This is a genomic window from Pseudomonas xantholysinigenes (assembly GCF_014268885.2).
GTDB classification, from domain to species: domain Bacteria; phylum Pseudomonadota; class Gammaproteobacteria; order Pseudomonadales; family Pseudomonadaceae; genus Aquipseudomonas; species Aquipseudomonas xantholysinigenes.
In genome coordinates, this window is record NZ_CP077095.1 from 1935762 (window position 1) to 1992229 (window position 56468).

General features: G+C 64.1%; 51 protein-coding genes and 4 tRNA genes (2 of these 55 cut by a window edge). 32 read left to right on the plus strand and 23 right to left on the minus strand.

Annotated elements, in window-relative coordinates; all coding sequences use genetic code 11:
* From HU772_RS08720 to folD, 9 genes are all read right to left on the minus strand, one after another.
* Positions 1-1482, minus strand: the 5' portion of a protein-coding gene (locus HU772_RS08720; RefSeq protein ID WP_186659944.1) for a dermonecrotic toxin domain-containing protein. It extends 3297 nt beyond the left edge of the window; only the first 1482 of its 4779 coding nucleotides appear in the window; its start codon is at positions 1480-1482; its stop codon lies beyond the left edge, outside the window.
* 85 nt (positions 1483-1567) lie between these two features.
* Positions 1568-2059, minus strand: coding sequence for an Lrp/AsnC family transcriptional regulator (locus HU772_RS08725; RefSeq protein ID WP_186659946.1), 492 nt, complete (start codon positions 2057-2059; stop codon positions 1568-1570).
* 13 nt (positions 2060-2072) lie between these two features.
* Positions 2073-2891, minus strand: a complete 819-nt coding sequence (locus tag HU772_RS08730; RefSeq protein ID WP_225923116.1) for an ABC transporter ATP-binding protein — start codon at positions 2889-2891, stop codon at positions 2073-2075.
* 4 nt (positions 2892-2895) lie between these two features.
* The gene (locus tag HU772_RS08735) at positions 2896-3609 is read right to left on the minus strand and encodes an ABC transporter permease (protein WP_186659948.1); all 714 of its coding nucleotides are present in this window, start codon (positions 3607-3609) and stop codon (positions 2896-2898) included.
* Positions 3606-4313, minus strand: coding sequence for an ABC transporter permease (locus HU772_RS08740; RefSeq protein WP_186659951.1), 708 nt, complete (start codon positions 4311-4313; stop codon positions 3606-3608). Before HU772_RS08740 ends, HU772_RS08735 begins: the two co-directional genes overlap by 4 nt.
* A gap of 117 nt (positions 4314-4430) precedes the next feature.
* Positions 4431-5213 carry an ABC transporter substrate-binding protein gene (locus tag HU772_RS08745; protein ID WP_186659953.1) on the minus strand — a complete coding sequence of 261 codons (783 nt, stop codon included), beginning with the start codon at positions 5211-5213 and terminating at the stop codon, positions 4431-4433.
* 260 nt (positions 5214-5473) lie between these two features.
* Positions 5474-6520, minus strand: coding sequence for an ornithine cyclodeaminase (gene ocd / locus HU772_RS08750; protein WP_186659955.1), 1047 nt, complete (start codon positions 6518-6520; stop codon positions 5474-5476).
* A gap of 19 nt (positions 6521-6539) precedes the next feature.
* On the minus strand, positions 6540-7457 hold the full coding sequence (gene ctlX / locus HU772_RS08755; RefSeq protein ID WP_186659957.1) for a citrulline utilization hydrolase CtlX: 918 nt from the start codon (positions 7455-7457) through the stop codon (positions 6540-6542).
* 217 nt (positions 7458-7674) lie between these two features.
* Positions 7675-8529 (minus strand): bifunctional methylenetetrahydrofolate dehydrogenase/methenyltetrahydrofolate cyclohydrolase FolD, encoded by an 855-nt coding sequence (folD, locus tag HU772_RS08760; RefSeq protein WP_186659958.1) that lies wholly within the window; start codon positions 8527-8529, stop codon positions 7675-7677.
* A 253-nt stretch (positions 8530-8782) separates the two neighbouring features.
* Here folD and HU772_RS08765 point away from each other — a divergent pair.
* The 11 genes from HU772_RS08765 to HU772_RS08815 all read left to right on the plus strand — a co-directional run bounded on the left by HU772_RS08765 (position 8783) and on the right by HU772_RS08815 (position 18471).
* Positions 8783-8859: transfer RNA gene (locus HU772_RS08765), tRNA-Arg, on the plus strand.
* Positions 8860-8895: 36 nt separating this feature from the next.
* A tRNA-His gene (locus HU772_RS08770) sits at positions 8896-8971 on the plus strand.
* 54 nt (positions 8972-9025) lie between these two features.
* Positions 9026-9110, plus strand: a tRNA-Leu gene (locus HU772_RS08775).
* Between the two features lie 36 nt (positions 9111-9146).
* A tRNA-His gene (locus HU772_RS08780) sits at positions 9147-9222 on the plus strand.
* A 129-nt stretch (positions 9223-9351) separates the two neighbouring features.
* Positions 9352-9651 carry a DUF6388 family protein gene (locus HU772_RS08785; protein ID WP_186660292.1) on the plus strand — a complete coding sequence of 100 codons (300 nt, stop codon included), beginning with the start codon at positions 9352-9354 and terminating at the stop codon, positions 9649-9651.
* A gap of 364 nt (positions 9652-10015) precedes the next feature.
* Entirely contained in the window at positions 10016-11329 is a 1314-nt protein-coding gene (gene tig / locus HU772_RS08790) for a trigger factor (RefSeq protein ID WP_186660294.1), read from the plus strand.
* A gap of 91 nt (positions 11330-11420) precedes the next feature.
* Positions 11421-12062 carry an ATP-dependent Clp endopeptidase proteolytic subunit ClpP gene (clpP, locus tag HU772_RS08795; RefSeq protein WP_043213484.1) on the plus strand — a complete coding sequence of 214 codons (642 nt, stop codon included), beginning with the start codon at positions 11421-11423 and terminating at the stop codon, positions 12060-12062.
* 108 nt (positions 12063-12170) lie between these two features.
* Complete coding sequence (gene clpX / locus HU772_RS08800) at positions 12171-13454, plus strand: ATP-dependent Clp protease ATP-binding subunit ClpX (RefSeq protein WP_186660296.1); 1284 nt, start codon at positions 12171-12173, stop codon at positions 13452-13454.
* Between the two features lie 155 nt (positions 13455-13609).
* Entirely contained in the window at positions 13610-16006 is a 2397-nt protein-coding gene (lon, locus tag HU772_RS08805; protein WP_186660298.1) for an endopeptidase La, read from the plus strand.
* A gap of 153 nt (positions 16007-16159) precedes the next feature.
* On the plus strand, positions 16160-16432 hold the full coding sequence (locus HU772_RS08810) for an HU family DNA-binding protein (RefSeq protein WP_023629739.1): 273 nt from the start codon (positions 16160-16162) through the stop codon (positions 16430-16432).
* A gap of 179 nt (positions 16433-16611) precedes the next feature.
* A complete protein-coding gene (locus HU772_RS08815; RefSeq protein WP_186660300.1) occupies positions 16612-18471 on the plus strand; it encodes a SurA N-terminal domain-containing protein in 1860 nt (619 codons plus the stop codon).
* A 408-nt stretch (positions 18472-18879) separates the two neighbouring features.
* Here HU772_RS08815 and HU772_RS08820 read toward each other — a convergent pair whose 3' ends face one another.
* Positions 18880-19920, minus strand: a complete 1041-nt coding sequence (locus HU772_RS08820) for a patatin-like phospholipase family protein (protein ID WP_186660302.1) — start codon at positions 19918-19920, stop codon at positions 18880-18882.
* Between the two features lie 158 nt (positions 19921-20078).
* Between HU772_RS08820 and HU772_RS08825 the strand changes: the two genes are divergently transcribed.
* From HU772_RS08825 to HU772_RS08835, 3 genes are all read left to right on the plus strand, one after another.
* Positions 20079-20357 carry a hypothetical protein gene (locus HU772_RS08825; RefSeq protein WP_186660304.1) on the plus strand — a complete coding sequence of 93 codons (279 nt, stop codon included), beginning with the start codon at positions 20079-20081 and terminating at the stop codon, positions 20355-20357.
* A gap of 14 nt (positions 20358-20371) precedes the next feature.
* The gene (locus HU772_RS08830) at positions 20372-21139 is read left to right on the plus strand and encodes a CHAD domain-containing protein (protein WP_186660306.1); all 768 of its coding nucleotides are present in this window, start codon (positions 20372-20374) and stop codon (positions 21137-21139) included.
* Between the two features lie 82 nt (positions 21140-21221).
* Positions 21222-22019 (plus strand): acyl-CoA thioesterase, encoded by a 798-nt coding sequence (locus tag HU772_RS08835; protein WP_186660308.1) that lies wholly within the window; start codon positions 21222-21224, stop codon positions 22017-22019.
* 91 nt (positions 22020-22110) lie between these two features.
* Here HU772_RS08835 and HU772_RS08840 read toward each other — a convergent pair whose 3' ends face one another.
* The 3 genes from HU772_RS08840 to HU772_RS08850 all read right to left on the minus strand — a co-directional run bounded on the left by HU772_RS08840 (position 22111) and on the right by HU772_RS08850 (position 24943).
* Positions 22111-22479: an Mpo1-like protein gene (locus HU772_RS08840; protein WP_186660310.1), complete on the minus strand. Its 369-nt coding sequence runs from the start codon at positions 22477-22479 to the stop codon at positions 22111-22113.
* A gap of 92 nt (positions 22480-22571) precedes the next feature.
* Positions 22572-24050 carry a methyl-accepting chemotaxis protein gene (locus HU772_RS08845; RefSeq protein WP_186660312.1) on the minus strand — a complete coding sequence of 493 codons (1479 nt, stop codon included), beginning with the start codon at positions 24048-24050 and terminating at the stop codon, positions 22572-22574.
* Between the two features lie 86 nt (positions 24051-24136).
* Positions 24137-24943: a TatD family hydrolase gene (locus HU772_RS08850; protein WP_186660314.1), complete on the minus strand. Its 807-nt coding sequence runs from the start codon at positions 24941-24943 to the stop codon at positions 24137-24139.
* A 159-nt stretch (positions 24944-25102) separates the two neighbouring features.
* Between HU772_RS08850 and HU772_RS08855 the strand changes: the two genes are divergently transcribed.
* From HU772_RS08855 to greB, 4 genes are all read left to right on the plus strand, one after another.
* Positions 25103-26509: an MltF family protein gene (locus HU772_RS08855; protein WP_186660316.1), complete on the plus strand. Its 1407-nt coding sequence runs from the start codon at positions 25103-25105 to the stop codon at positions 26507-26509.
* Positions 26510-26626: 117 nt separating this feature from the next.
* The gene (locus HU772_RS08860; protein ID WP_186660318.1) at positions 26627-27061 is read left to right on the plus strand and encodes a DoxX family protein; all 435 of its coding nucleotides are present in this window, start codon (positions 26627-26629) and stop codon (positions 27059-27061) included.
* A 218-nt stretch (positions 27062-27279) separates the two neighbouring features.
* On the plus strand, positions 27280-27588 hold the full coding sequence (locus HU772_RS08865) for a hypothetical protein (protein WP_186660319.1): 309 nt from the start codon (positions 27280-27282) through the stop codon (positions 27586-27588).
* 89 nt (positions 27589-27677) lie between these two features.
* Positions 27678-28160: a transcription elongation factor GreB gene (gene greB, locus HU772_RS08870; protein WP_186660321.1), complete on the plus strand. Its 483-nt coding sequence runs from the start codon at positions 27678-27680 to the stop codon at positions 28158-28160.
* A gap of 40 nt (positions 28161-28200) precedes the next feature.
* Here the strand turns inward: greB and HU772_RS08875 are convergent, their stop codons facing one another.
* Together HU772_RS08875 and HU772_RS08880 are read right to left on the minus strand one after the other, a co-directional pair.
* Positions 28201-30708, minus strand: coding sequence for an ABC transporter permease (locus tag HU772_RS08875; RefSeq protein ID WP_186660323.1), 2508 nt, complete (start codon positions 30706-30708; stop codon positions 28201-28203).
* Positions 30708-31391 (minus strand): ABC transporter ATP-binding protein, encoded by a 684-nt coding sequence (locus HU772_RS08880; RefSeq protein ID WP_186660325.1) that lies wholly within the window; start codon positions 31389-31391, stop codon positions 30708-30710. The genes HU772_RS08875 and HU772_RS08880 overlap by 1 nt, the downstream gene beginning before the upstream one ends.
* Before the next feature lie 10 nt (positions 31392-31401).
* On the opposite strand from HU772_RS08880, the gene HU772_RS08885 reads away from it, so the two are divergent.
* The 3 genes from HU772_RS08885 to HU772_RS08895 all read left to right on the plus strand — a co-directional run bounded on the left by HU772_RS08885 (position 31402) and on the right by HU772_RS08895 (position 33428).
* Positions 31402-32007 (plus strand): arylesterase, encoded by a 606-nt coding sequence (locus HU772_RS08885; protein ID WP_186660328.1) that lies wholly within the window; start codon positions 31402-31404, stop codon positions 32005-32007.
* A 58-nt stretch (positions 32008-32065) separates the two neighbouring features.
* Positions 32066-32347: a hypothetical protein gene (locus HU772_RS08890; protein ID WP_028692618.1), complete on the plus strand. Its 282-nt coding sequence runs from the start codon at positions 32066-32068 to the stop codon at positions 32345-32347.
* Between the two features lie 106 nt (positions 32348-32453).
* Complete coding sequence (locus tag HU772_RS08895; RefSeq protein WP_186660329.1) at positions 32454-33428, plus strand: L,D-transpeptidase family protein; 975 nt, start codon at positions 32454-32456, stop codon at positions 33426-33428.
* A 127-nt stretch (positions 33429-33555) separates the two neighbouring features.
* Here HU772_RS08895 and oprI read toward each other — a convergent pair whose 3' ends face one another.
* A complete protein-coding gene (gene oprI / locus HU772_RS08900) occupies positions 33556-33807 on the minus strand; it encodes an outer membrane lipoprotei OprI (RefSeq protein ID WP_003259780.1) in 252 nt (83 codons plus the stop codon).
* Positions 33808-34305: 498 nt separating this feature from the next.
* On the opposite strand from oprI, the gene HU772_RS08905 reads away from it, so the two are divergent.
* On the plus strand, positions 34306-34587 hold the full coding sequence (locus HU772_RS08905; protein WP_186660331.1) for a GNAT family N-acetyltransferase: 282 nt from the start codon (positions 34306-34308) through the stop codon (positions 34585-34587).
* A gap of 57 nt (positions 34588-34644) precedes the next feature.
* On the opposite strand, the gene HU772_RS08910 is transcribed toward HU772_RS08905, so the two are convergent.
* Positions 34645-35721: a 3-deoxy-7-phosphoheptulonate synthase gene (locus HU772_RS08910; protein ID WP_186660332.1), complete on the minus strand. Its 1077-nt coding sequence runs from the start codon at positions 35719-35721 to the stop codon at positions 34645-34647.
* Positions 35722-35943: 222 nt separating this feature from the next.
* On the opposite strand from HU772_RS08910, the gene HU772_RS08915 reads away from it, so the two are divergent.
* From HU772_RS08915 to cysB, 3 genes are all read left to right on the plus strand, one after another.
* Entirely contained in the window at positions 35944-36891 is a 948-nt protein-coding gene (locus HU772_RS08915) for a putative 2-dehydropantoate 2-reductase (RefSeq protein ID WP_186660333.1), read from the plus strand.
* Positions 36892-36986: 95 nt separating this feature from the next.
* Positions 36987-37484, plus strand: a complete 498-nt coding sequence (locus HU772_RS08920; protein ID WP_186660335.1) for a universal stress protein — start codon at positions 36987-36989, stop codon at positions 37482-37484.
* 127 nt (positions 37485-37611) lie between these two features.
* The gene (gene cysB / locus HU772_RS08925; RefSeq protein ID WP_166888404.1) at positions 37612-38586 is read left to right on the plus strand and encodes an HTH-type transcriptional regulator CysB; all 975 of its coding nucleotides are present in this window, start codon (positions 37612-37614) and stop codon (positions 38584-38586) included.
* Between the two features lie 99 nt (positions 38587-38685).
* Here the strand turns inward: cysB and HU772_RS08930 are convergent, their stop codons facing one another.
* The 5 genes from HU772_RS08930 to rloA all read right to left on the minus strand — a co-directional run bounded on the left by HU772_RS08930 (position 38686) and on the right by rloA (position 44177).
* A complete protein-coding gene (locus HU772_RS08930) occupies positions 38686-39420 on the minus strand; it encodes a phosphoadenylyl-sulfate reductase (RefSeq protein ID WP_050705067.1) in 735 nt (244 codons plus the stop codon).
* Positions 39421-39599: 179 nt separating this feature from the next.
* Positions 39600-40943, minus strand: coding sequence for an aminodeoxychorismate synthase component I (gene pabB, locus HU772_RS08935; RefSeq protein WP_186660337.1), 1344 nt, complete (start codon positions 40941-40943; stop codon positions 39600-39602).
* 179 nt (positions 40944-41122) lie between these two features.
* The gene (locus tag HU772_RS08940; RefSeq protein ID WP_186660339.1) at positions 41123-42103 is read right to left on the minus strand and encodes an alpha-L-glutamate ligase-like protein; all 981 of its coding nucleotides are present in this window, start codon (positions 42101-42103) and stop codon (positions 41123-41125) included.
* Positions 42103-43635 (minus strand): osmotic stress tolerance membrane protein RloB, encoded by a 1533-nt coding sequence (gene rloB / locus HU772_RS08945; RefSeq protein WP_186660341.1) that lies wholly within the window; start codon positions 43633-43635, stop codon positions 42103-42105. Before rloB ends, HU772_RS08940 begins: the two co-directional genes overlap by 1 nt.
* A gap of 5 nt (positions 43636-43640) precedes the next feature.
* Entirely contained in the window at positions 43641-44177 is a 537-nt protein-coding gene (rloA, locus tag HU772_RS08950) for a retropepsin-like aspartic peptidase RloA (RefSeq protein WP_186660343.1), read from the minus strand.
* Between the two features lie 286 nt (positions 44178-44463).
* Here rloA and HU772_RS08955 point away from each other — a divergent pair, with 286 nt between their 5' ends.
* The 6 genes from HU772_RS08955 to prpD all read left to right on the plus strand — a co-directional run bounded on the left by HU772_RS08955 (position 44464) and on the right by prpD (position 53082).
* A complete protein-coding gene (locus tag HU772_RS08955) occupies positions 44464-45180 on the plus strand; it encodes a GntR family transcriptional regulator (RefSeq protein ID WP_186660345.1) in 717 nt (238 codons plus the stop codon).
* Positions 45177-46067, plus strand: coding sequence for a methylisocitrate lyase (gene prpB / locus HU772_RS08960; RefSeq protein WP_166888368.1), 891 nt, complete (start codon positions 45177-45179; stop codon positions 46065-46067). The genes HU772_RS08955 and prpB overlap by 4 nt, the downstream gene beginning before the upstream one ends.
* A 159-nt stretch (positions 46068-46226) precedes the next feature.
* Complete coding sequence (gene prpC / locus HU772_RS08965; RefSeq protein WP_186660347.1) at positions 46227-47354, plus strand: bifunctional 2-methylcitrate synthase/citrate synthase; 1128 nt, start codon at positions 46227-46229, stop codon at positions 47352-47354.
* Positions 47355-47499: 145 nt separating this feature from the next.
* The gene (gene acnD, locus HU772_RS08970; protein WP_186660349.1) at positions 47500-50088 is read left to right on the plus strand and encodes a Fe/S-dependent 2-methylisocitrate dehydratase AcnD; all 2589 of its coding nucleotides are present in this window, start codon (positions 47500-47502) and stop codon (positions 50086-50088) included.
* A 132-nt stretch (positions 50089-50220) separates the two neighbouring features.
* Entirely contained in the window at positions 50221-51411 is a 1191-nt protein-coding gene (gene prpF, locus HU772_RS08975) for a 2-methylaconitate cis-trans isomerase PrpF (RefSeq protein WP_186660351.1), read from the plus strand.
* 186 nt (positions 51412-51597) lie between these two features.
* Positions 51598-53082 carry a 2-methylcitrate dehydratase gene (prpD, locus tag HU772_RS08980; protein WP_186660353.1) on the plus strand — a complete coding sequence of 495 codons (1485 nt, stop codon included), beginning with the start codon at positions 51598-51600 and terminating at the stop codon, positions 53080-53082.
* Positions 53083-53228: 146 nt separating this feature from the next.
* Here prpD and acnB read toward each other — a convergent pair whose 3' ends face one another.
* The gene (gene acnB, locus HU772_RS08985; RefSeq protein WP_186660431.1) at positions 53229-55838 is read right to left on the minus strand and encodes a bifunctional aconitate hydratase 2/2-methylisocitrate dehydratase; all 2610 of its coding nucleotides are present in this window, start codon (positions 55836-55838) and stop codon (positions 53229-53231) included.
* Between the two features lie 407 nt (positions 55839-56245).
* Between acnB and HU772_RS08990 the strand changes: the two genes are divergently transcribed.
* A protein-coding gene (locus HU772_RS08990) for a DUF1289 domain-containing protein (protein WP_186660355.1) crosses the window boundary here: on the plus strand, positions 56246-56468 show its 5' portion. 245 nt of this gene lie beyond the right edge of the window; only the first 223 of its 468 coding nucleotides appear in the window; it begins with the start codon at positions 56246-56248; the stop codon falls past the right edge of the window.

Sequence of the window (56468 nt, forward strand, 5' to 3'; positions counted from 1 at the left end):
GGCCGGCCAGGGGCGCGGGCGGGCGAAAGGTGCGAGATCGCCTTGCCACAGACGCTGGCGACCGCCCTGTGGCACCAGCAGCCAGTCATGCAGCACCCCCTGGCGCTGGGCGATTACGCCAGTGGTGCCCAGCGCGGCAAGCTGGGCAAGGTCTTCGAGGACATCGAACAGGTGCTCGATGGCACCCTCGACATCACCTTCGTTGGCCGCGTGCACGCCATCGATGAATTCGCCGACCCACTGTGCGGCGCCGATCACCATCATCACTTCGCCGAGTGCAGGCACGAAGAATGCAGCGACATTCAGCACGCCCATGCCCAAGGCCAGCCAGTCTTGGATGCGCTTGCGCGCGGCGATGGCATCCCGCTTGGCCAGTGGCACGGCCAAGGTGCTGGCGTCGGCCAGCTTGCGCACAACCTGGGCGCGTGCCCGCGCCTCGAAGGCGTCGCCCGGCCAGGCTGTGAAGGTCATCGGCAAGCGTGCATTCTTATCTAGTGTCTCCTGCAGCAGATCGGTGGGGGCAGGAAACAGCTGCTTCAGCCAACTGAAACGCTGGCCTTTCTCCAGCACTGCTGGCGTGGTCTGCAAGCTGGCATAGGGGTAGCGCGGGTACAGGGTGGCGCGCAGCTGGGAGACGAACGACGCGTATTGCGCATGGTTGACGAAACGGCTGAAAAACACCCGCTCACGGTGTTGCCACAGGATTTCGGTTAGGGCTTTGCCCAGCGCTTGCAGGGACGCATAGCGGCGGATGGCCTGGGGGTGACCGGGCAAGTACAGCAAGCAGGGCTCGTTGGCTTCGAGTGGTTCGAGGCGCACCAGCAGCGGGCCGTCGAGGGGGATGCCGAACAGGCTGAGATAGCCGCATTGCAGACGCCGGACCTTACCCGCCACACTCACCTCGGTAGCGCCGGCCAAGGCGGCTTCGCCCAGGCATTCGCCCAGCGCGTCGAGTCGGCCACGCAGGCGTGCCAGGCTCAGCTCTGCGGCGAAGGCCGCCCGGTCTTGCTGGCGCAGCAAGGCGCGGAAAGCGTCGTTGTCCAGGTGATCGGCAAGGTGGTCGAGGTAGCGTTGGCCGAGATTGAGATTGCGTATGACCTTGACGAATCGCGTGCTGTCCATTTCGAGCAGTGGGTCGGGCGCATCCTGGCGATACAGCTTTACCTTGGCGCCGTCGTCGAAGTTTTGCAGGGCCGCCTCCAGCCATGGCATGCGGCGGCCCTCGTCGACATGCCAGAGCATGGCGTTGTCCAGTTCCGGCACGGTGTCGTCCGGGAACCAGTGCGCGAGCGCTGCCTCCAGCAGTGGGCGGCAGAATGTATCGATGGCTTGCACCGGCTTGAGTGCCTGGGCCACCTGGCGACTGGCGCGATAGCTGGCGAGGGTGCGTTGCTTGAGGCGTGCGCGTTGTTCGGCGCTGGCGTCACGGTGCCAGCCGGGATGGCGTTGCGGGATGAAGCTCAGGTGCGAGGAAAAGGGCATGGCTGCTCTCCAGTGGGAAAGCAGCGAGGCTAGCGAGGTCGATGGGGCGGGGCGGGGTATCCGGATACCGCCGCCCGGCGTAGGGTTACAGTTGCGCCGCGGTGCTCTTGACCGCTGCCAGTTCCGGGTGCGCCACCAGCTTGTCGATGTGCAGCTCGTCGTTGTTCATCCAGGTCTCGGTCAGCACCCGGTAGTGCTCCATGTCACGGCAGCGCATGCGCAGGCTGTAGTCGAAGTGCCCGCTGATCAGCTGGCACTCATAGACCTGCGGGCAGGCCCGCACGGTCGCCTCGAAGGCGCGTTGCGCCGAGCGTCCGCTCTGGTTGGACAAGGCCACCAGCACCAGCAGCGACAACCCCGGGGAGACTTGCTGCAGGTCGATGATTGCCCCGTAACCGCGGATCACCCCGCGCCGTTCCAGCTTGCGTACGCGCTCCAGGCAGGGCCTGGGGGTCAGGTGCACGAGGGTGGAGAGCTTTTCGTAGGTGATCCTTCCCTGGTGGCGCAGCACGTCGACGATGGCTTCATCGATGCGATCCAGCGGTGCTGCGACGGAGGTGGTGGCCTTGGTATCCATATACGGCGTGACTTCACTTCAGACGGTTGGAGAGGAACTGGCGCAGGCGCTCGCTCTGTGGCCGATCGAGGATCTCGGCGCTGCCGTGTTCCTCGACCAGGCCCTGGTGCAGGAACAGCACCTGGCTGGAGACCTGGCGGGCGAAACCCATTTCGTGGGTAACCATGAGCATGGTACGTCCTTCCTCGGCGAGCGTCTGTATCACCTTGAGCACCTCGCCGACCAGCTCGGGGTCCAGCGCCGAGGTGGGTTCGTCGAACAGGATGATCTCCGGCTCCATGGCCAAGGCCCGGGCAATGGCCACGCGCTGCTGCTGGCCGCCGGAGAGAAACGCCGGGTATTGCTCGGCGGCGCGCGTCGGCAGGCCGACCTTGTCCAGGTACTTGCGTGCCCGCGCCTCGGCTTCGCCGGCGCTGATGCCAAGGACCTTGCGTGGGGCCAGGCAGATGTTCTCCAGCACCGTCAGGTGGCTCCACAGGTTGAAATGCTGGAACACCATGGCCAGGCGCGTGCGCAGGTTGTGCAGCTGGGCCGCGGGCGGGGTGCGGGTGCCGGGGTGGATCTCCAGGGTCTGGCCGTCGAGGGTGATGCTGCCGGCATTGGGCTGCTCGAGGAAGTTGATGCAGCGCAGGAAGGTACTCTTGCCCGAGCCGCTGGCGCCGATCAGGCTGATTACATCGCCTTTGCGTGCCTGCAGCGAGACGCCTTTGAGCACTTCGTGCTCGCCATAGCGCTTGTGCAGGCCGTCGACGCTGAGCTTGAGCGTACCGGCATGGGCGTGCGCGCTCGGGGCCTGGACGAAGGTGGGGAGTGGCAGTGCGGTAGCGGTCATGGGGTCAGCCTCGGGCAGGGTCAAGGAAGCGCATCCAGCGTCGTTCGGCCACACGGAACAGGCCGACCAGGGCGAAAGACAGCAGCATGTACAGCAGGGCGGCCACGCCGAAGGCCTGGAAGGTGAGGAAGGTCGCGGCATTGGCGTCGCGGGCCACCTTGAGGATGTCAGCGACGGTGGCGGTGAAGGCCAGCGAGGTGGCGTGCAGCATCAGGATCAGTTCGTTGCTGTAGGCCGGCAGCGAGCGGCGCAGGGCCGCCGGCAACACCAGGAACAGGTTGAGTTTCCAGCCGCGCAGGCCATAGGCCTGGGCCGCCTCGAGCTCGCCGGCGGGCAAGTTGCGAATGGCCCCGGCGAAGATCTCCACGGTGTAGGCGCAGGTATTGAGGACGAAGGCCAGCAAGGTGCAGTTGATCGCATTGCGGAAAAACTGGTCGAGCAGGGCATGCTCGCGCACCACCTGCAGGCTGTAGAGCCCGGTGTAGCAAATCAGCAGCTGTATATAGAGTGGCGTGCCGCGGAACACGAAGGTGTACAGCTGCACCGGCAGGCGCAGCCAGGCATGGCGCGAGGTACGGGCCAGGGCCAGGGGTAGCGACAGGGCGAAGCCCAGGACCATGCTGGCGACGAACAGCCAGAGGGTCATGGCCAGCCCGGAAAGGCCGGTGCCATCGTGGTACAGGTAGGCCAGGCCGTATTCCTGAAGGAGTTCGATCATCGCACCAGCTCCTTGATTCCGGTGTTGTAGCGCCGTTCAAGGTGCTTGAGCAGGCGGTTGGACAGGGTGGTGATGACCAGGTACACCAGGCCCGCCAGGCACAGGAAGAACAATACGTCGTTGGTGGTCTTGCCGGCGTTCTGCGCGGCCTTGACCAGGTCGGCCAGGCCGATGATCGACACCAGCGCGGTGGACTTGAGCAGCACCAGCCAGTTGTTGCCCAGCCCCGGCAGGGCAAAGCGCATCAGTTGCGGGAACAGCACCAGGCGAAAGCGCTGGGCGCGGCTCAGGCCGTAGGCCGTGGCGGCTTCCAGTTGCCCGGCGGGCACGCTGAGGATGGCGCCGCGGAAGTTCTCGGTGAAGTAGGCGCCGTAGATGAAACCGAGGGTGAGCACCCCGGCGCTGAACGGGTCGATCTCGACGTAGTCCCAGCCCAGCGCCTCGGTGAGGTCGTTGAGCCAGATCTGCATGCTGTAGAAGATCAGCAGGATCAGCACCAGGTCGGGGACGCTGCGAATCAAGGTGGTGTAGAGGGTGGCCGGGATGCGCAGCAGCTTGTTGCGCGACAGCTTGGCGCTGGCGCCGATCAGGCCCAGCGCCAGGCTCAGTGCCAGCGACAGCAGGGCCAGCTTGACGGTCATCCAGGTGCCTTGGGCCAGCAATGGGCCGAAGCCTTGCAGGCCGCTGGTGAGGAAATCGTGCATGACGGGGTCTCGCGGTGGGTGCTTCGCGGGTGAACCCGCTCCCACAGGTTGTGTGCAGGCCTAAGGCTGGTTGTTACCTGTGGGAGCGGGCTGGCCCGCGAAGAGGCCGGTGGGAACTCACTCGTTGTAGATATCCACGTCGCCGACGTACTTCTTCTGGATTTCGGCGTAGGTGCCATCGGCGTGGATCATGGCAATGCCTTTGTCGAGCAGGGCCTTGAGCTCGGGGTCGGTCTTGCGCAGGCCCATGGCGATGTCCAGCGGCAGGGTCGGATCCTTGATGGCCGGGCCGCTCTTGAAGTCGGCGCCTTCGGGCTTGGAGAGGAAATTGAGCTGGGCTTCGAGCTTGTCGGTGACGGTGGCGTCGAGGCGGCCGTTCATCAGGTCGGCGTAGTTCTGGTCCTGGGCCTGGTAGGCCTTGACCTGGGCGCCCAGCGGCGCCAGCACGGCGCGGGCGTACGCTTCCTGCAGCGAGCCCTGGAGCACGCCGACCTGCTTGCCCTTGAGCGATTCGACGGTATCACCGAAGTCGGCCGACTTGCGCACGATCACCGAGGTCGGGCTGAGGAACAGGCGGTCGCTGAAGTCGATCTGCTTCTGGCGCGCCGGAGTGACCGCCATCGACGACATGATGGCGTCGAACTTGCGCGCGCGCAGGGCCGGGATCATGCCGTCGAATTCGTTATGCACCCAGGTGCACTTGACCTGCAATTTTTCGCAGATGGCATTGCCCAGTTCGATGTCGAAGCCTTGCAGGCTGCCATCGGCGGCAACCGACTCGAAGGGTGGGTATTCGGGGTAGACGCCGAAGCGGATCTCGGTCCACTCCTTGGCCTGGGCAACGGTGGTGGCGCACAGCGAGAACAGCAGCACGCCGAGGTGTTTGCGCATGGAGAGCATGGTCGTGGATCCCTGGGTGTTGTTATTGGTAGTAGGGCGGTTACCGCGTGTAGGTCCGTCGGTGACTCATGGGTCGGGCTCAGAATGCGCGAGATAGACAGGTTTTTTGTGTCGTTTGCTAGCGCGCGGGAGGCCGGATTCGGCTGTTAGGAATCTCCTGGCAGCCGAATCGGCTGTATCGACAAAGATTTATGGATGTGCGACAGCGGTTTCGGTCATTGGCGCGGCGCAAGGCCGCTCCAGCGGTTGTGTAAAGCCGGTCAGGCAGCGCTGGCCTTGCGCGCCGCCACTTTCGGCTGCAGCAGGGCAAACAGGTCCTTCGGATTCTCCAGTTCTGGCACCAGCGCAATGTCATGCCCGATGTCCAGTGCCTTGGCCACATCCAGCACATAGCGCAGCGCCGAGTAGTCCTCCAGGGCGAAGCCGACCGAATCGAACAGCGTGACTTGCGCGACGCTTTCGCGGCCTGCTGCGCTGCCTTCGACGACCTGCCAGAACTCGGTGGTCGGCGAATCCGCTGGCATCTGCTGGATCTCGCCCTCGATGCGGCTCTGCGGTTCATACTCGACGACCACCCGGGCACGCTCGACGATGTCGCGGTGCAGTTCGGTCTTGCCCGGGCAGTCGCCGCCGACGGCGTTCAGGTGCATGCCAGGCTCGATCATCTCCGGGGTGAGGATGGTGGCGTAGGCCTTGTCGGCGGTGACCGTGGTGACGATGTCGGCGTCACGTACCGCGGCGGCGACGGAGTCGGCGATGACCAGCTTCAGCTGCGGATAGCCGGCCAGGTTGGCGGCGAGCTTCTCGGATGCCCGGCGGTCGATGTCGAACAGGCGGATTTCCTCGATGCCCAGCAGGGCGTGGAAGGCGATGGCCTGGAACTCGCTTTGCGAGCCGTTGCCGATCAGCGCCATGCGCTTGCTGTCCGGGCGCGCCAGGTAGCGGGCGGCCAGGGCCGAGGTGGCGGCGGTGCGGATCGCGGTGGTCAGGGTCATCTCGCTGAGCAGCACCGGGGCGCCGGTGTCGACGTCGCCCAAGGCGCCGAAGGCCATCACCGTGAGCAGGCCGTTGTGGGTGTTCTTAGGGTGGCCGTTGACATACTTGAAGGCATAGAGATTGGCGTCGGAAACCGGCATCAGCTCGATCACCCCGTCTGGCGAGTGGTTGGCCAGGCGCGCGCACTTCTCGAAGTCGTGCCAGCGCAGGTAGTCCTGGCGAATGTAGTCGGCCATCTCGGCCAGGCAGGTGGGCAGGCCCTTGCGGTTGACCAGGTGGGCGAGGTCTTGCACGTCGATATAGCGGGTCATGGTGAGGCTCCTTTTCAAGTCAGTGGCGCGCGGGCAGGTGAACTTCGGCGAGCATGCAGCGGGCGCTGCCGCCGCCGATGCGTTCGATATGGTCGATGTTCACCACCAGCGGGTGGCTGTGGCGCTCTACTTGCCGGCGCTGGCCGGCATCGAGCGAGGTCCAGGCGCTGCGGGACATCACCAGCAGCGAGCGGCCGTCTCGGTCATGGACTTCGAGCATGTTGCCGGCGAAGTTCTCCAGCTGATCGAAGCCCAGGGCCAGCAGCTGCTTGCCGGTGTCGCGCAGGGAATGTTCCAGCGCCCGACGTTCTTCGGCGTGGGGCAGGGCGTCGAGGCAGGCCACGGCGAGCTGGCGGCCGACGTTCATCATCACGTTGCTGTGGTAGATCGGCGCCTGCTGGCGATCCAGCGCATGGAACAGGCACAGGCGGTAGTCGAGGCGTTCGGCGAACTGGCGCAGGGCGTATTCGTGGGTGCGCCCGGAATGGCAGGCGTAGCTGATCCGGTGTTCACGGTCCAGGACCATGCTGCCGGTGCCTTCGAGGAACAGATTCTGCTGTTCCAGCGGGCTCAGGTCGATGGTGCGCTGGATGGCGAAGCGCGCGTCCAGCACGCCCAGTACGCCCTTGCCGCGCTCCAGGCGGCGGTTCTCGCCTTCCATTGGGTAGAGCACCAGGCTGCCGTCGGCATGGCTGCTCCACCAGTTGTTGGGGAAGATCGAGTCGGGCGTGTGCGGTTCGGGGGTGTCCTGCACCACCAGCACCTCCACGCCGTGCTGGCGCAGGGTGTCGACGTAGCCGTCGAATTCTTCCAGGGCCTTTTCACTGGCGGCCTGAGGGTCCAGGGGCGCTTGCTGGAAGCGGTTGTTGGCGGCGGTGTCCGGGTTGAAGGCGAACCGCGCCGGGCGAATCATGAGGACGGTATTTGTTGTTTGCATTGGGCACGCATCCACGGGTGGGCTGTGTGACCATTTTCGGGGGGATCGTCGCGATATCCCGGCTGAAGCGCGAGGGGCGGGCAGCCGGAAGCAGCTGAAATGGATGGGTTGTCAGCCGAATCGGCTGATGTCGCAGGAAAGGCCTTCCCCACGAGGATGAAGTGCGCAAATGAAAACGGCGCCTCGAGAGGCGCCGTTGCATGATTGCTGGAACAATCTACTTGTGCAGCTCTTCAGCCGCGTACAAGGTGTTCTCCAGTAGGCAGGCACGGGTCATCGGGCCGACACCGCCCGGTACCGGGGTGATCCAGCCAGCGCGGGGCAGGGCGGTCTCGTAGACCACGTCGCCGACCAGCTTGCCGTCGTCCTGGCGGTTGATGCCGACGTCGATGACGATGGCGCCTTCCTTGATCCACTCACCCTTGACCAGGCCCGGTTTGCCGGCGGCGACCACCACCAGGTCGGCACGGCCGACGTGGCCGGGCAGGTCCTTGGTGAAACGGTGGCAGACGGTGACGGTGCAGCCGGCCAGCAGCAGCTCCATGGCCATTGGGCGGCCGACGATGTTGGACGCGCCGACGATCACCGCGTTCATGCCGTACAGGTCCTGGCCGGTGCTGTGCAGCAGGGTCATGATGCCCTTCGGCGTGCACGGGCGCAGCAGCGGGATGCGCTGGGCCAGGCGGCCGATGTTGTAGGGGTGGAAGCCATCGACGTCCTTGTCCGGACGGATGCGCTCGAGCAGCAGGGAGGCGTCCAGGTGCGCGGGCAGCGGCAGCTGCAGCAGGATGCCGTCGACGGCCGGGTCGTCGTTGAGGCGATCGATCAGGTCGGTCAGGGCTTGCTGCGTGGTATCGCTGGGCAGGTCGAACGCCTGGGAGATGAAGCCGACCTCTTCGCAGTCCTTGCGCTTGTGCGAGACATAGACTTGGGAGGCGGGGTCGGTGCCGACCAGGATTACCGCCAGGCCTGGCGTGCGCAGACCCTGCTGGCGGCGCTCGGCGACACGTTGGGCGATCTGCTGGCGCAGGTTGGCGGCGATCGCCTTGCCATCGATAAGGTGTGCAGTCATAGACGCGTGATTAACCATCGAGAAGGGAACATATAAGAAGCGCGTATTCTCGCACGACCTGGCGCGAGGGCAAAGGCGGGTGGTCGGGCAAATCCCCTAACCCCTTCAATAATTTAAATTTTTTTGCGAAAGGTGTTGACGCCCCCAAGGGCCGCCTATAAGATTCGCCGCACTTGTCGGGCACTGCCTGGCACGGGTTGGCAAGGTCAGGCAGAATAAGCAGTTGGTTTGTTCCGTCGGACTGGTAGCTTAAGCGCCCGTAGCTCAGCTGGATAGAGCATCCGCCTTCTAAGCGGATGGTCGCAGGTTCGAGTCCTGCCGGGTGCGCCATTAAGGCCTGGGCAAGTAAAGCAGTACCGCACTATGGTGGGCGTAGCTCAGTTGGTAGAGCGCTGGATTGTGATTCCAGTTGTCGTGGGTTCGATTCCCATCGTCCACCCCAGATTCTGCAGGGGCGCCTCGATTGAATGATCCGGCGCCTTTGTTTTTGAGTTATGCGGACGTGGTGAAATTGGTAGACACACTGGATTTAGGTTCCAGCGGCGCAAGCTGTAAGAGTTCGAGTCTCTTCGTCCGCACCATGTTTCTGTAAGGCTGTACCGTAACACCGCACTATGGTGGGCGTAGCTCAGTTGGTAGAGCGCTGGATTGTGATTCCAGTTGTCGTGGGTTCGATTCCCATCGTCCACCCCATATTTTCGAAGGCGCCCGCATCTTGTGATCGGGCGCCTTTGTCGTTTCTGGCGTATGGCGCTACTGGTGGCCTGACCATGAAGGCTGATAGATTGCAGCCCCTTGAATGCCCGCAGAGGAGTGGCGCAGATGATCGCAAAAGAAGCGCGCCAGGCCCTGGCGCTGCAACGGTTCGCCGAGTTGAATCCGCAGCTGCTCGAAGAGGTCCGCGAGTTGGATGAGCGCGAGCAGGCCCAGCAGATCGAGTGGGCGTTCGAGGATGCCGCCGATGAACTGGGCGTGCAGCCTTGGGAGTATGCGCTGCAACTGATTGCCGAATCACCGCAGGAGCTGCAGGCCATGCGCCTGGAGACGCACCGCGAGGTGGCCGAGGCGCTGGGGTTGGCGTGGGAAGAATATTGCCAGTTCAATGAGATCGAACCGGAATAAGGGTTGGTTCTTGCGCGGTTGCGCATGATGGCTGCCAGGTGGTCAGGGAGGATGGTGCGGCGCCTGTCGAATAGATGCAGGCTTTTGCTCGATACCCCTTGAAATTCCACGCAAAATTCCCATATTCCAGGCAGCTGATGTTTGTTTGACAAGGTTTTACGGCCGCGCGCCCGGCAAGGGCTTGCGCGGCCCTGAATGAAACAGGCTCGACGCCAAGGCGGGCGGGCCTTTCAAGGAAATCGACCGGCGTGGTCCGCCGACAATCCGGGTGGGGTGACTTCTGCTGCATGAGTCACTAGAATGTTTGCCCTTGATTCTGGAGTCGGGCTATCGCCGGCTAACGTCTGTGCAACGAGGAATATCCATGCAAGTTTCTGTTGAAAACACTTCCGCTCTCGAGCGCCGCATGACCATCGCCGTTCCGGCCGAGCGCGTCGAGAACGAAGTCAACAAGCGTCTGCAGCAGACTGCCAAGCGCGCCAAGGTTGCCGGCTTCCGTCCGGGCAAGGTGCCGATGAGCGTGATCCGCCAGCGTTTCGAAGCCGATGCCCGTCAAGAGGCCTTCGGTGACCTGGTTCAGGCTTCCTTCTACGAAGCCATCGTCGAGCAGAAGCTGAACCCAGCTGGCGCTCCGGCCGTCGAGCCAAAATCGTTCGAAAAAGGCAAGGACCTCGAGTTCGTCGCCATCTTCGAAGTCTTCCCGGAATTCACCGTTGCCGGTTTCGAGTCGATCGCCGTCGAGCGCCTGAGCGCCGAAGTGGCTGACGCCGACCTCGACAACATGCTGGAAGTGCTGCGCAAGCAGAACACCCGTTTCGAGGCCGTCGAGCGCGCTGCTGCGAACGACGACCAGGTCAACATCGACTTCGTCGGCAAGGTCGACGGTGAAGTCTTCGCCGGTGGTTCGGCCAAGGGCACCCAGCTGGTGCTGGGTTCCGGCCGCATGATCCCGGGCTTCGAAGACGGCCTGGTAGGCGCCAAGGCTGGCGAAGAGCGCGTTGTCAACGTGACCTTCCCCGAGGACTACCAGAACCTGGACCTGGCTGGCAAAGCCGCTGAGTTCACCATCACTGTCAACAGCGTGTCGGCCCCTGTGCTGCCAGAGCTGAACGAAGCCTTCTTCGCCCAGTTCGGCATCAAGGAATCGACCCTGGAAGGCTTCCGCGCCGAAGTTCGCAAGAACATGGAGCGTGAACTGCGCCAGGCCATCAAGACCAAGGTCAAGAACCAGGTCATGGACGGTCTGCTGGCCGCCAACCCGGTCGAAGTACCGAAAGCCCTGCTGGAAAACGAAGTCAACCGTCTGCGCGTGCAGGCTGTTCAGCAGTTCGGTGGCAACATCAAGCCTGAGCAGCTGCCGGCCGAGCTGTTCGAAGAGCAAGCCAAACGCCGCGTGGTGCTGGGCCTGATCGTCGCTGAAGTGGTCAAGCAGTTCGAACTGAAGCCCGATGAGGCCGAAGTGCGCAAGATGATCGAGGAAATGGCCTCGGCCTACCAAGAGCCTGAGCAGGTTGTGGCTTGGTACTACAAGAACGACCAGCAACTGAACGAAGTCCGTTCGGTTGTACTGGAAGAACAAGTTGTAGATACTGTCCTGCAGAAAGCGACTGTGACCGACAAATCGGTCTCGTACGAAGAAGCCGTCAAGCCAGCACAGGCAGCCGCCGACGCTGAGTAACAGGCTACTCTCGTAGGAAACCCCCACAAGCCAGCCTTCGCGCTGGCTTGTGTGTATTCAAGCCATGACTATTTGGGAGCGAGTGCAGGACATGTCCCGCAATTCTTATATTCAGCAAAGCTCTGACATCCAGGCCGCTGGCGGCCTGGTCCCGATGGTTATCGAGCAGTCCGCCCGTGGCGAACGTGCCTACGACATCTATTCGCGCCTCCTCAAGGAACGCGTGATCTTCCTGGTCGGCCCGGTAGAAGACTACATGGCCAACCTGGTGGTGGCGCAGCTATTGTTCCTTGAGGCGGAAAACCCGGACAAGGATATCCATCTCTATATCAACTCCCCGGGCGGCTCGGTAACTGCCGGCATGTCGATCTACGACACCATGCAGTTCATCAAGCCGGATGTCTCGACCATCTGCATCGGCCAGGCCTGCAGCATGGGCGCCTTCCTGCTCGCGGCCGGTGCCGCCGGCAAGCGCCACTGCCTGCCGAACTCGCGGGTCATGATCCACCAGCCGCTGGGCGGCTTCCAGGGTCAGGCCACCGATATCGAGATTCACGCCCAGGAAATCCTCAACATCAAGGCGCGCCTGAACGAGCTGCTGGCCCACCACACCGGCCAGGACCTCGAGACCATCAAGCGCGACACCGAGCGTGACAACTTCATGAGCGCTGCGCGCGCGGCCGAGTACGGCCTGATCGACTCGGTCTACGACAAGCGGCAACTGGCATCCTGAAGCAATGCGCCAGAGCGGGAGGGCATGGATTGTGCCCTTCCGCGGACTTGAAAAAGCCAGCGATTGCCTTCATCTTGTGTTTCAAGCCTACCGGATTGGATCGATCGAATGACTGACACCCGTAACGGCGAGGACAACGGCAAATTGCTCTATTGCTCCTTCTGCGGCAAAAGCCAGCACGAAGTGCGCAAGTTGATTGCCGGCCCCTCGGTATTTATCTGCGACGAGTGCGTCGACCTGTGCAACGACATCATCCGCGAGGAGGTGCAGGAAGCCCAGGCCGAGAGCAGCGCGCACAAATTACCCTCGCCGAAAGAAATCAGCGGAATCCTGGACCAGTACGTCATTGGTCAGGAACGCGCGAAAAAGGTCCTGGCGGTAGCGGTGTACAACCACTACAAGCGCCTGAACCAGCGTGACAAGAAAGGCGACGAAGTCGAACTGGGCAAGAGCAACATCCTGCTGATCGGGCCGACCGGCTCGGGCAAGACCCTGCTCGCCGAGACCCTCGCGCGCCTGTTGAACGTACCGTTCACCATCGCCGACGCCACCACCTTGACCGAAGCCGGTTATGTCGGTGAGGACGTCGAGAACATCATTCAGAAGCTGCTGCAGAAGTGCGACTACGATGTGGAGAAGGCCCAGATGGGCATCGTCTACATCGATGAGATCGACAAGATCTCGCGCAAGTCGGACAACCCGTCCATCACCCGCGATGTTTCGGGCGAAGGCGTGCAGCAGGCGTTGCTGAAGCTGATCGAGGGCACTGTGGCCTCGGTACCGCCGCAGGGCGGTCGCAAGCACCCGCAACAGGAATTTTTGCAGGTCGATACCCGCAATATCCTGTTCATCTGCGGTGGCGCGTTCTCGGGCCTGGAAAAGGTCATCCAGAACCGCTCCACCAAAGGCGGCATCGGCTTCAGTGCCGAAGTGCGCAGCAAGGAAGAGGGCAAGAAAGTCGGCGAGTCGCTGCGTGAGGTCGAGCCGGACGATCTGGTCAAGTTCGGCCTGATCCCTGAGTTCGTCGGCCGCCTGCCGGTGCTGGCGACCCTGGACGAGCTGGACGAGGCTGCGCTGATGCAGATCCTCACCGAGCCGAAGAACGCCCTGACCAAGCAGTACGCCAAGCTGTTCGAGATGGAAAGCGTCGACCTCGAGTTCCGCAGCGATGCGCTCAAGGCCGTTGCCCGCAAGGCTCTGGAGCGCAAGACCGGCGCCCGTGGCCTGCGTTCGATCCTCGAAGGCGTGTTGCTCGACACCATGTATGAAATTCCTTCGCAGAAGGAGGTCAGCAAGGTGGTCATCGACGAGAGCGTCATCGACGGCACGTCGCAGCCGCTGCTGATCTACGAGAACAGCGAGCCGCAAGCCAAGGCTGCCCCCGACGCCTGATCGGGCAAGGGGTAGCGTGGATGAAAAGGGGCCTTCGGGCCCCTTTTTGCATTTCATGGCCGCGGCGCTTGTAATTTCCCAGGGCTGCCCCCACATTAGCCCCAAGCACCATTTCCAAAGGTTTCCGGCCACAAGGCCGCTGTAGAGGCGAAATCATGAAGACCACCCTCGACTTGCCTCTTCTGCCATTGCGTGACGTCGTCGTCTATCCGCACATGGTCATCCCGCTGTTCGTGGGGCGTGAGAAGTCCATCGAGGCCCTCGAGGCCGCGATGACGGGCGAAAAGCAGATCCTCCTGCTGGCCCAGAAGAATCCTGCCGACGATGATCCAGGCGAAGACGCCCTGTATCGCGTGGGCACCGTCGCCACCGTCCTGCAACTGCTCAAGCTGCCCGATGGCACCGTCAAGGTGCTGGTCGAGGGCGAGCAGCGTGGCGCGGTCGAGCGCTTCAACGAAGTCGACGGCCATATCCGTGCCGACGTCAGCCTGATCGACGAAACCGAGACCGCCGAGCGCGAGTCCGAGGTGTTCGTGCGCACCTTGCTGTCGCAATTCGAGCAGTACGTGCAACTGGGCAAGAAGGTCCCGGCCGAAGTGCTGTCCTCGCTCAACAGCATCGAGGAGCCTGGGCGCCTGGTCGATACCATGGCCGCGCACATGGCGCTGAAGATCGAGCAGAAGCAGGAGATTCTCGAAATCGTCGACCTGGCGGCGCGCGTCGAGCACGTGCTGGCGCTGCTGGATGCCGAAATCGACCTGCTGCAGGTCGAGAAGCGCATCCGTGGCCGGGTCAAGAAGCAGATGGAGCGCAGCCAGCGCGAGTACTACCTGAATGAGCAGATGAAGGCCATTCAGAAGGAACTCGGCGATGGTGACGAAGGCCACAACGAAATCGAGGAGCTGAAAAAGCGTATCGATGGCGCCGGCCTGCCGAAGGACGCCCTGGCCAAAGCCCAGGCCGAGCTGAACAAGCTCAAGCAGATGTCGCCGATGTCGGCCGAGGCCACCGTGGTACGTTCCTACCTGGACTGGCTGGTACAGGTGCCGTGGAAGGCCCAGAGCAAGGTGCGCCTGGACCTGGCCAAGGCCGAGGAAATCCTCGATGCCGACCACTATGGCCTGGAAGAGGTCAAGGAGCGCATCCTCGAGTACCTCGCCGTGCAGAAGCGGGTGAAGAAGATCCGCGGCCCGGTATTGTGCCTGGTGGGGCCGCCCGGTGTGGGCAAGACCTCGCTGGCCGAGTCGATCGCCGCCGCCACCAACCGCAAGTTCGTGCGCATGGCCCTCGGTGGCGTACGTGACGAGGCCGAGATTCGTGGCCACCGCCGCACCTACATCGGTTCGATGCCTGGGCGTCTGATTCAGAAAATGACCAAGGTTGGTGTACGCAATCCACTCTTCCTGCTCGACGAAATCGACAAGATGGGCAGCGACATGCGTGGCGATCCGGCCTCGGCGCTGCTGGAAGTACTCGACCCTGAGCAGAACCACAACTTCAACGACCATTACCTGGAGGTCGACTACGACCTCTCGGACGTGATGTTCCTGTGCACCTCGAACTCGATGAACATCCCGCCGGCGCTGCTCGACCGCATGGAAGTCATCCGCCTGCCGGGTTACACCGAGGACGAGAAGATCAACATTGCGGTCAAGTACCTGGTGCCCAAGCAGGTCAAGGCCAATGGCCTGAAGAAGGACGAGCTTGAGGTCGAGGTGTCGGCCATCCGCGACATCATCCGCTACTACACCCGCGAAGCCGGCGTGCGTGGCCTGGAGCGGCAGATTGCCAAGGTCTGCCGCAAGGTGGTCAAGGAGCACACCGGGGCCAAGCAGGTGAAGGTCAAGGTCAGCGGCGAGCAGCTTGAGCAGTTGCTGGGCGTGCGCAAGTTCCGTTACGGCCTGGCCGAGCAGCAGGACCAGATCGGCCAGGTCACCGGCCTGGCCTGGACCCAGGTGGGCGGTGAGCTGCTGACCATCGAGGCGGTGGTCATCCCGGGCAAGGGGCAATTGATCAAGACCGGCTCACTCGGTGACGTCATGGTCGAGTCGATCACTGCTGCGCAGACGGTGGTGCGCAGCCGCGCCCAGAGTCTGGGGATCGCCGCAGACTTCCATGAAAAACGCGACGTTCACATCCATATGCCCGAAGGCGCCACGCCCAAGGACGGCCCGAGCGCCGGTATCGGCATGTGCACCGCGCTGGTCTCGGCCCTGACCCAGATCCCGGTACGCGCCGATGTGGCGATGACCGGCGAGATCACCTTGCGTGGTCAGGTCCTGGCCATTGGTGGTCTCAAGGAAAAACTGCTAGCGGCGCACCGTGGCGGGATCAAGACGGTGATCATTCCCGAGGAGAATGTTCGCGATCTCAAGGAGATTCCGGAAAATATCAAACAGGATCTTCAGATCAAACCGGTCAAATGGATTGACGAAGTCCTCCAAATTGCGCTGCAATACGCCCCGGAGCCCTTGCCAGATGTGGCTCCGGAGATTGTCGCGAAAGATGAAAAGCGCGACGGCGATGCTAAGGAAAGAATCAGCACGCATTAACACGTATTTCGCTGGGGGGCGTTGGTTGACAGTTTTTTCCGGCCCTTGCTATAAAGCGGCACGCCAGTGTCAACAGGCCACCCAGCGCTCGTTTCATAAGCTTTTCATTACATACTTAGAAACAAACTCAATAGAGAAATAAGGGGACTTAGAGTGAACAAGTCGGAACTGATTGACGCTATCGCCGCATCCGCTGATATCCCGAAAGCTGTAGCCGGCCGTGCGCTGGACGCAGTCATCGAATCCGTTCAGGGCGCCCTGAAAGCAGGCGACGATGTTGTCCTGGTTGGCTTCGGTACCTTCTCGGTCAAGGAGCGCGCCGAGCGCACCGGCCGCAACCCGCAAACCGGCAAGGCGATCAAGATCGCTGCCGCCAAGGTTCCAGGCTTCAAGGCTGGCAAAGGCCTGAAAGACGCCGTCAACTAAGTCGTCTTTCAGCCGGTCTGGGCAAGCCCGGGCCGACCGCGTGACGGCGGGTCGCAAACGTTCCCGCTGGCACGCTCGCTTCGAGAAGGCGCATCCACTGGATGCGCCTTTCTTCTATCAGGACTCTACCCACGCTCCGCGGTTGTCGACGCAGTGGTACAACCGTTTCTGGGGGACGCATGCTGCAGAATATCAGGGACAATTCACAAGGTTGGATTGCCAAGACCATCATCGGCCTCATCGTCGTACTGATGGCGTTGACCGGCTTCGAGGCCATTTTCCAGGCCGCCAGCCATAGCCAGGACGCCGCCAAGGTGAACGGCCAGACCATCAGCCAGAACGAGCTGAGCCAGGCCGTGGACATGCAGCGTCGCCAGCTGATGCAACAGCTGGGCAAGGATTTCGACCCTGCGCTGCTGGACGAGAAAATGCTGCGTGAAGCCGCGCTCAAGGGGCTGATCGATCGCAAGCTGCTGTTGCAGGGCGCCGAAGACGCCAAGTTCGCTTTTTCCGAGGCCGCGCTGGATCAGTTGATCCTGCAGACGCCTGAATTCCAGGTCGATGGCAAGTTCAGCGCCGAGCGCTTCGACGCCGTGATCCGCCAGATGGGTTACGGGCGTATGCAGTTCCGCGAGATGCTCGCCCAGGAAATGCTCATCGGCCAGCTGCGCACCGGCCTGGCCGGCAGCAGCTTCGTCACCGACAAACAGGTAGAGGCATTCGCCCGTCTGGAAAAACAGACCCGTGACTTCGCCACGCTGACCTTCAAGGCCGAGCCGGCCGCGGTCAAGGTGAGCGATGACGAGGTCAAGGCCCACTACGACCAGCACGCCAAGGAGTTCATGACCCCCGACCAGGTGGTGATCGACTACATCGAGCTGAAGAAGGCGGCCTTCTTCGACCAGGTCAAGGTCAACGACGACGAGCTCAAGGCTCTGTACGAGAAGGAGATCGCCAACCTTGGCGAGCAGCGCCATGCCGCGCACATCCTGATCGAGGTAAACGGCAAGACCACCGATGCCCAGGCCAAGGCCCGTATCGAGGAGGTCCAGCAGCGCCTGGCCAAGGGTGAAGACTTCGCCGCGCTGGCCAAGGAATTCTCCCAGGACCCAGGTTCGGCCAGCAGCGGTGGCGACCTCGGCTTCGCCGGGCCGGGCGTTTACGACCCGGCCTTCGAGGACGCGCTGTACAAGCTGAACAAGGACCAGGTGTCCGCGCCGGTGCGCACCGAGTATGGCTACCACCTGATCAAGCTGCTGGGCGTCGAGGCACCGGATGTGCCGACCTTCGCCAGCCTGAAGGACAAGCTGACTCACGAGCTGAAGACCCAGCAGGTGGAACAGCGCTTCGTCGAAGCCACCAAGCAGCTCGAGGACTCCGCCTTCGAAGCGTCCGACCTGGCCCAGCCGGCCCAGGACCTGAACCTGAAGGTACAGACCTCCGCGGCCTTCGGTCGTGAAGGCGGCGAGGGCATCACCGCCAACCGTGCGGTGATCCAGGCCGCGTTCAGCGAGGAAGTGTTGGAAGAGGGCGCCAACAGCAACGGTATCGAGCTGGACCCGGAGACCGTGGTGGTACTGCGTGTCAAGGAGCACCGCAAGCCCGAGCAACTGCCGCTGGAAGCCGTGGCCAAGAACATCAGCGCGCAGTTGGCCAAGGAGAAGGCGACGGCCGAACTCAAGGCCAAGGCCGACACGCTGATTGCCGGCCTGCGCGATGGTTCGATCAAGGCCGCCAGCCAGAACTGGAAGGTCCAGGAAGCGGCCACCCGTGGCCAGGACGGCATCGACCCGGTCGAACTGCAAGCGGTGTTCCGCCTGGGCAAGCCTGAGTCCAAGGACAAGCCGGTCTACGGCAGCGCGGTCCTGGGCGATGGCAGCCTGGTGGTCCTGCAGCTTAAGGGCGTCAACGAAGGCGCCGCCGCCACCGACGAGGAAAAGGCGCAGATTCGCCGTTACCTCGCCTCGCGTGCCGGTTCCCAGGACTTCGCGGCGTACCGCAAGCAACTGGAAGGCAGCGCCGACATCACCCGTTACTGAGTGCTGTCGCGCTAGTGAAACAGGCCGCTTATGCGGCCTGTTTCGTTTTTGATGTTCAAGACCTAGCGCTTAACCCTCCCCGGCGATTGCTGCGTTAACACTCAGCCCTTTCAAGGTATTGAGAATTGGCGTCCGACTTAGACTCGCCGGGGTCGCTTTGCGACCCTTTCCGACCGGTCCGACGCCTCGGCAAGGCCGCTCCTACAGGTGACCGTGCCGTCCTGTAGGAGCGGCCTTGTGTCGCGAAAGGGCTGCAACGCAGCCCCGGCAATCTTGAATTGAAGCGGCCACATCCGAAAAAACGCAAAGACCTTGAAAGGGCTGGCGTTAACACTGAAACCCTGGGGCCGCTACGCGCCCCTTTCGCGACACAAGGCCGCTCCTACAGGGACCGCGCATAGCCGCGGCCTAGCGTCGAACCCCTTCGTGATTGTCCAGCGTATCCCGGGCAATCTCCCGGCCCAGGGCAATCAGTTCCGGCGCCTTGTAGAACTCGAAGAACCGGCATACCCGCTTGGGTACGTTGATCAGCACATCCGGTGGATAGCCGGCGATCTTGTATTGCGCCAGCGATGTCTGCATCACCTCGAAGCTTTGGTTGATCAAGTCGAGCAACGACGCCGGGCCGACGTTGTCGATGATGAACGAACCGGTGGCCGATTTCGGCGCGCCTTCGCTCTGTGGCGCCGCCGCCGGCTGCTGGCCTTCCGGGGCGGCGCTTTCGCCCAGCCAGGGATTGGGCGCGGCCAGCCCTTCGGCGACGATCTCCTGTTCCAGGCGGATCAACTGCTCGGCCGGCTTGCGCCGGAACGGCAGGCGCGAGCCCAGCGAGCTGATCAGCGAATCGAAGCGCATCTTGAACGCCGCCGGGCGTTCGATCACCGGCAACTGGTACTGCTTCTGGTTGGTGGCATTGAGATTGACCGCGATGATCAGGTCACAGTGGCTGGATACCACCGGCACGATCGGCAGTGGGTTGAGGATGCCGCCATCGACCAGCATGCGATTGCCTTGCACCACCGGGGTGAACAGGCTGGGGATCGCCGCCGAGGCGCGCATCGCCTGGTGCAGGCAGCCTTCCTGGAACCAGATTTCTTGCTGGTTGGTGAGGTCAGTGGCGACCGCGGTGTAGGGGATGCGCAGTTGCTCGATATTGATTTCGCCGACGATCTTGCGGATCTGCCCGAAGACCTTGTCGCCACGAATGGCGCCCAGACGGAAGCTGACATCGACCAGGCGCAGCACGTCGAGGTAGTCCAGGCTTTCGATCCAGCTGCGGTATTCATCGAGCTTGCCGGCGGCGTAGATGCCGCCGATCACCGCCCCCATGGAGCAGCCGGCAATGCAGGCGATTTCGTAGCCGCGCCGCTCGATTTCCTCGATCACGCCGATGTGGGCGTACCCCCGGGCTCCACCGGAGCCCAGTACCAATGCCACGCGTTTGCTCATGAGCGATTCCCCTGCGCCAGTGCAACCATGGTCCAACAATGCACCCAATGGCGCCTGTGCTTCAATGTAGTCCGCGCTGGGCTACGCTGAGCAGGGCACTTTTCGTTTGCTTTGCCGTCGAACGGCCACCTTAGTTCTTTCCCCTCGAGGTATTACCGATGAAAGTCTGGATCACCCTTCCACTGATCGCCTTGGTCCTGGTCGGTTGCGCAGGCAAGACAGCCTATCGCGACAGTTGCGCGACCCAGCTCGATGCCGCCTGGAAGGAACTGGACCTGGCCAAGGCCGAGGGCTTTGCTGGCACCGTAAGCTACTCCAAGGCGCTGTCGCTGCTGACCGGCGCCAAGACCCAGCAGCAGTTCGAGGGATTTGAAGGCTGTACCCACAAGGCCGAGAAGGCGCGGTTCTATATTCGTGAATCGCGCGCCGGCCGTTGATCGAGGAGCAACACATGTCCGCGATGCTCGATCATGTAGTGGCCCAGGTGCTTGCGCTGCAGGTGGGCTTGTTGGCCTGCCGCGAGCGCCTTGGCGCCGATACCGACCCAGAGGCGCTGCATGACCTGCGTATCACCTTGCGCCGTTTGCGCAGCCTGCTGCGGCCCTTGCGCGGCTTGCCGGGCGTCGAGCAACTGGACGGGGCGGCGCAGGCACTGGGCGCCCTCACCACACCTTTGCGCGACCGTGAGGTGCTGGCCGCGCAATTGATTGCGCGCGGCCACTTGCAGGCTGGCGAGCGGCGTCAGGCCGGGCGGGCGCGGACCTTCGCCGCTGTCGCGGCCAGTGCGCAGCTGACCCGGGTGCTGGCGATTGTCGATGCCTTTCCCATGTTCCTTCGCGCCGCTGACCGTGAGGGGTTGGCACGACGTTTGGCGCAACGCCTCGACCAGCGCCTGGAGGCGCAATGGGGCAAGCTCGGCAAGGCCCTGGACGATCCGGCCCACGACCGTCACCGCCTGCGTTTGCTGATCAAGCGGGTGCGCTACGGTGATGCCGCCTATCCGCAGCTCAACCACGCGGGTCGCAAGCTCCAGCGCCTGCTGAAGCAGGCCCAGGGCGAGCTGGGCGATTGGCATGACCGCGTGCAATGGCTGTCGCAGGTGCGCGAACACGCTGACCTGGCAGGCTGCAAGGTGGCCTGGGAGCACGAACTGCATGCTGCCCAAAGCAAGGCCGACATCACCCTCGAAGCCCTGCGCAAGGCCATTGCCCGTCGTTAGTCCCGGTAAATGACCGATATGCGGGCTGCCGCTGGCGTGTTCGCTGGTTAAGATCGGGCTTTTCCTGCAGGAGCCCAGGCATATGAACTTCACTGAATTGTTGGCAGCGGCACGCGCGCATCCCGAAGCGGTCAGCGTGCCGGCGAGCTGGGCCCAGGGGCGCGCGGTGTTCGGCGGCCTGATGGCGGCGATGGTGCACGAAGCGATGCGCCAGAAGCTGGGGGATGACCGGCCAGTGCGTTCCCTGGCCATCACCTTCGTCGGCCCGGCGGCGCCGGATGTGCCGATCAGCCTTGAGGTGGAGGTGCTGCGCGAGGGCAAGGCGGTCAGCACCTTGCTCGGGCGCGCCGTGCAGGATGGCCAGGTGGTGACCCTGGTGCAGGGCAGCTTCGGTGCCGGTCGCCCTTCCGTGGTGGCGGTCGACGCGCCCGCCGCGATGCCGATGAAGCCGCTGCAGGAGGCGGCGCCGGAGTTACCCTTCATCAAGGGCATTACGCCGGAGTTCATGCAGCACGTGGCGTTTCGCTGGGCGGTGGGCGGCCTGCCGTTCAGTGGTAACGACTCGCGCCATATGGGCGGCTGGGTCCGCCTGCGCGATGTCGTCGAGGAGCCGGTCGGGGTGGCGCACCTGCTGGCATTAGTCGATGCCTGGCCGCCGAGCCTGCTGCCGTTTCTCAAACAGCCCGCCGCCGGCAGCACGCTGACCTGGACCATCGAGTTCGTCCAGCCCACGCCGCAGCTGTCGACCCTCGACTGGTGCCGCTATGTGGTCGAGACCGAGTATGCCCGTGATGGCTATGGGCATGCGGCTGCGGCGTTATGGACGGCTGAGGGTGAGCTGCTGGCGTTGAGCCGGCAGACGGTGACCGTGTTCGCCTGATCCACCTTCATCAAGCCAATCGCGGGGCAAGCCCGCTCCCACGCCATGTAATGGCGCTTGTGGGATCGGGCTTGCCCTGCGATGTTTTCAGTCAGTGGCGATGCTTGTGCCGTTCGCGCCAGGCCCGCCACCAGGCGCCGCTCAGCACGAAGCGCGGAAAGGTGATGAACTGCTCGGTGAGCAGGCGTTGCACGGCGTCCTTGCGGCTGGCGAACGGCTCCGGTTGTTCGGCTTCCAGGCGATGTCCCTGACGCTGCAGGCCCAGCCCGGCGACCAGGGCAATGATGCCCACGGCGAGCTGCGACAGGTCCAGGCCCAACACCCCCGACAGCACCAGCAGCGCGCCCAGGATGAACAGCGGCACGGCGATCAGGTGCAGCACCAGGTTGGTGGGATGGCGGTGGTTATGGTGGTAGCCACGCCATTGCCAGGCGGGCAGGTTGGGCAGTCGTTTGCTCATGGACAGTTCCTCACAGACATGTCCAAAGCTTAGTGCGGCCCCCTGGTGGGGGCCAATCGAGGCTGGCTATGGTTGCCATAGCCGTGCCGGGCTCAGAGCTTGAGCTGGCCGATGGCCTTGTTCAGTTCGCCGGCCAGGGTCGCCAGTTCGCTGCTGGTGGTGGCCGAGCCGACGGTCTGTTGCACGGTCTCTTCGGTGACGTCGCGGATGCTCACCACGGCGCGGTTCATCTCTTCGGCCACCTGGCTCTGCTGCTCGGCGGCCACGGCGATCTGGGTATTGCTCTCGCGCATCTGCGCCACGGCGCTGGTGATTTCGGTCAGGGCTTCGTGGGCTTCGCGTGCCTGCTTGACGCAGTCGTCGGCCTTGTACGAGCTCTCCTGCATGAAGTCCACCGCATCGCGGGTGCCGGCTTGCAGGTCGGCGACCATGGTGGTGATCTCGTCGGTGGAGGTCTGCACGCGCTTGGCCAGGTTGCGCACTTCGTCGGCGACCACGGCGAAGCCACGGCCCAGGTCGCCGGCGCGGGCGGCCTCGATGGCGGCATTGAGGGCCAGCAGGTTGGTCTGTTCGGCGATGCTGTGGATCACCCCGACCACACTGTTGATCTTCTGGCTGTCGTCGGCCAGCTGGCGGATCATTTCGGCGGTCTGCTGCACGCCGCTGGACAGCCCGGCGATGGAGTCCTGCACCCGGCTGACCACGGCCTGGCCGCTGCCAGCGAGGGTGTCGGCGGCCTGCGACAGGTCGCGGGTGGCGCCGGCATGCTGGGCGATATGGTGCACGGTGGCGGTCATTTCATTGATGGCGGTGGCGGCCTGGTCGGTTTCGCTCTGCTGGCCGATCATGCCGTGGCGCACTTCGTCCATGCTCCCGGCCAGGCGCGCGGCGCCGGAGTCGAGCTGGGCGGCGGTACGGGCCACGGTGCTGACCACGCGGTGGTAGGTGGTCTGCATGGCGTTGAACGCGCCGGCCATCTGCCCGACTTCGTCGCCACAGGCCAGCGGCACGCGGGCCGACAGGTCACCGGTTTTCTCCACGTGCAGCATCACGTCTTTCAGGGTGTTGAGCTGGCTGAGCAGGAAGCGGATCAGCAATTGCGAGGCGCAGAGCATGGCCAGCATGAGGATCAAGACGCACACCGCATAGTTGCTGAAGCGGTCGAAGTACACCTGGCGCAGGCTCGGCGACTGGGCGACGACGGCCAGGTGGGTGTCACCGTGGTTGAATACCTGGGCGCCACGCAGCGGGTTGTCGCCCAGTACCCAGGCATCGGCCAGTTCCACCCAGCCCTGGGCGTCACGCAGGGCCTCTAGGGGCTCGCCGGCAAATTGCGGGGTCTGGCCATTGCGCCAGCTGATCAGGTTGGCCTGGGCGGGCAGGACTTGCCCGGCAGGCCAGGCGGCAAGCAGCGCGGCCTGGGCCTGGGCTTGCGCCTGGGCGCCTACGGCACGGGCCTGTTGCTCCAGGTAGACGGCGTAGAGCACCAGCATCAGGGTGGTGACGAAGGCCACCGCGTTGACGGCCCAGAACTTGTACTTCAGGGAAATATTGCTAAGCCAGGCACCCATGGTAGGTCTTCTCTGAATTGGCGGAAACATTATTGGCAAGGTGCCATCATTGTGCCTGCCAGGGCCAGGGGTTGCCTTGATATGTGTCAAGAAACGTCAGGCAGGCCGAAGAACGCGCGGGCGCAGGCGCTGGTGTGCTTGGCGGTGTACGTCGGTGTCTCGCCGCGGTGCAGGGCTACCTCGCGCAGCACCTCCGGCAGGAAGGCGGGTTCGTTGCGGCCGTTCTTTGGCTTGGGGCGCAGGCTGCGAGGCAGCAGGTAGGGGGCATCGCTTTCGAGCATCAGGCGACCTTCGGGGATGTTGCCTACCAGTGGGTGCAAGTGGGTGCCACGGCGCTCGTCGCAGATCCAGCCGGTGATGCCGATGTGCAGGTCCAGGTCGAGGTAGGCGAACAGCGCCTGGCGTTCGCCGGTGAAGCAATGCACCACGGCGGCAGGTAGCTGGTCGCGGTAGGCCTTGAGGATCGCCAGCAGGCGCTCGCTGGCCTCGCGCTCGTGGAGAAACACAGGCAGGCGCAGTTCGGCGGCCAATGCCAGTTGTGCCTCCAAGGCCTTTTCCTGCTGGGGGCGGGGCGAGAAGTCGCGGTTGAAGTCCAGCCCGCATTCGCCCACGGCCTTGACCCGGGGCTGGGCGAGCAGATCACGCAGCTGGCGTTCGCTGTCGGCGCTCCAGTGGCTGGCGTCGTGGGGGTGTACGCCGGCGGTGCTGAACAGGCGCAGGCCAGGTTGGTCCAGGCGCTGGCACAGTTCCAGGGCCTCGGCGCTGACGTCCAGGCTGGTGCCGGTAAGGACCATCTGCGCCACGCCGGCCTGCACGGCGCGTTCGACGACGGCCGCCTGCTGGTCGTGGAAACTGCTGTTGGTCAGGTTGACGCCGATATCGATCAGTTGCATGGTGCTACCTCGGGCCGCGGGGGCGGCCAGCATAGCAAAAACCGGGAAATCGCGAGAAACCCAAGAACTTCAAACGTTTGCCGTGGTCTTTTGCCGTCATTTGTCACGGATCGATCATTGCACATGGTGCCTGCCAACCGCCCTTGGACGCCTTCTTCGATGCTGCGAACCCTGCTGACGATTCTGATGTTGTCTGGCCTGGCGTTGGCCGCGCCGGCCCATGCCCGCGAGGCCGGGCCACAACAGCATGTGCCGGCCGGCAAGGCCCGCGACCTGGCGCAGATCCGCACGAGCAAGGTACTGCGGGTGCTGGTCAACCAGAGCCGCAACAGCTCCGGCGAGGTCAAGGGCGAGCCGGTGGGCGTCGAGTACTACCGCTTGCGTGCCCTGGAGCATTACCTCAATGCCCGGGTCGCCGATGGCCAGGAAATCAGCTTGAGGATCATTCCGCGGGCCAAGGAGCAATTGCTCGGCGCTTTGCAGCGCGGCGAGGGCGACCTCGCCGCGCCCGGCGAGCTGCTGGACCCCAGCGTGGTGCGCGGCGTCGACGCCAGCGCGCCGGTGGTCGACCAGGTGCCGCTGCAGTTGGTCGGGCGCAAGGGCGAGCGTGGCTACAGCCGGGTCGAGCAACTGTCCGGGCGCACCATCGCCCTGACCAGTGCCAGCGCCGCCGGGCCGGCGATTCAGGTGATCAACCAGCAGTTGGCATTGCGCAAGCGCCCGCCGATCAAGGTCGAGTGGGTCGATCCAACGCTGGCGGTGGAAGATGTATTGGAGATGGTCCAGGCCGGCATCTATCCGTTGACCGTGGTCGAGCGACCGATCGCCCAGCGCTGGGCGCGGGTGATGCCGCGTTTGCGGGTGGACAGCAAGCTGCAACTGGCCCGGCCCGACGCCATGCGCTGGTATGTGCGCCAGGATGCGCCGATGTTCCAGGCTGCGGTGGACCGCTTCCTCGCCGGCTACCGCGCGCCCGACAACCAGGACGCCGCCTTCGAGCGCATCTACCGCCGCCAGTACCGGGTGCACAACCCTCTGGCGCGCAAGGACCGCCAGCGCCTCGAATCGCTACGCCCGGTGTTGCAGAAGCATGGCGGCGACCAACAGTTCGACTGGTTGAACCTGGCGGCGCTGGCGTTCAAGGAGTCCACCCTGGACCCGAAGGCGCGCGGCACTGGCGGTGCCCATGGCCTGATGCAGATCACCCCGTCGGCGGCGCAGCGGGTTGGGGTGAGCAATACCGCCACGGTCGATGGCAATGTCCAGGCCAGCGCCCGCTACCTGGCGATGCTGCGTCGCAAGTTCTTCGCCAGCCCGCAGCTCAACGAACGCGAACGCATGGCGTTCATCCTGGCGGCCTACAACCTTGGGCCGGAGCGGGTCCAGGCCATGCGCGCCGAGGCCCGGCGGCGTGGGCTCAACGGCAACCAGTGGTTCTTCCAGACCGAGCGCATCGCCATGGAGCAGGTGGGCATGGGGCCGGTGAACTTCGTCAACAGCGTCAACAAGTACTACCTCGCGTTCAACCGCGAGCGGGCTTCCCTGGAGCGGGTGGCCAAACGTTAAACAAATCGAATATATCGATTTGTTTGTCGGGATTTTTGCGATTTTCTTATTCGTTAAATTGATTAAGATGGCGCTCATCCAACACACACCTGCTCACACTCTAAGGAAGCAACGATTATGAACAACTCCCTCAAAGCCCTGTTCGCCACCCGTGCCGGTTACGGCCTGAGCGTCGTGCGTATCCTGGTTGGCGTCATCTTCATGGCCCACGGCGCGCAGAAACTGTTCGGCCTGTTCGGCGGCTATGGGCTGGAAGGCACTGGCCAGTGGATGGAAAGCATCGGCCTGGCGCCGGGCTACCTGATGGCCTTGCTGTCCGGTAGCGCCGAGTTCTTCGGCGGCCTGGCCCTGGTGGTCGGCCTGCTGGCCCGTCCGGCGGCACTGGCGCTGGCGGTAACGCTGGTGGTGGCGATCTTCTCGGTGCACATCAACAACGGCCTGTTCATGTCCAACAATGGCTATGAATTCGCCCTGGCCCTGCTGGCTGGCAGTGTGGCGGTGTTGATCGAAGGCGCGGGCCGTCTCTCCCTTGACCGCCTGATCGCCCGCTGACAGGGCGCAGGCTGCAAGCGCCAAACCGATCTGATTCGGCTTGGGGCTTGCAGCCTGCGGCTGGTCTGCTCTAGCATACCGACTGCGCCGATTTAAACAGCTACTTGCGGGGCGCAGGAGATGCCCCTCGCCGGGGTCTCCGAAATACCGCTAAAGCGCTGGTTCGGTGACGCCTCCCACCGCTGCCCAGCGGGATCAGCGAGGCGGAGAGAGACTCCATGAGTTGCCCACGTACCAGTGTCTGTTTGACCCCCCTGGCCAAGAACCAGGCTTCCCGAACCCCGCGCATCCTGCTCGGCGGCCAGCATCAACCCACGCTTTTGCGCAACCTCGACGGTTTCTCCCGACGCAAGGGCCAGGCCTGTGCCTTCCTCATCCAGTTCGCTGACAACTGCGATCAGCTCGATCAGTACGGCAACGACCGTTTCGACCTCGCCGTGATCCAGGCCCCCGAGGCCGAGGAGGCCGCCGACGTCATCGGCCAGTTGACCCGTATCGCTCGCCAGGGCCTGATCACCCGTCGTTGAGCCCCGTGTCGCGACGGGCTGTTTTTGGTTAAGCTCGGTCACCCGAAGGGCGCTTGCCGTCCATCGCGCGTGCACTGAGGAGACAGCCGTTGAGCACCAACATCATCACCACGGAAGGTCACCAGGCCCTCAAGCAGGAGCTTGACCATCTGTGGCGGGTCTATCGCCCGGAGATCACCCAGAAAGTCACCTGGGCAGCCTCGCTGGGCGACCGTAGCGAGAATGCCGACTATCAGTACAACAAGAAGCTGCTGCGCGAGATCGACCGGCGCGTGCGCTACCTGCGCAAGCGCCTGGAAGACGTCAAGGTGGTCGAGTATTCGCCGCAGCAGGAAGGCAAGGTGTTTTTCGGCGCCTGGGTGGAGATCGAGAACGACGACGGCGAGCAGTTGCGCTTTCGTATCGTTGGCTATGACGAAATCCACGGGCGCAACGATTACATCTCCATCGACTCGCCCATGGCTCGGGCGCTGCTGAAGAAAGTGGAGGGTGACGAGGTGGTGGTGCACACGCCTACAGGCGAGGCCACCTGGTACGTCAACAGCATTTCCTACGAGTGCAAGGCGGGCTGAAACAGGTCGAGGCAGGCCTTCAGCACTTTGTAAGCTTGCCTCAACCTTCGCGCAACACCGCCAACGGGCTGGCATTCAGGGCCCGCCTTGTCCCCAGTACTCCAGCCCCACCGACCAGTACCGCTCCGGCCACGGGCAGCGCCAGCAGCCATGGATGCGGCGCCCAGTGCAGGTCGAACGCATAGCGGTACAACGCCCAGGTGATCAGCTCGCAGCCCAGCGCCGCGAGCAATCCGCTCACCGCGCCCAGCAAGCCGAACTCGATGCGCCGCGCCTTGACCAGCAGTGGCCGCGCGGCCCCCAGTGCGCGCAGCAGCGCGCCCTGGCGGATGCGCTCATCGAGCGTAGCCTGCAGCCCGGCGAACAAGACCGCCATCCCGGCCGCCAACACGAACAGCAGCACATACTCCACTGCCAGCGTCACCTGGGCGAGGATGCTGCGCAACTGCCCGAGCAAGGCATCCACCTGCAGGATGGTCACCGCCGGGAAGGCCCGGGACAGTGCGACCACTTCCTGGTCGTGGCCCGGTGCCAGGTAGAAGCTGGTCAGGTAGGTGGCGGGCAGGCCTTGCAGGGTGCCGGGCTGGAAGATCATGTAGAAGTTCGGCTGGAAGCTGTCCCAATGCACGCTGCGCAGGCTGCTGACCCGTGCCTGGCGCTGCTGGCCGCCGATGTCGAAGGTCAGCAGGTCGCCCAGTTGCAGCTTCAGGCTTTGTGCCAGCTCCGCCTCCACCGATACCCCTGGCGTGGCGTCGTCGCTGGGCGCCTGCTGCCACCAGTCGCCGGCGCTCAGGGCATTGCCCTGGGGCAGATCGGCGGCCCAGGTCAGGCTGAGGTCGCGCTGCACCGCGCGTTCGCCAGTCGACTCCTTGCTGACCAGTTGGCGCACCGGCTGCTTGTTGATGTGGGTGAGACGGCCAGGGATCACCGGGTACAGCGGTGCCGAGGTCGCATTGAGCTGCGCCAGGCGCTCGGCGAACGGTTGACGCTCGTCGGGCAGGATGTTCAGGGCGAAATGATTGGGCGCGTCCTTGGGGAGCTGTGCTTGCCAGGTGTCGAGCAGTTCGGCGCGCAGCAGGGCGACCAGGCCCATGGCCAGGAGGATCAGACCGAAGGCCAGGGCCTGGCCGGCCGCGGCCAGGGGGTGGCGCAGCAATTGGCCCAGGCCCAGGCGCCAGGCCAGCGGTGCGCCGGCGAGCAGCTGGCGCAGGCTGCGCAAGCCGAGCAACAGCAGGCCGCCAAGCAGCAGGGCGGCGATCAGCCCGCCACCGAGCAGGGCGAAGGTCAGCAGCAGGTCCAGGCTCAGGCGCCACATGATCAGGCCCAGGGCGAGCAGGGCGGCGCCGTATACCAGCCAGCTGCTGGGCGGGATCGGCAGCAGGTCGCGGCGCAGCACGCGCAACGGCGGTACCCGGCCCAGCGCGGCCAGCGGCGGCAGGGCGAAGCCGGCCAGGGCCACCAGGCCGGTAGCGATGCCGGCCAGGGCCGGGGTGAGGCCGCCGGGCGGCACCTGGCTGGGCAGCAGCCCGGCAAGCAGATGGAACAGCCCCAGCTGGGCCAGTGCGCCGAGCAGGGCACCGGCGAGTGCCGCGACCACGCCGAGCATGGCCAGTTGCAGGCAGTACAGGCTCAATGCCTGGTGTCGGGACAACCCAAGGCAGCGCAGCAGCGCGCTGGCATCCAGGCGCCGCGCGGCATAGCGCGATGCTGACAGGGCCACGGCGACACCTGCCAGCAGCACGGCCACCAGGCTGGCCATGTTCAGGTAGCGCTCGGCCTTGCCCAGGGCGCCGCCGATCTGGCGATTGCCGTCGCGGGTGTCGAGCAGGCGCTGGTGGGCAGCCAGGGTCTTTTCCACGCCCTGGCGGTACTCGGCCAGGGCGGCGCCATCGCCGCGCCACAGATCGCGGTAGCTGACCCGGCTGCCGGGCTGGATGACGCCGGTGGCCTCCAGGTCGGCGAGGTTCATCAGTACCCGTGGGGTGAGGCTGTAGAAGTTGTTGGCGCGGTCTGGTTCGTAGGTGAGCACGCGGCTCATGCGCAGGGTTTTCATGCCCACGTCGATGCTGTCGCCGATGCTCAGGCCCAGGGCTGCCAGCAGTCGTGGCTCGACCCAGGCCTCGCCGGGCGCCGGGCCGCCGCCGGGGCGTTCCTCGCCGTAGGGCGCCGCCGCGCTGCGCAGCTGGCCGCGCAGCGGGTAGGCCGGGTCGGCGGCCTTGATGCTCGACAGCTGGATGCCGCTGTCGCCACCGACCACGCTGGTGAACTCCACCACGCGTGCATGGCGCAAGCCCGCGGCGCTGCCGCTGGCGACCTGCTGCTCGCTGGCCGGGGCACTGCCTTGCAGGACCAGGTCGGCGCCGAGGAACTCGCTGGCGCGCAGTTGCATGGCGCCATTGAGGCGGGCGCCGAAGTAGCCGATGGCGGTGCTGGCGGCTACCGCCACCAGCAGGGCGAAGAACAGCACGCGTACTTCGCTGGCACGGGTATCGCGCAGCAGCTGGCGCAGCGACAGGGCGCACAGGCGCCAGAAGGACAGGCGGGTCATCACGGCTCCAGGGCCGCCACCAGGCGGCCGGCATCCAGGCGGATCTGGCGGCGGCAGCGCCTGGCCAGGCGTTCGTCGTGGGTGACCAGCACCAGGGTGGTGCCGCGCTCCTGGTTGAGTTCGAACAGCAGGTCGCTGATGCGCTCGCCGGTATGGCTGTCGAGGTTGCCGGTGGGTTCGTCGGCGAACAGCACCGCCGGTTGCGCGGCGAAGGCCCGGGCGATCGCCACCCGTTGCTGTTCGCCGCCGGAGAGCTGGCGCGGTGTGTGGCTCAGGCGCTTGCCCAGGCCGACCCGCTCGAGCAGGTCGCGGGCATGTTCGCGGGCATCGCGCCGGCCATCCAGCTCCAGCGGCAGCATGACGTTCTCCAGGGCGTTGAGGCTGTCGAGCAACTGGAACGACTGGAACACGAAACCGACGTGCTCGGCGCGCACCCGCGCGCGCTGGTCTTCATCCAGCGGGCCGAGGTCGTGGCCGGCCAGCAGCACCTTCCCGGCACTGGGGTGGTCGAGACCGGCGAGCAGGCCAAGCAGGGTCGACTTGCCCGAACCGGAGGCGCCGACGATGGCCAGGCTGTCGCCCTGGGCGAGGTCGAGGGAGAGGGCGTGGAGGATGGTCAGGTCGCCTTCCGCGCTGGGGACCACTTTGCTAAGGTTCTGCGCAACGAGAATGCTGGGGCCCATGGAGAATCCGATGCGAATGTGGTGGTTGAGTGCCGGCCTGGCCCTGTGTTGCCTGGCCCAGGGCGCGGCGGCGGGAACGTTGCTGGTTGTTGGCGATAGTATCAGCGCCGGTTTTGGCCTGGATACCCGCCTGGGGTGGGTCAACCTGCTGCAACAGCAGCTGAAAAAGGAGGGTTTCGACGACCAGGTGGTCAACGCCTCGATCAGCGGCGACACCAGCGCAGGTGGCCAGGCGCGGCTGGCGGCGCTGCTTGCGGCGCACAAGCCGGCCCTGGTGGTGCTGGAACTTGGCGGCAACGATGGCCTGCGCGGGCAGCCGCCGCAACAATTGCAACAGAATCTTGCCGCGATGATCGACCAGTCCCGAAAGGCCGGGGCCAAGGTGCTGTTGCTGGGCATGCGCCTGCCGCCGAACTACGGTGTGCGCTACACCACGGCGTTCGCCCAGGTCTATGAACAGCTGGCCGCCGATAAAAAGGTGCCGCTGGTGCCATTCTTCCTCGAAGGTGTGGGCGGGGTACCGGAGTTGATGCAGGCCGATGGTATCCACCCGGCGGCCAGTGCCCAGCAGCGGCTGCTGGAAAATGCCTGGCCGGCGATAAAACCCTTGCTGTGACGCTTTTATCGGGGGCCGCTTTCGGCTAATGTTGCGCCCCCCGTTTCGAGTGCCCCCAATGCCGCGCCCTGCCTGGTCCCTGTATGCCTATCAACTGATCGAGCCCGATGAGCAGCTCGACCTGTTTGCCTGCCAGGAAGTCCGCATTCATCTTGCCGCCCGCCAACTCGAACTGGGCGTGCCCGTCGACCGCACCCTGTGCGGCGGCCTGCTGCCGGCCCAGCCACGCTGGTCGGGGGTGGAGCGCGCGATCTACCGCGACGAGCGCCTGTGCCCGTTGTGCCGGGCGATCCTCGACGCCCAGCGGCGCGGCATGCGCCCGGTGTGGCCGGAACTCTGAGCGCCTTTCATCATCTGAAACGCTTGCGGTGGGTCGATGCCTCCCGCTTGTATCGGAGCGGGTGTACAATCGATCCCCTTGACTGACCTTTCGAAGGATTTACCGGATGTTGTCGCGCTTTCCTGCCGTCACCCGTAGCCTCTCGCTGGCCGCCCTGTTGGCCGCCGGCCCCGCTGTTGCGCTGGAATTGCCGTTGCCGCCGCCCGGTGAAGACGTGGTCGGCCAGGTCCAGGTGATCAAGGCCAAGTACGAAGACACCTTCGCCGACATCGGTACCGCCAACGACCTGGGCTACCTCGAGATGATCGCCGCCAACCCGGGCGTCGACCCCTGGCTGCCGGGTGCTGGCACCGAGATCATCCTGCCGACCCGCTATATCCTGCCGCCAGGCCCGCGCGAAGGCGTGGTCATCAACCTGGCCGAATACCGCCTGTACTACTACCCGAAAGGGCAGGGCATTGTGTACACCTTCCCGTTGGGCATCGGTCGTGAAGGCTGGGGGTCGCCGATCGCCAATACCAAGATCACCGCCAAGACCCCGAACCCGACCTGGACGCCCCCCGCGTCGATCCGCGCCGAGCATGCGGCCGATGGCGACATCCTGCCGGCCGTGGTGCCTGCCGGGCCGGACAACCCGCTGGGGCCGTTCAAGTTCACCCTGGGCGTGCCGGGCTACCTGATCCATGGTTCCAACAAGAAGTTCGGCATTGGCATGCGCACCAGCCATGGCTGCTTCCGCATGCTCAACAACAATGTGCTGGAACTGTCGAAGATGGTGCCGGTGGGCACGCCCGTGCGCATCATCAACGAACCCTACAAGTTCGGTATCAGTGGCGGCAAGGTGTACCTTGAGGCGCACACTCCGCTGGACGATCATGGCAACCCATCGGTGGTCGACAAGCACACCGCGGTCATCAATGCCTTGCTCAAGCGTGAAGACCTGGCCAACAACTTGCGCATGAACTGGGACATGGTGCGCGATGTTGTTGCCGCCGAAGATGGCATGCCGGTGGAAATCGCCGTACCGGTTGCCGGTGGCAACGCGCCGGTGGTCTCGAGCATTCCGCCCGAACTGCAGTAAGCGATTCGCTACTTGCCCCAGGCCCGCCCAGTGCGGGCCTTTTCGTTTGTGCCTTCGGTGCTGTTGCGCGGGCAATAAAAAAGCCGACCCACAAGTGGGTCGGCTCCATAACAATCCGTGAGGACTATTACTTGCGGCTGGCTTTGTCCAGCATACGCAGAGCGCGCTCGTTGGCTTCGTCAGCGGTCTGCTGAGCCTTCTGAGCAGCTGCCAGGGCGTCGTCAGCTTTGCGGTAGGCTTCGTCTGCACGAGCCTGGGCGCGAGCTGCTGCGTCTTCGGTAGCAGTCAGGCGAGCTTCGGTTTCTTTGGATACGCTGCTGCAACCGGTAGCCAGAACTGCGGCCAGAGCCAGAGCAGAGAATTTCAGAACGTTGTTCATCGTGTTCCCCTTCAAGGACTTTCTATTAAAGAGCCATCTCTCGGAAAAGAGAAACTGGCCGGCGTACATAGTACCCATTACTTGTAGTAAGTAAACTGACTGAGCGCAAGAACTGCAAAAAAAATGCTGCAAGCCGGGGGCGGCGACGGGGTTTGTAAAGAAAGTGTGAAAATCACCAGCAGCGTCCGCAAGCTTTTGTAGTACGGGAACTTTTTTGTTGAACTAAGGGTGACTTTAAGGGTCTGCCGGCGTCTTAGACCAAAGAACATCCGACGGCTCTTGCAAAAGCAGGGCGGCGGCGTTAAATCGCTGGCGCGGCTTTTTCACCCAGGTTGCTTGAGCAACCACGCCGGTGGCGCCTACTATTTGGAGGTGCCGCGTGGCGGCAGAACGATCCAGGTCGGGCTGCTGTCCAAGGGGCTAGGGGTGGTGTAGAGGTTCCTGCGCCGGATAACCACAGGGGCAAGGGTCTGCCGACAAGACCCGCGAGGAGTAGTGATGAGCGATATGCTGACCATCCACCATGACCAGGCCGGTCATCAGTTCGAGACCACCGTGGACGGTCACCGGGCTTACCTGACGTACATGGACCTGGGCAAGCAGACGCTGGATATCTATCGCACCTTCGTGCCCAACGCCCTGCGCGGGCGCGGGATCGCCGCCGCCCTGACCGAACAGGCGCTGGCCTATGCCGAACAAATGGGCTACACGGTGATTCCGTCGTGCTCCTATGTCGAGCGTTACATGGAGCGCCAGCAGCGCCACTCGAGCAAGGCCTGAACACACCGCAGACACGAAAACGCCGGGCATTGCCCGGCGTTTTCGTGTGCGCAGGTATCAACCGCGCTGGCGCTTGGGCAGCACGTCCTTGAGCTTGGCGTGCATGCTGCGCAGGGTTTTCTCGGTGGTTGCCCAGTCGATGCAGGCGTCGGTCACGGAGACCCCGTACTGCAGTTCGTCGAGGTTCTTCGGAATGGCCTGGCTGCCCCAGTTCAGATGGCTTTCGACCATCAGGCCGATGATCGACTGGTTGCCTTCGAGGATTTGGTTGGCCACGTTTTCCATGACCAGCGGTTGCAGGGCCGCGTCCTTGTTGGAGTTGGCGTGGCTGCAGTCGACCATGATGTTCGGCTTGATCTTGGCCTTGGCCAGGTCCTGCTCGCACAGGGCGACACTGACCGAATCATAGTTGGGCTTGCCGTTGCCGCCACGCAGCACCACGTGGCCATAGGCGTTGCCCTTGGTGGTGACGATCGACACACCGCCTTCCTGGTTGATGCCGAGGAAGCGGTGGGGCTTGGACACTGACTGCAGGGCATTGATCGCCACGGTCAGGCCGCCGTCGGTGCCGTTCTTGAAGCCGACCGCCGAGGACAGGCCGGAGGCCATTTCTCGGTGGGTCTGCGACTCGGTGGTGCGCGCACCGATGGCCGACCAGCTGATCAGGTCCTGCAGGTATTGCGGAGAGATCGGGTCGAGGGCTTCGGTGGCGGTCGGCAGGCCCTTCTCGGCCAGGTCCAGCAGCAATTGGCGGCCGATGTGCAGGCCGTCCTGAATCTTGAACGAGTCATCCAGGTAGGGGTCGTTGATCAGGCCTTTCCAGCCGACGGTGGTACGCGGTTTCTCGAAGTACACGCGCATGACCAGGTACAAGGTGTCGGAAACCTCCTCGGCCAGCACTTTCAGGCGCTCGGCGTACTCGTGGGCAGCCTTGATGTCGTGGATCGAGCACGGGCCGACCACCACGAACAGGCGGTGATCCTTGCCGTCGAGGATGTTGCGCACCACTTCGCGGCCGGCAGTCACGGTCTGCAGGGCCTTGGCGCTGAGGGGGATTTCCTTCTTGAGCTGATCAGGGGTGATCAAAGTCTCGTTGGAGGCAACGTTAAGGTCATCGATCGGTAAATCAGCCATCGTGTTACTCGTCAGGTCACGGGTGCCGGCCGCCAGCAATCCCCGTGCGGCCCAGCAGCAGAATGTTCGCAGCGGGGAGGGCCGAACCTTAGCGCGTTAGCGGGGGCGCGACAATGGGGTGGGCCCGTCGATACGGGGTTTTTGCCTGCCCGGGTCGCGGCGCCGTGGCCAGGCGTGCTAAAAAACGGCCGAATAACAACAGCCTCAAGGCGGGAGCAAGGCATGCAGGCACGCAACGTTCGCATCGGTATCATTGGCAGCGGCGCAATCGGTGGCTTCTATGGGTTGATGCTGGCCCGCGCCGGCTTCGATGTGCATTTTTTGCTGCGCAGCGAATATGAGGTGGTGCGCGAGCGTGGGCTAAGCCTCGACAGCGCCGTGCATGGCCAGATTCACCTGCCGGTGCAGGCCTACGCCCGGGCCGCCGACATGCCCCTCTGCGACTGGCTGCTGGTGGGCGCCAAGGCGACCAGCAACGCCGAGCTGGCACCCTTGATCATGCAGGCTGCGGCTCCCGATGCCCGTGTGCTGCTGCTGCAGAACGGCCTGGGCGTGGAGGAACAACTGCGCCCGGCCTTGCGTGGGGATTTGCACCTGCTCGGTGGCTTGTGCTTCATCTGCGTCAACCGCAAGGGCCCCGGGGAGATCTGCCACCAGTCGCTGGGCGCGGTGAACCTGGGTTATCACAGTGGTCCGGCGCAGGACGGCGGGGCAGGCGTGGCAGAGGAGGGCGCCGGTCTGTTCCGCGCCGCGGGCATCGACTCCCAGGCCATGGCCGACCTTGACCAGGCGCGCTGGCAGAAACTGGTGTGGAACGTGCCCTACAACGGTCTTTCGGTATTGCTGCAGGCCAGCACCACGCCCTTGATGGGCGATGCCGACAGCCGCGCGCTGATCCAGGCGCTGATGGCCGAAGTGGTGGCGGGTGCAAGCGCCTGTGGTCGCGAGCTGCCCGCGGGCTACGCCGAGCACTTGTTTCGCATGACCGAAAAGATGCCGGACTACTGGCCAAGCATGTACCACGACCATCTCCAGCAACGCCCGCTGGAGTTGCAGGCAATCTACGCCGAACCCCTGGCTCGAGCGCGTGCCGCTGGCTGCGCATTGCCGCGCATGGAGGCGTTGTACCAGGCCCTGGCGTTCATCGACCGACGCGGCCGTCAGGCCTGAAGCCCGCGGCGGCCGTGCGCCGGACGGCGGGGCGGCCGGCGATGGCGCTGCTAAGCTCAAGCTTGCTCTGCCGTCGCGGCAGTCGAGGAGGTCGAATGATCCGTTCCATGCTGTTTGCCACCGACCTCGGTGTCTATGCGCCCTTTGTCATGCAGCACGCCTTGGCCCTGGCGCGAACCTTCAACGCAGAGCTCTATGTAATCCACGCCGTGGAACCCATGGGTCAATTCGCCGAATCGCTTTTGCAGAGCTACCTCGACGAACAAACCCTCGATGCCTTGCACAGCGAGGGTGTCACCACGGTAATGGCCAATATCGAGCAGCGCGTGCTGGAAAACTTTCGCGACGAGCTGGGCGAAAAGGCCGACCTGGCGTTGATCCGCGCGGTACGCGTGCGCCAGGGCGATCCGGCCCAGGTGATCCTCGAGCAGGCCCAGCGCCTGGCGGTCGACTTGCTGATCTTCGGCAGCCATAGCGCCGGCGCCGGGGTGGATGTGCCCATCGGCCGTACCGCGGTACGGCTGCTGCAGCTGTCGCCGGTACCGGTGTATATGGTGCCGTTGTCACAGCACCTTGGGCGTAGGAAAACGTGAAGTTGGAAGTAGGTATTTTTCCGGCGATCGTAACAAAATAGTTCTAGATTTATTTCTCAAGCCACTAATATAGTTATAACTCGTCGCTGCCGGCGCGCCGGTGACCTACCGTCTTTGAGGGATATCTATGAAGCTTCAGCAACTGCGCTACATCTGGGAAGTGGCGCACCATGACCTCAACGTTTCCGCGACGGCGCAGAGCCTGTACACCTCCCAGCCCGGGATCAGCAAGCAGATCCGCCTGCTCGAGGACGAGCTGGGCGTCGAAGTCTTCGCCCGCAGCGGCAAGCACCTGACCCGCGTCACCCCGGCCGGCGAGCGCATCATCAATACCGCCGGCGAGATCCTGCGCAAGGTCGAGAGCATCAAGCAGATCGCCCAGGAATTCTCCAACGAGAAGAAAGGCACCCTGTCGATCGCCACCACCCACACCCAGGCCCGTTACGCGCTGCCGCCGGTGATCAGCAGCTTCATCAAGCAATACCCGGAAGTGGCCCTGCACATGCACCAGGGCTCGCCGATGCAGATCGCCGAGATGGCTGCCGACGGCACCGTCGATTTCGCTATTGCCACCGAGGCGCTGGAGCTGTTCGGCGACCTGATCATGATGCCGTGCTACAAGTGGAATCGCTGCGTGGTGGTGCCTCAGGGGCATCCGCTGACCAAGCTGCCGAAGCTGACTCTCGAGGCCGTGGCCGACTACCCGATCGTCACCTACGTGTTCGGTTTCACTGGCCGTTCCAAGCTCGACGAAGCATTCAATCACCGTGGCCTGACGCCGAAGGTGGTGTTCACCGCCGCAGATGCCGACGTGATCAAGACCTATGTGCGGCTGGGGTTGGGCGTGGGCATCGTGGCCAAGATGGCCGTGGATCCGAAGCTCGACAGCGACCTGGTGTGCCTGGATGCCAGCGAGCTGTTCGAGGCCAGCATCACCAAGATCGGCTTCCGTCGCGGCACCTTCCTGCGTGGCTTCATGTGCGACTTCATCGAGAAGTTCGCGCCGCACCTGACCCGTGAGGTGATGGCCAAGGCGATTCAGTGCCATAACAAGCAGGAGCTTGAAGAGCTGTTCGAGGGTGTCGAGCTGCCGGTGCACTGAAAGCAGCTGCAAGCGGCAAGCGGCAAGCTACAAGAAAGAGCAGTCCGTACGCGGTCTGCTCTTTTCTTGTAGCTTGCAGCTAGAAGCTTGCCGCTGCATTCAAGCCTTGCTGATCAGGTTGCCAGCGTGCAACCCGCATTCCTTCTGGGTCGACTCTTCCCACCACCAACGCCCTTCGCGCTCGTGCTGGTTCGGTAGCACCGGGCGGGTGCACGGTTCGCAGCCAATGCTGATGAAGCCGCGCTCATGCAGGCTGTTGTAGGGCAGCTCGAGCATGCGGATGTAGCCCCAGACTTCCTCGCTGGTCATCTGCGCCAGCGGGTTGAACTTGTACAGTGTGCGCTCGGGCGTGGAGAAGGCGCTGTCGATCTCCAGCGCCGCCACCTGGCTGCGGGTGCCGGGGCTCTGGTCGCGGCGCTGGCCGGTGGCCCAGGCACTGACGGTGGCCAGCTTGCGCCGCAGCGGCTCGATCTTGCGAATACCGCAGCACTCGCCGTGGCCGTCCTTGTAGAAGCTGAACAGGCCTTTTTCCTTGACGAATGGGTCGAGCTTATCGCGGTCCGGGCTGAGGATTTCGATCGGCAGGTTGTACTGCTCGCGCACCTGATCGATGAAGCGGTAGGTCTCAGGGTGCAGGCGCCCGGTGTCGAGGCTGAACACTTTGACCTGCTTGTTCAGCTTCCAGGCCATGTCCACCAGCACCACATCCTCGGCGCCGCTGAAGGAGATCCACAGGTCGTCGCCAAAGTGTTCGAAGGCGAGCTTGAGGATCTCCTGCGGGGACTTGCTGGCGTAGGTCGCGGCCAGGGCGGCGACGTCGAAGGGTTGGCTCATCAGGCGGTTTCCATCGGGTGAGTGGCGCTGAGCGCTCGTAGTGGTCAGATGGTAACAAAAAATGCCGAGGCAGACGTTCATCTCAAGGGTTTGTGCCGCCTGCGCGGGCCCTTTCGCGGGTAAACCCGCTCCCACAGCTGTCGAGTGATCGCAGGCCTTGTGGCAGCGGGCGCCGTCGATCACAAGGCCTGCAGCGTTTCCATCAGCACCCGCACCTTGGCGATCGACTCCTCGTACTCGGCCTGCCAGTGCGAATCGGCCACCACCGCGCCGCCGCCCCAGCAACTGACCTGGTTATCCTTGATTAGCAAACTGCGGATGGCGATGGAGCTGTCCATCTCGCCGCGCACATCGACATACAGCAGCGAGCCGCAGTACAGCGCCCTGCGGGTCGGCTCTAGCTCGTCGATGATCTGCATGGCGCGAATCTTCGGCGCGCCGGTGATCGAGCCGCCGGGGAAGCTGCCGGCGATCAGGTCCAGGGCGTCCTTGTCGGCGGCCAGGCGGCCGACCACGCTGCTGACCAGATGATGAACGTTGGGGTAGCTCTCCAGGCTGAACAGCTCTGGCACCTTGACCGAGCCGGTCTGGCAGGTGCGGCCGATGTCGTTGCGCAGCAGGTCGACGATCATCAGGTTTTCCGAGCGGTCCTTGGGGCTGGCCAGCAGGTCGGCAGCGTTGCGCGCGTCCTCTATGGGGTCGGCTGCGCGTGGGCGGGTGCCCTTGATCGGACGGGTTTCCACCTCGCCCTGGCTGACGCGGATGAAGCGTTCGGGGGAGAAGCTCAGCAGCGCCGTGCCTTCATCCAGCTGCTGGTAGCCGGAAAACGGCGTCGGGCAGGCGGCGCGCAGGACCTGGTAGGCGCGCCACGGGTCGCCCTGGCAGGGTGCGCGAAAGCGCTGGGTGAGGTTGATCTGGTAGCAGTCGCCGGCCTGGATGTAGCGCTGCACCTGATCGAACGCCGCCCGGTATTGCTCGGGGTGAAGATCGCCGGTCATGGGCGCGAGCAGGTGGAAGTCGCCGCTATCGCCCAGGGAGCTGGCCTCGAACAATGCGATGAGCCGTTGTTGCTCGGCCTCGGGCAGGCTTGGGTGGAACACCAGCTGGCTGCTGCACAGCCGATGATCGGACACCAGTGCCCAGGCATACAGCCCCAGCCGGGCATCGGGCAGGCCGAGGTCGTCGATCGCGTGCGTCGGCAACTGCTCCAGGCGCCGGCCGAAGTCGTAGCTCAGGTAGCCGATCAGGCCGCCGGCAAACGGCAGCTCGATGCCCTCGGGCAGTTGTGCCGTCCCCAGGTCGGCCAGGGCCTGGCGCAGACGCTGCAGGTAGTCGCGACCGTCTTCCTCGGGGTGTGCCTGCAACTGCTGCAGCGGCCAGGCGCTGAGCAGGTCGTAGCGGCCGCGTTCGGCGCCTGGTCGGGCGCTGTCGAGCAGGATCGCGCCGGGCGCGCGGCGCAGGCGTTCGAAGTAGAAGGCGGGATCGGGCTGGTAGGGCAGGGGGTAAAGCGTACAGGTCGGCATCAGAATGGACGGCGATGAACAAGCGAGGAGGGCGATTGTAGACCTGTGTAGGAAATGCGCCTAGCGCTGGCAGCGACATTCACCATCCTGTTCTGCGCAATCCCCCTGTAGGAGCGGCCTTGCCGACCGGTCCGACGCCTCGGCAAGGCCGCTCCTACAGGGATTGCGCAGGGCCTGGGCTATAGCGGATTGACGTGCCCGAACAAGCCCTGGGAGAACTTCACGCGCTGCTCGGCATCCTCGCTGCGACCTTCCTTGGTCAGCGCCTCCAGATGCGCCTCGATGGCGTGGGTGCGCTGGGTCAGGCCGCAGTCGTTGGCGATCTGGATGTTCAGGCCCGGGCGGGCGTTGAGCTCGAGGATCAACGGGCCCTTGTCCTGGTCCAAAACCATGTCCACGCCAATGTAGCCCAGGCCGCACAGCTCGTAGCAGCTGGCCGCGAGCTTCATGAAGCCGTCCCAGTTCGGCAGCTGCACGCCGTCCACCGCATTGGTGGTGTCGGGGTGCTTGCTGATGATCTTGTTCAGCCAGGTGCCGCGCAGGGTCAGGCCGGTGGCCAGGTCCACACCGACGCCGATGGCGCCCTGGTGCAGGTTGGCCTTGCCGCCGGACTGGCGGGTCGGCAGGCGCAGCATGGCCATCACCGGGTAGCCCATCAGCACGATGATGCGGATGTCCGGCACGCCTTCGTAGCTGATGCTCTTGAAGATCTGGTCCGGGGTGACCCGGTATTCGATCAGCGCGCGGTCGCGGTGTCCGCCCAGCGAGTACAGGCCGGTGAGGATGCTGGAAATCTGGTGCTCGATTTCCTCATGGCTGATGATCTTGCCCGAGACCGTGCGGTAGCGGTCCTCGAAGCGGTCGGCGATCACCAGGATGCCGTCACCGCCGGCGCCTTGCGCCGGCTTGATGACGAAGTCGTTGCGCCCGCCGATGATCTCGTCGAGCTTTTCGATCTGCTTCTCGGTCTCGATGATGCCGTACATCTCCGGCACATGGATGCCGGCCGCCAGGGCGCGCTCCTTGGTGATGATCTTGTCGTCGACGATCGGGTACAAATGGCGCTTGTTGTACTTCAGTACATAGTCCGCGTTGCGCCGGTTGATACCCATGATGCCCCGGGCTTCCAGGGCCTTCCAGGTCTTGATCAGTCCGAACATCAGGCGTCAGCCTTCACGAAAGCCTTGAAGCGAACGAGCTCGGTCAGGCGGTAGCCGCGGTAGCGACCCATCGCCAGCATGAAGCCCACCAGGATCAGCAGTACCGCAGGGAAGGTGAAGACGAAGTACACGGCCTCTGGCACGGTCATCAGCAGGTGCGCGATGGACGCGGCGAACAGGGTGCCGATGGCCACTTTCATGGCATGGCCACCGCCACGCTCTTCCCAGGTGATCGACAGGCGCTCGATGGTCATGGTCAGAATCACCATCGGGAACAGCGCCACCGACAGCCCGCGCTCCAGGCCCAGCTTGTGGCTGAACAGGCTGATGGCGGCGATCAGCACCACGACGAAGGTCAGCACCACCGACAGGCGCGGCAGCATCTGCAGCTTGAGGTGCTCGAGGTACGAGCGTAACGACAGGCCCAGCGCGGTGATCACCGTGAACAGGATGATGCCGAAGCCCAGTTGCGTTTCGCGGAAGGCCAGGGCGATCAGCACCGGGGTGAAGGTACCCAGGGTCTGGATGCCGATCAGGTTGCGCAGCACCAGGATCACCAGTACGCCGATCGGGATCATCACCATGATCATGAAGGTCTGCTGGGTCTGCAGTGGCAGGCCGTACAGCGAGTATTCGAGGAAGTCGGCGTCGGTGTTCTCGTCGGTCAGCTTGGCCAGGCGGATGGCATTCATCTCGCTGTTGTTCATGCTGAAGGTGACGGTGGCCTTCTTGCCGCCATCGACGCTGATCAGGTTCTCGTCACCGGTCCACCACAGCAGGCGGTCGCTGGGCAGGCCTTGCTCGCCGGTCTCCGGGTTGAAGTACAGCCAGTCGTTGCCGTTGAAACTGCGCAGCCACAGTTCGGGGTTTTGCGGGGTGTCGGCGACCAGGCGAATGGTGTGGACCTTCTCCATCGGTACGTGGGCAATGGACAGCAGCAGGTCGATGACCTGGGCCTTCTTCATCGGCGAGTTGTCGCCGGCCAGCAGCAGCTTGGCGTTGTCGTCGTTGGCGTTGTTGACCCGCTTGATGGTCTCGCTGACGAAGGTCTCGACGTCGGCCGAATGCTGGCGGATCGGCGCCATCAGCGCCTCGGCGGCGATCTTCTCCGGGCCTTCGACAGCCAGGCTGTCGCGGAAGGTCGGGCCCTTGATCTTGGCTTTTTCGCTGCTGTAGCGCTTGGTCAGCACCAGGCGGTAGTAGAGGGTCTGGTTGCCGCTGGCGCGGCGTGCCGACCAGGTCACCTTGCGGTTGCCGTCGGCGCGGTTGACGCTGACCCCGTAGTTGTTGGAAATGAAGCTCTCGTTGAGGCTGACGTAGTCACGGTTCAGCGGTGGCACGAACATCTGCACCTTGACCGGGTCCTTGGCGCTGGCGACGAACTCGACCTTGGCGTCGATGTTCCACAGGTCGTCGGTCTCGTCTTCGGTCACCGGGATGCCGAGGAAGAAGATCTGATAGGCCGTGATCGCGATGCCCAGCAGCACCAGGACGGTGATCAGGACTTTCAGGTGAAGGGTAAGAGAGCGCATCGGAATTACTCTGCTTTGGGAGCTTCGGTGGCACAGGCAGGTTTGCCGGCCGCGTATTTAAGGCTTGGGTCGACCAGCGCGCCGAAGTGCTTGAGGGCCTCGGATCCGATCAGCAGCGGGAACTGGAACGCGCTGCGGTCGGTGAGGTTGACCTCGATGGTGCGTTGCGTCTGGCCCATGCAGATCTCGAGTTCGATCACCGGACGAGCAGTGTAGGCCTTGCCGGATTCGGCGTCATAGTCCCCGGCGCGGCGCTTGATCTTGCTGACGCGGGCCAGGGGGCGTTCGATGGGGTGCTGGTGCGCGGCGTCGATGGCCAGGTAGAAGCGCACCCAGCTCTCGCCGTTGCGCTTGAAGCGCTTGATGTCGCGGGCGCTGAGCGAGGCGGTCTTGGCGCCGGTGTCGAGCTTGGCCGCCACCTCCAGGTCCAGATCGCCCAGGCGGGCGTATTCGTTCAGACCGTAGACGGTCTTGTCTGCCGCGGGCGCGAGTGCCGGCAGCAGGGTCAGGCAGAGCAGCAGTGAAGCGGGTATGAGTCTCATAATCCTGGCGCGGTGCTGTGCGGGGTTCAGGGCAAGGCGACTGGCCAAGCATCCTCATTGATTCTGTCAACAGCATGAAATGATGACAGAGACACTATCCATGCTCTCGAAGGAGCGCGGCATTCTATCACGCCGGTGCCTTGACGCCAGCGCGCCCGCGATCAGACCACGTGGACGCGGGTGAAGTTCGTTATTAGACAATTGTCGACAATGTTCTTTTTGTCTTTGACTCTAATCCTCTATTTAGCTAGTTTTGCCGTCATTGCTTTTGAAGGTGTCGACAATCATGCTGGATACAGCCCACGCCACATTGCTGCCCCAAGACGAGACCGAGACCCTCTCGGAACACGTCTTCCGCTGCATCCAGGCCGCCATCGTCAAGGGTGAGATCGCCCCCGGCAGCAAGATTTCCGAGCCGGAGCTGGCGCGCACCTATGGCATCAGCCGTGGTCCGCTGCGCGAGGCGATCCATCGCCTGGAAGGCCAGCGCCTGCTGGTGCGGGTGCCCCATGTTGGGGCGCGGGTGGTCTCGCTGAGCCACGCCGAGCTGATCGAGCTGTACGAGATCCGCGAATCGCTGGAAGGCATGGCCTGCCGCCTGGCCGCCGAGCGCATGAGCCAGGCCGCCATCGACGAGCTGCGCCATGTGCTCGACACCCACGAACGCGACGCGGCGTTCCAGGCCGGGCAGGGCTACTACCAGCAGGAAGGCGACTACGACTTCCACTACCGGATCATCCAGGGCAGCGGCAACCAGACCCTGTACAAGATGCTCTGCGGCGAGCTCTACCAGCTGGTGCGCATGTACCGCATCCAGTTTTCCACCACGCCCAACCGCCCGCGCCAGGCTTTTGCCGAGCACCACCGTATCCTCGATGCCATCGAGGCCCGTGACGGCGAACTGGCCGAACTCCTGATGCGCCGCCATATCGGTGCGTCCAAGCGCAATATCGAGCGCCACTACCAGGGCGCCGACAACAATAGCCCACGAGGTGAGTCATGACAGTCAAGAGCACCCCCGGCCAGCGTTTCCGTGACGCGGTGGCCGCCGAACACCCGTTGCAGGTGGTCGGGACCATCAACGCCAACCACGCGCTGCTGGCCAAGCGCGCCGGCTTCAAGGCCATCTACCTGTCCGGCGGCGGTGTCGCGGCGGGCTCCCTCGGCCTGCCGGACCTGGGCATCAGCGGCCTGGACGACGTACTCACCGACGTGCGCCGCATCACCGACGTGTGCGACCTGCCGCTGCTGGTGGATGTCGACACCGGTTTTGGCGCCTCGGCGTTCAACGTTGCCCGTACCGTCAAGTCGATGAGCAAGTTCGGCGCTGCGGCCATCCATATCGAGGACCAGGTCGGCGCCAAGCGCTGCGGTCACCGGCCAAACAAGGAGATCGTCTCGCAGCAGGAGATGGTCGACCGCATCAAGGCCGCGGTGGACGCCCGTACTGACGACAGCTTCGTGATCATGGCGCGCACCGACGCCCTGGCGGTGGAAGGCCTGAACGCCGCGTTGGATCGCGCCGCCGCCTGCATCGAAGCCGGCGCCGACATGATCTTCCCAGAGGCCATCACTGAGCTTTCGATGTACAAGACCTTCGCCGACCGGGTGAAGGCGCCGATCCTGGCCAACATCACCGAGTTCGGCGCCACGCCGCTGTACACCACCGAAGAGCTGGCCTCGGTCGACGTGTCGCTGGTGCTCTACCCGCTGTCGGCGTTCCGCGCCATGAACAAGGCCGCCGAGAATGTCTACACCGCGCTGCGCCGCGATGGCACGCAGAAGAACGTGATCGACACCATGCAGACCCGCATGGAGCTCTACGATGCCATCGGCTATCACGCCTTCGAGCAAAGCCTGGATGCGCTGTTCGCGCAGAAGAAAGGGTAAGTGAATGCCTGTACCGGCCTCTTCGCGGGTAAACCCGCTCCTACAGGTTTGGTGCAATCTCTGAAACCTGTGGGAGCGGGTTTACCCGCGAAGAGGCCGGCAGGCAAACCGATTAGCCAGAAAAGACTTCGATAACAAGTTCAAGAAAGGAGAAACACCATGGCCGAAGCAAAAGTACTCAGTGGCGCGGGCCTGCGTGGCCAGGTGGCCGGGCAGACCGCGCTGTCGACCGTCGGCCAGGCCGGTGCCGGCCTGACCTACCGCGGCTATGACGTACGCGACCTGGCCGCCGCCGCCGAGTTCGAGGAGGTCGCCTACCTGCTGTTGTACGGCGAGCTGCCGAGCAAGGCCGAGCTTGCCGACTACAAACGCAAGCTCAAGGGCCTGCGCGACCTGCCGCAAGCGCTGAAGGAGGTGCTCGAGCGTATCCCGCGCGATGCCCACCCGATGGATGTGATGCGCACCGGCTGCTCGGTGCTCGGCACCCTGGAGCCTGAGCTGACCTTCGAGCAGCAGCGCGACAAGACCGATCGCCTGCTGGCGCTGTTCCCGGCGGTGATGTGCTACTGGTATCGCTTCACCCACCACGGTGTGCGCATCGATTGCACCAGCGACGAAGAAACCATTGGCGGCCACTTCCTGCACCTGCTGCATGGCAAGAAGCCCAGCGCCCTGCATGTCAAGGTGATGAACGTTTCGCTGATCCTTTACGCCGAGCACGAGTTCAACGCCTCGACCTTCACCGCGCGGGTCTGCGCCTCGACCCTGTCCGACCTGTATTCCTGCGTCACTGCGGCCATCGGCTCGCTGCGCGGCCCGCTGCACGGCGGCGCCAACGAAGCGGCGATGGAGCTGATCGAGCGCTTCCAGACCCCACAGGACGCTACCGCCGAGCTGCTGCGCATGCTCGAGCGCAAGGACAAGATCATGGGCTTCGGCCACGCGATCTACAAAGAGTCCGACCCGCGCAACGAGGTGATCAAGGGCTGGTCGAAGCAACTCGCCGACGAAGTGGGCGACAAGGTGCTGTACCCGGTCTCCGAAGCCATCGACAAGACCATGTGGGAGCAGAAGCGCTTGTTCCCCAACGCCGACTTCTACCATGCCTCGGCGTACCACTTCATGGGCATCCCGACCAAGCTGTTCACCCCGATCTTCGTCTGCTCGCGCCTGACCGGCTGGGCCGCGCACGTGTTCGAGCAGCGCGCCAACAACCGCATCATCCGCCCGAGCGCCGAATACACCGGCGTCGAGCAGCGCCAGTTCGTGCCGATCGAGCAGCGCTGACAAGAAATTAGAGAGGCAACCCGTCCCCTGTGGGAGCGGGCTTGCCCGCGAATGCAATGTCGCGTTCACCAACGCTTTCGCGGGCAAGCCCGCTCCCACAGGGGCGGTGGATTCTTCCGATTACTGTGACCGAGCCTGATTCTCTATGAACACCGCATTCCGCAAGAACCTGCCAGGCACCGCCCTGGACTACTTCGACGCCCGTGCCGCGGTCGAGGCGATCAAGCCCGGCGCCTACGACGGCCTGCCATACACCTCCCGCGTGCTCGCCGAGAACCTGGTGCGCCGCTGTGATCCGGCCACCCTCAATGCCTCGCTGGAGCAACTGATCGAGCGCAAGCGCGACCTCGACTTCCCCTGGTTCCCGGCCCGCGTGGTGTGCCATGACATCCTCGGCCAGACCGCCCTGGTCGACCTGGCCGGCCTGCGCGACGCCATCGCCGACAAGGGCGGCGACCCGGCTCAGGTCAACCCGGTGGTGCCGGTGCAGTTGATCGTCGATCACTCGCTGGCCGTGGAGTGCGGCGGCTTCGACCCGCAGGCGTTCGAAAAGAACCGCGCCATCGAGGACCGCCGCAACGAAGATCGCTTCCACTTCATCAACTGGACCAAGCAGGCGTTCAAGAACGTCGACGTGATCCAGCCCGGCAACGGCATCATGCACCAGATCAACCTGGAGAAGATGTCGCCGGTGATTCATAGCGAGCGTGGCCTGGCCTACCCGGACACCTGCGTCGGCACCGACAGCCACACGCCGCACGTGGATGCCCTGGGCGTGATCGCCATCGGCGTCGGCGGCCTGGAGGCCGAGAACGTGATGCTTGGACGCGCCTCGTGGATGCGCCTGCCGGAGATCGTCGGCGTCGAGTTGACCGGTCGTCTGGCGCCGAGCATCACCGCCACCGACCTGGTGCTGGCGCTCACCGAGTTCCTGCGCAAGCAGAAGGTGGTCGGCGCCTACCTGGAGTTCCACGGTGCCGGCGCCAGCGCGCTGACCCTGGGCGACCGCGCCACCATCTCCAACATGGCCCCGGAATACGGCGCCACCGCCGCGATGTTCGCCATCGACCAGCAGACCATCGACTACCTCAAGCTCACCGGCCGCGACGACCAGCAAGTGCAACTGGTCGAGACCTACGCCAAGGCCACTGGCCTGTGGGCCGATAGCCTGGCCAAGGCCGAGTACGAGCGCACCCTGAGCTTCGATCTGTCGAGCGTGGTGCGCAACATGGCCGGCCCGTCCAACCCGCATGCCCGCGTGGCCACTAGCGACCTGGCAGCCAAAGGCATCGCCGGCGCCTGGGAAGAAGTCCCGGGGCAGATGCCGGACGGCGCGGTGATCATCGCCGCCATCACCAGCTGCACCAACACCAGCAACCCGCGCAACGTGATTGCCGCCGGCCTTATCGCACGCAACGCCAACAAACTGGGCCTGGCGCGCAAGCCCTGGGTCAAGTCGTCGCTGGCGCCGGGCTCCAAGGCCGTGCAGCTGTACCTGAAGGAAGCCGGGCTGGAGCAGGAGCTGGAGCAGTTGGGCTTTGGCATCGTCGCCTTCGCCTGCACCACCTGCAACGGCATGTCCGGTGCGTTGGATCCGGTGATCCAGCAGGAAATCATCGACCGCGACCTGTACGCCACCGCCGTGCTCTCGGGTAACCGCAACTTCGACGGGCGCATCCACCCCTACGCCAAGCAGGCTTTCCTCGCTTCGCCGCCGCTGGTGGTGGCCTACGCCATCGCCGGTACCATCCGCTTCGATATCGAGAAGGATGTGCTCGGCGTGGTCGACGGCAAGGAGATTCGCCTCAAGGACATCTGGCCGAGCGATGAGGAAATCGATGCCGTGGTGCGTGCTGCGGTGAAGCCGGAGCAATTCCGCCAGGTGTACATCCCGATGTTCGCCATCGAGGAAGATCGTGGGCCGAAGGTCGCGCCGCTGTACGACTGGCGCCCGATGAGCACCTATATTCGCCGTCCGCCGTACTGGGAAGGTGCCCTGGCCGGCGAGCGCACCCTGCGCGGCATGCGCCCGTTGGCGGTGCTGCCGGACAACATCACCACCGACCACCTGTCGCCGTCCAATGCCATCCTGCTCGACAGCGCCGCCGGCGAGTACTTGGCGAAGATGGGCCTGCCAGAAGAGGACTTCAACTCCTACGCCACCCACCGTGGTGACCACCTGACCGCCCAGCGCGCCACCTTCGCCAACCCCAAGCTGTTCAACGAGATGGTGCGCAAGGACGACGGCAGCGTGAAGCAGGGTTCGCTGGCGCGCATCGAGCCGGAAGGCAAGGTGACCCGCATGTGGGAGGCGATCGAGACCTACATGCAGCGCAAGCAGCCGCTGATCATCGTCGCCGGCGCCGACTACGGCCAGGGCTCGTCCCGTGACTGGGCAGCCAAGGGCGTGCGCCTGGCCGGTGTCGAGGCCATCGTCGCCGAAGGCTTCGAGCGTATCCACCGCACCAACCTGGTGGGCATGGGCGTGCTGCCGCTGGAGTTCAAGCCGGGTACCGATCGCAAGACGCTGGAACTGGACGGTAGCGAGACCTACGACGTGCTGGGTGAGCGCAAACCGCGCGCGACCCTGACCCTGGTGGTGACGCGGCGTAACGGCGAGCGTGTCGAGGTGCCGGTGACTTGCCGCCTGGATACCGCCGAGGAAGTGTCGATCTACGAGGCGGGTGGCGTGTTGCAACGCTTTGCCCAGGACTTCCTGGAAGGCGTGGCTTAACAGGAACGGCATGGCCTCTGTGGGAGCGGGTTTACCCGCGAATGCGTTAGCAGGATCAACATCATTGCTTGATCAAACGCCTTCGCGGGTGAACCCGCTCCCACAGGGTGTCGCGCAAGACAGGAATTGACCATGACACATGTACCGCAAATCAAAATCCCCGCCACCTACATCCGTGGCGGCACCAGCAAAGGCGTGTTCTTCCGCCTGCAAGACCTGCCCGAGCGCGCCCAGGTCCCCGGCCCGGCCCGCGACGCCCTGTTGCTGCGGGTGATCGGCAGCCCCGACCCCTACGCCAAGCAGATCGACGGCATGGGCGGCGCCACCTCCAGCACCAGCAAGACGGTGATCCTGTCGAAAAGCATCAAGGCCGACCACGACGTTGACTACCTGTTCGGCCAGGTGTCGATCGACACCGCGTTCGTCGACTGGAGCGGTAACTGCGGCAACCTGTCTGCCGCCGTGGGTTCGTTCGCCATTGCCAGCGGCTTGGTCGATGCCGCGCGCGTTCCGCGCAACGGTATTGCCACCGTGCGCATCTGGCAGGCCAATATCGGCAAGACCATCATCGCCCATGTGCCGATCACCGACGGCCAGGTGCAGGAAACCGGCGACTTCGAACTCGACGGCGTGACCTTCCCGGCCGCCGAGGTGCAACTGGAGTTCCTGGACCCGGCCGCCGACGAAGACGGTGAAGGCGGGGCGATGTTCCCCACGGGCAATCTGGTCGACGACCTCGAGGTGCCGGGTGTCGGGACCTTCAAGGCCACCCTGATCAACGCCGGTATCCCGACCATCTTCGTCAATGCCGCTGATATCGGCTATACCGGTGCCGAATTGCAGGACGCCATCAACGGCGATGTCGCAGCCTTGCAGCGTTTCGAGACCATCCGCGCCCACGGTGCGGTGCGCATGGGGCTGATCGAGCACGTCGACCAGGCAGCCGGGCGCCAGCACACGCCCAAGGTGGCGTTTGTCGCGGCACCGATGACCTACACTGCGTCCAGTGGCAAGACGGTCCAGGCCGAGAACGTCGACCTGTTGGTGCGCGCACTGTCCATGGGCAAGCTGCACCACGCGATGATGGGCACCGCGGCCGTCGCCATTGGCACCGCCGCGGCGATCCCAGGCACGCTGGTCAACCTGGCCGCTGGTGGCGGTGAGCGCAGCGCCGTGCGCTTCGGACACCCGTCCGGCACTTTGCGGGTGGGGGCCGAGGCGCGCCAGGTGGACGGGCAGTGGACGGTGACCAAGGCAATCATGAGCCGTAGCGCTCGGGTGCTGATGGAGGGCTGGGTGCGCGTACCTGGCGATAGTTTCTAAGGCATCAGTGGCGTTCGGCTTTCGTTGGTTGGGGCCGCTTTGCGGCCCTTTCCGGCCGGTCCGGCGCTCCGGCAAGGCCGCTCCTACAGAGGATTGCGTCCCCCTTGTAGGAGCGGCCTTGCCGGAGCGCCGGACCGGTCGGAAAGGGCTGCGCAGCAGCCCCGGCAATCTAGAAGGGAGCTGAATATGAGCGCAAACGTAGACCTCAACACCCGCCCCGACTACGACCAGGTCCTGCAGACCCTCGCCGACTATGTGTTCGGCTACCGTGTCGAATCCCCCGAGGCGCTGAACACCGCCCGCCACTGCCTGATGGATACCCTGGGCTGTGGCTTGCTGGCCCTGCGTTTCCCTGAATGCACCAAGCACCTTGGCCCGCTGGTCGAGGGCACGATCGTCCCCCACGGCGCTCGTGTGCCCGGCACCAGCTACTGCCTGGATCCGGTCAAGGCCGCTTGGGATATCGGCTGTATCGTCCGCTGGCTGGACTACAACGACACCTGGCTGGCGGCAGAGTGGGGCCATCCCTCGGACAACCTCGGCGGCATCCTGGCGGTCACCGATCACCTGTCGCAAAAGCGCGTGGCCAATGGCGAGGCGCCCCTGGTCATGCGCGAGGTGCTCGATGCCATGGTCATGGCCCACGAGATCCAAGGCGTGCTGGCGCTTGAAAACTCGTTCAACCGGGTCGGCCTGGACCATGTGCTGCTGGTCAAGGTCGCCTCCACGGCAGTCTGCGCCAGACTCATGGGCGCCAGTCGCGAGCAGTTGTTGTCGGCGCTGTCCCACGCGTTCGTCGATGGCCAGGCCCTGCGTACCTACCGTCATGCACCCAATGCCGGCTCGCGCAAGTCGTGGGCGGCGGGGGACGCCTCCAGCCGCGGTGTGCGCCTGGCCGATATCGCCCTGCGTGGCGAGATGGGCGTGCCCGGCGCGCTCACGGCCCGGCAGTGGGGGTTCTACGATGTGTCGTTCAGCCACACCAACAAGGACCTGGCCCTCAAGCCCGAAGACCAGCGCGAGCTGCGCCTGCCGCAGCCCTTGGGCAGCTACGTGATGGAGAACGTGCTATTCAAGATCAGCTTCCCAGCCGAATTCCATGCCCAGACCGCCTGCGAGGCGGCGGTGACCCTGCATCCACAGGTGCGCAACCGCCTGCACGAGATCGACCGTATTGTCATCACCACGCACGAGTCGGCGATCCGCATCATTTCCAAGGAGGGGCCGCTGGCCAATGCCGCGGACCGTGATCACTGCCTGCAGTACATGACCGCCGTGCCGCTGATCTTCGGTGGCCTGGTGGCCGAGCACTACGAGGACGCCTTCCACGCGGCCCACCCAAGCATTGACCGGCTACGCGAAAAGATGGTGGTCGTCGAGGAGCCACGTTTCAGTCGTGAGTACCTGGAGGCGGACAAGCGCTCTATCGCAAACGGTGTGCAGGTGTTCTTCAAGGACGGCACGCACACGCCGCACGTGGTGGTGGAGTACCCGATCGGGCATCGGCGTCGGCGGGAGGAGGGGATGCCGTTGCTCGAGGCCAAGTTCAGGGAGAACCTGGCGACGCGGTTTGCGCGGCAGCGGTGTGAGGCGATTCTGGATGTGTGCAAGGACCAGCAGGCGCTGGAGGCCATGCCTGTGCACAGGTTTGTCGATCTGTTGGTGATCTGAGGCTGCCTGTTCCGGCCTCTTCGCGGGTAAACCCGCTCCCACAGGGGACGCGCGAAGCCTGTGGGAGCGGGTTTAAGTAAACAACAAAAAAAGCCCCGGCATTTCTGCCAGGGCTTCTTCTTGCAGCTTACAACTTGCCGCTCAGCTTACGCCTGGACCACCGGGATCTTGGCGTTGGCCGCTGCTTCGCGGAACTCGGCGATCTGGTCGAAGCTCAGGTAGCGGTAGACGTCGGCAGCCATGCTGTCGATGTCCTTGGCGTACTGCATGTACTCCTCGACGGTCGGCAGCTTGCCGATGATCGAAGCGACAGCGGCCAGCTCGGCCGATGCCAGGTACACGTTGGTGGCGTCGCCCAGACGGTTCGGGAAGTTACGGGTCGAGGTGGAGACCACGGTCGAACCGGTCTGCACACGTGCCTGGTTGCCCATGCACAGCGAGCAGCCTGGCATTTCCATGCGCGCGCCAGCCTTGCCGTAGATGCCGTAGTAGCCTTCCTCGGTCAGCTGGTGGGCGTCCATCTTGGTTGGCGGGGCCAGCCACAGACGGGTCGGAATGCCACCCTTGACCTTGTCCAGCAGCTTGCCGGCGGCGCGGAAGTGACCGATGTTGGTCATGCACGAGCCGATGAACACTTCGTCGATCTTCTCACCCTGTACCGAGGACAGCAGGCGGGCGTCGTCCGGGTCGTTCGGCGCGCAGAGCACAGGCTCTTTGACGTCGGCCAGGTCGATTTCGATGATTTCGGCGTATTCGGCATCGGCATCGGCCGACAGCAGCTCAGGCTTGGCCAGCCAGGCTTCCATGGCCTGGGCGCGGCGCTCCAGGGTGCGGGCATCGCCGTAGCCTTCGCCGATCATCCAGCGCAGCAGAGTGATGTTGGACTGCAGGTACTCGGCGATGGCCTTCTCTGGCAGCTTGATGGTGCAACCAGCGGCAGAACGTTCGGCCGAGGCGTCGGACAGCTCGAAGGCTTGCTCGACGGTCAGGTCGTTGAGGCCTTCGATCTCCAGGATGCGGCCGGAGAAGGCGTTCTTCTTGCCTTTCTTCTCGACGGTCAGCAGGCCTTTCTGGATGGCGTAGTAAGGGATGGCATGCACCAGGTCACGCAGGGTGATGCCAGGTTGCAGTTTGCCCTTGAAGCGCACCAGGATCGACTCCGGCATGTCCAGCGGCATGACGCCGGTGGCGGCGGCGAAGGCCACCAGGCCGGAACCTGCCGGGAACGAGATGCCGATCGGGAAGCGGGTGTGCGAGTCGCCACCGGTGCCTACGGTGTCAGGCATCAGCATGCGGTTCAGCCAGCTGTGGATGATGCCGTCGCCCGGGCGCAGCGACACGCCGCCACGGGTGCGGATGAAGTCTGGCAGGGTGTGGTGGGTGGTGACGTCGATCGGCTTCGGATAAGCGGCGGTGTGGCAGAACGACTGCATCACCAGGTCGGCGGAGAAGCCCAGGCACGCCAGGTCTTTCAGCTCGTCGCGGGTCATCGGGCCGGTGGTGTCCTGGGAACCGACGGTGGTCATCTTCGGTTCGCAGTAGGCACCTGGGCGCACGCCCTGGCCTTCTGGCAGACCGCAGGCGCGACCGACCATCTTCTGCGCCAGGGTGAAGCCCTTGGTCGAAGCGGCAGGCTGCTCAGGTTTCTTGAACAGGTCCGAAGGAGCCAGGCCCAGTTCGGCGCGGGCTTTCTCGGTCAGGCCACGGCCGACGATCAGCGGGATACGGCCGCCGGCGCGGACTTCATCGAGCAGTACTTCGGTTTTCAGCTCGAAGTTGGTGACCAGTTCGTCGCTGCCGTGACGGCGCACTTCACCTTTGAACGGGTAGACGTCGATGACGTCGCCCATGGCCAGGTTGGTGCAGTCGAATTCGATCGGCAGGGCGCCGGCGTCTTCCATGGTGTTGTAGAAGATCGGGGCGATCTTGGTGCCGAAGCAGAAACCACCGGCGCGCTTGTTCGGCACATACGGGATGTCGTCGCCGAAGAACCACAGCACCGAGTTGGTGGCGGATTTACGCGAGGAACCGGTACCGACCACGTCACCGACGTAGGCAACCGGGAAGCCTTTGGCTTTCACGGCTTCGATCTGGGCCAGCGGGCCGACCGAGCCCGGCTGCTGCGGCTCGATGCCGTCGCGGGCCATTTTCAGCATGGCCAGGGCGTGCAGCGGGATGTCAGGGCGCGACCAGGCGTCCGGGGCAGGGGACAGGTCGTCGGTGTTGGTTTCGCCTGGCACCTTGAACACGGTCAGGGTGTACTTGTCGGCGATCGCCGGGCGCGAGGTGAACCACTCGCCGGCAGCCCAGGACTCGAGCACGGCCTTGGCGTGGGCATTGCCCGCCTTGGCTTTCTCGGCCACGTCGTGGAAGGCATCGAACATCAGCAGGGTGTGCTTGAGCTGTTCGGCCGCGACGGCGCCCAGCTCGGCGTCGTCCAGCAGCGCGACCAGCGTCTCGATGTTGTAGCCGCCCTGCATGGTGCCCAGCAACTCGGTGGCGTGCTTGCGGTCGATCAGCGGCGACTTGGCTTCGCCCTTGGCGACGGCGGAGAGGAACGCGGCCTTGACGTAGGCGGCTTCGTCCACCCCTGGTGGAACGCGGTTGGTGATCAGGTCTACGAGGAAGGCTTCTTCGCCGGCCGGCGGGTTTTTCAGCAGCTCGACCAGGCCTGCGGTTTGTTCGGCGTTCAGCGGCTGGGGCACGATACCCAGAGCGGCACGCTCTTCGATATGTTTGCGGTAGGCTTCAAGCACAGTTATTACCCTCATCAGTGGTCCCTAAAGGGAGTCCGGGACGCTCATCCAGCATTCCCATGCACCCATGCGCTGCAAACGGCTTTTTGGGCCGGCGAGCCAGGGTCGCAGAGAATCCTTACAGAAGCTGCTTTCAAAGTTTTACGCCTGCAGAACGGGAGCTGATGAGGGCTGGCACGGGCATGCGAGGGGTGCATGGCCCGGGCCAACGCCGTTCTACCGGATGAACTGTGCTCGTGACGCTTTGAAAACAGCTTCCAACGGACATTGGTGCCTTGAAAAGGCGGAGTGATTCTACGGCAAAAATAAGCCGAAAGTAAGGCGGCGAAGATGACTTTAACGGGTGACCCTGGTTAGACAAAGGGCTAACATGGCCGCGTCTGCCACCGTCAAACCGTTGTCTTTTCATGTCCAATCAGTCCATCAAGACCCCTTGCGTCGGCCTCTGCTCCACTGTCTACGGTGACCTGGTGTGCCGTGGCTGCAAACGCTTCCACCACGAAGTGATCCACTGGAACGGCTATGACGACGCGCAGAAGCGCGCGGTGTGGCTGCGCCTGGAGCAACTGCTGGTGCAGGTGATGATGGCCAAGCTGGAAGTGTTCGACAAAGAGTTGCTGCGCCAGCAAC

Coding starts and splice junctions, on each gene's coding strand:
- HU772_RS08725 (WP_186659946.1), bottom strand. CDS start 2,059: ATGGATACCAAGGCCACCACCTCCGTCGCAGCACCGCTGGATCGCATC.
- HU772_RS08730 (WP_225923116.1), bottom strand. CDS start 2,891: ATGACCGCTACCGCACTGCCACTCCCCACCTTCGTCCAGGCCCCGAGC.
- HU772_RS08735 (WP_186659948.1), bottom strand. CDS start 3,609: ATGATCGAACTCCTTCAGGAATACGGCCTGGCCTACCTGTACCACGAT.
- HU772_RS08740 (WP_186659951.1), bottom strand. CDS start 4,313: ATGCACGATTTCCTCACCAGCGGCCTGCAAGGCTTCGGCCCATTGCTG.
- HU772_RS08745 (WP_186659953.1), bottom strand. CDS start 5,213: ATGCTCTCCATGCGCAAACACCTCGGCGTGCTGCTGTTCTCGCTGTGC.
- ocd (WP_186659955.1), bottom strand. CDS start 6,520: ATGACCCGCTATATCGACGTGCAAGACCTCGCCCACCTGGTCAACCGC.
- ctlX (WP_186659957.1), bottom strand. CDS start 7,457: ATGCAAACAACAAATACCGTCCTCATGATTCGCCCGGCGCGGTTCGCC.
- folD (WP_186659958.1), bottom strand. CDS start 8,529: ATGACTGCACACCTTATCGATGGCAAGGCGATCGCCGCCAACCTGCGC.
- HU772_RS08785 (WP_186660292.1), top strand. CDS start 9,352: ATGATCGCAAAAGAAGCGCGCCAGGCCCTGGCGCTGCAACGGTTCGCC.
- tig (WP_186660294.1), top strand. CDS start 10,016: ATGCAAGTTTCTGTTGAAAACACTTCCGCTCTCGAGCGCCGCATGACC.
- clpP (WP_043213484.1), top strand. CDS start 11,421: ATGTCCCGCAATTCTTATATTCAGCAAAGCTCTGACATCCAGGCCGCT.
- clpX (WP_186660296.1), top strand. CDS start 12,171: ATGACTGACACCCGTAACGGCGAGGACAACGGCAAATTGCTCTATTGC.
- lon (WP_186660298.1), top strand. CDS start 13,610: ATGAAGACCACCCTCGACTTGCCTCTTCTGCCATTGCGTGACGTCGTC.
- HU772_RS08815 (WP_186660300.1), top strand. CDS start 16,612: ATGCTGCAGAATATCAGGGACAATTCACAAGGTTGGATTGCCAAGACC.
- HU772_RS08820 (WP_186660302.1), bottom strand. CDS start 19,920: ATGAGCAAACGCGTGGCATTGGTACTGGGCTCCGGTGGAGCCCGGGGG.
- HU772_RS08825 (WP_186660304.1), top strand. CDS start 20,079: ATGAAAGTCTGGATCACCCTTCCACTGATCGCCTTGGTCCTGGTCGGT.
- HU772_RS08830 (WP_186660306.1), top strand. CDS start 20,372: ATGTCCGCGATGCTCGATCATGTAGTGGCCCAGGTGCTTGCGCTGCAG.
- HU772_RS08835 (WP_186660308.1), top strand. CDS start 21,222: ATGAACTTCACTGAATTGTTGGCAGCGGCACGCGCGCATCCCGAAGCG.
- HU772_RS08840 (WP_186660310.1), bottom strand. CDS start 22,479: ATGAGCAAACGACTGCCCAACCTGCCCGCCTGGCAATGGCGTGGCTAC.
- HU772_RS08845 (WP_186660312.1), bottom strand. CDS start 24,050: ATGGGTGCCTGGCTTAGCAATATTTCCCTGAAGTACAAGTTCTGGGCC.
- HU772_RS08850 (WP_186660314.1), bottom strand. CDS start 24,943: ATGCAACTGATCGATATCGGCGTCAACCTGACCAACAGCAGTTTCCAC.
- HU772_RS08855 (WP_186660316.1), top strand. CDS start 25,103: ATGCTGCGAACCCTGCTGACGATTCTGATGTTGTCTGGCCTGGCGTTG.
- HU772_RS08860 (WP_186660318.1), top strand. CDS start 26,627: ATGAACAACTCCCTCAAAGCCCTGTTCGCCACCCGTGCCGGTTACGGC.
- HU772_RS08865 (WP_186660319.1), top strand. CDS start 27,280: ATGAGTTGCCCACGTACCAGTGTCTGTTTGACCCCCCTGGCCAAGAAC.
- HU772_RS08875 (WP_186660323.1), bottom strand. CDS start 30,708: ATGACCCGCCTGTCCTTCTGGCGCCTGTGCGCCCTGTCGCTGCGCCAG.
- HU772_RS08880 (WP_186660325.1), bottom strand. CDS start 31,391: ATGGGCCCCAGCATTCTCGTTGCGCAGAACCTTAGCAAAGTGGTCCCC.
- HU772_RS08885 (WP_186660328.1), top strand. CDS start 31,402: ATGCGAATGTGGTGGTTGAGTGCCGGCCTGGCCCTGTGTTGCCTGGCC.
- HU772_RS08890 (WP_028692618.1), top strand. CDS start 32,066: ATGCCGCGCCCTGCCTGGTCCCTGTATGCCTATCAACTGATCGAGCCC.
- HU772_RS08895 (WP_186660329.1), top strand. CDS start 32,454: ATGTTGTCGCGCTTTCCTGCCGTCACCCGTAGCCTCTCGCTGGCCGCC.
- oprI (WP_003259780.1), bottom strand. CDS start 33,807: ATGAACAACGTTCTGAAATTCTCTGCTCTGGCTCTGGCCGCAGTTCTG.
- HU772_RS08905 (WP_186660331.1), top strand. CDS start 34,306: ATGAGCGATATGCTGACCATCCACCATGACCAGGCCGGTCATCAGTTC.
- HU772_RS08910 (WP_186660332.1), bottom strand. CDS start 35,721: ATGGCTGATTTACCGATCGATGACCTTAACGTTGCCTCCAACGAGACT.
- HU772_RS08915 (WP_186660333.1), top strand. CDS start 35,944: ATGCAGGCACGCAACGTTCGCATCGGTATCATTGGCAGCGGCGCAATC.
- HU772_RS08920 (WP_186660335.1), top strand. CDS start 36,987: ATGATCCGTTCCATGCTGTTTGCCACCGACCTCGGTGTCTATGCGCCC.
- cysB (WP_166888404.1), top strand. CDS start 37,612: ATGAAGCTTCAGCAACTGCGCTACATCTGGGAAGTGGCGCACCATGAC.
- HU772_RS08930 (WP_050705067.1), bottom strand. CDS start 39,420: ATGAGCCAACCCTTCGACGTCGCCGCCCTGGCCGCGACCTACGCCAGC.
- pabB (WP_186660337.1), bottom strand. CDS start 40,943: ATGCCGACCTGTACGCTTTACCCCCTGCCCTACCAGCCCGATCCCGCC.
- HU772_RS08940 (WP_186660339.1), bottom strand. CDS start 42,103: ATGTTCGGACTGATCAAGACCTGGAAGGCCCTGGAAGCCCGGGGCATC.
- rloB (WP_186660341.1), bottom strand. CDS start 43,635: ATGCGCTCTCTTACCCTTCACCTGAAAGTCCTGATCACCGTCCTGGTG.
- rloA (WP_186660343.1), bottom strand. CDS start 44,177: ATGAGACTCATACCCGCTTCACTGCTGCTCTGCCTGACCCTGCTGCCG.
- HU772_RS08955 (WP_186660345.1), top strand. CDS start 44,464: ATGCTGGATACAGCCCACGCCACATTGCTGCCCCAAGACGAGACCGAG.
- prpB (WP_166888368.1), top strand. CDS start 45,177: ATGACAGTCAAGAGCACCCCCGGCCAGCGTTTCCGTGACGCGGTGGCC.
- prpC (WP_186660347.1), top strand. CDS start 46,227: ATGGCCGAAGCAAAAGTACTCAGTGGCGCGGGCCTGCGTGGCCAGGTG.
- acnD (WP_186660349.1), top strand. CDS start 47,500: ATGAACACCGCATTCCGCAAGAACCTGCCAGGCACCGCCCTGGACTAC.
- prpF (WP_186660351.1), top strand. CDS start 50,221: ATGACACATGTACCGCAAATCAAAATCCCCGCCACCTACATCCGTGGC.
- prpD (WP_186660353.1), top strand. CDS start 51,598: ATGAGCGCAAACGTAGACCTCAACACCCGCCCCGACTACGACCAGGTC.